This is a genomic window from Labrenzia sp. C1B70 (assembly GCF_000475395.1).
GTDB lineage: Bacteria > Pseudomonadota > Alphaproteobacteria > Rhizobiales > Stappiaceae > Roseibium > Roseibium algicola.
Genome location: NZ_AXCE01000028.1, coordinates 1 through 57,671 on the forward strand (window position 1 = coordinate 1; position 57,671 = coordinate 57,671).

Annotated in this window: 44 protein-coding genes (1 of these 44 running past the window's edge); 21 read left to right on the forward strand and 23 right to left on the reverse strand. The window is 59.0% G+C overall.

Annotation, left to right across the window (positions count from 1 at the left end):
* Positions 1-939 precede the first annotated feature (939 nt).
* Both Q666_RS54160 and Q666_RS54165 read left to right on the forward strand, forming a co-directional pair.
* Positions 940-2,136, forward strand: a complete 1,197-nt coding sequence (locus Q666_RS54160; protein WP_023003355.1) for a mandelate racemase/muconate lactonizing enzyme family protein — start codon at positions 940-942, stop codon at positions 2,134-2,136.
* A 296-nt stretch (positions 2,137-2,432) separates the two neighbouring features.
* Positions 2,433-3,959: a phospholipase D family protein gene (locus Q666_RS54165; protein ID WP_023003354.1), complete on the forward strand. Its 1,527-nt coding sequence runs from the start codon at positions 2,433-2,435 to the stop codon at positions 3,957-3,959.
* A gap of 93 nt (positions 3,960-4,052) precedes the next feature.
* Here Q666_RS54165 and Q666_RS54170 read toward each other — a convergent pair whose 3' ends face one another.
* The gene (locus Q666_RS54170; protein WP_023003353.1) at positions 4,053-4,739 is read right to left on the reverse strand and encodes a FadR/GntR family transcriptional regulator; all 687 of its coding nucleotides are present in this window, start codon (positions 4,737-4,739) and stop codon (positions 4,053-4,055) included.
* A gap of 173 nt (positions 4,740-4,912) precedes the next feature.
* On the opposite strand from Q666_RS54170, the gene Q666_RS54175 reads away from it, so the two are divergent.
* The 6 genes from Q666_RS54175 to Q666_RS0133695 all read left to right on the forward strand — a co-directional run bounded on the left by Q666_RS54175 (position 4,913) and on the right by Q666_RS0133695 (position 10,542).
* Complete coding sequence (locus Q666_RS54175; protein ID WP_023003352.1) at positions 4,913-5,707, forward strand: ABC transporter substrate-binding protein; 795 nt, start codon at positions 4,913-4,915, stop codon at positions 5,705-5,707.
* Positions 5,708-5,779: 72 nt separating this feature from the next.
* Positions 5,780-6,451: an amino acid ABC transporter permease gene (locus Q666_RS54180; protein WP_023003351.1), complete on the forward strand. Its 672-nt coding sequence runs from the start codon at positions 5,780-5,782 to the stop codon at positions 6,449-6,451.
* Entirely contained in the window at positions 6,451-7,188 is a 738-nt protein-coding gene (locus Q666_RS54185) for an amino acid ABC transporter ATP-binding protein (RefSeq protein WP_023003350.1), read from the forward strand. The genes Q666_RS54180 and Q666_RS54185 overlap by 1 nt, the downstream gene beginning before the upstream one ends.
* A gap of 27 nt (positions 7,189-7,215) precedes the next feature.
* The gene (locus Q666_RS54190; protein WP_023003349.1) at positions 7,216-8,499 is read left to right on the forward strand and encodes a cysteine desulfurase-like protein; all 1,284 of its coding nucleotides are present in this window, start codon (positions 7,216-7,218) and stop codon (positions 8,497-8,499) included.
* Positions 8,496-9,923: a dihydropyrimidinase gene (gene hydA / locus Q666_RS54195; protein ID WP_023003348.1), complete on the forward strand. Its 1,428-nt coding sequence runs from the start codon at positions 8,496-8,498 to the stop codon at positions 9,921-9,923. Before Q666_RS54190 ends, hydA begins: the two co-directional genes overlap by 4 nt.
* A 22-nt stretch (positions 9,924-9,945) precedes the next feature.
* On the forward strand, positions 9,946-10,542 hold the full coding sequence (locus Q666_RS0133695) for a hypothetical protein (protein WP_023014581.1): 597 nt from the start codon (positions 9,946-9,948) through the stop codon (positions 10,540-10,542).
* Between the two features lie 2 nt (positions 10,543-10,544).
* Here the strand turns inward: Q666_RS0133695 and Q666_RS54200 are convergent, their stop codons facing one another.
* Positions 10,545-11,222, reverse strand: coding sequence for an SDR family oxidoreductase (locus tag Q666_RS54200; protein WP_081713325.1), 678 nt, complete (start codon positions 11,220-11,222; stop codon positions 10,545-10,547).
* A gap of 50 nt (positions 11,223-11,272) precedes the next feature.
* Positions 11,273-11,449 (reverse strand): hypothetical protein, encoded by a 177-nt coding sequence (locus Q666_RS66415; RefSeq protein WP_023003345.1) that lies wholly within the window; start codon positions 11,447-11,449, stop codon positions 11,273-11,275.
* Positions 11,450-11,694: 245 nt separating this feature from the next.
* Here Q666_RS66415 and Q666_RS54205 point away from each other — a divergent pair, with 245 nt between their 5' ends.
* The 4 genes from Q666_RS54205 (at position 11,695) to Q666_RS54220 (ending at position 15,142) form a co-directional block, all read left to right on the forward strand.
* Positions 11,695-13,008 carry an oligosaccharide flippase family protein gene (locus Q666_RS54205; protein WP_139314104.1) on the forward strand — a complete coding sequence of 438 codons (1,314 nt, stop codon included), beginning with the start codon at positions 11,695-11,697 and terminating at the stop codon, positions 13,006-13,008.
* 17 nt (positions 13,009-13,025) lie between these two features.
* Positions 13,026-13,862 carry a hypothetical protein gene (locus Q666_RS54210; RefSeq protein ID WP_023003343.1) on the forward strand — a complete coding sequence of 279 codons (837 nt, stop codon included), beginning with the start codon at positions 13,026-13,028 and terminating at the stop codon, positions 13,860-13,862.
* Positions 13,859-14,758 (forward strand): hypothetical protein, encoded by a 900-nt coding sequence (locus Q666_RS54215; RefSeq protein ID WP_023003342.1) that lies wholly within the window; start codon positions 13,859-13,861, stop codon positions 14,756-14,758. Before Q666_RS54210 ends, Q666_RS54215 begins: the two co-directional genes overlap by 4 nt.
* A gap of 150 nt (positions 14,759-14,908) precedes the next feature.
* The gene (locus Q666_RS54220) at positions 14,909-15,142 is read left to right on the forward strand and encodes a hypothetical protein (protein WP_023003341.1); all 234 of its coding nucleotides are present in this window, start codon (positions 14,909-14,911) and stop codon (positions 15,140-15,142) included.
* Between the two features lie 146 nt (positions 15,143-15,288).
* Here the strand turns inward: Q666_RS54220 and Q666_RS54225 are convergent, their stop codons facing one another.
* The 4 genes from Q666_RS54225 to Q666_RS54240 form a co-directional block, all read right to left on the reverse strand.
* Positions 15,289-15,819 (reverse strand): ABZJ_00895 family protein, encoded by a 531-nt coding sequence (locus Q666_RS54225; RefSeq protein WP_152533406.1) that lies wholly within the window; start codon positions 15,817-15,819, stop codon positions 15,289-15,291.
* Between the two features lie 196 nt (positions 15,820-16,015).
* Positions 16,016-16,567 (reverse strand): hypothetical protein, encoded by a 552-nt coding sequence (locus Q666_RS54230; protein ID WP_023003339.1) that lies wholly within the window; start codon positions 16,565-16,567, stop codon positions 16,016-16,018.
* Between the two features lie 82 nt (positions 16,568-16,649).
* A complete protein-coding gene (locus tag Q666_RS54235) occupies positions 16,650-17,864 on the reverse strand; it encodes a hypothetical protein (protein WP_152533407.1) in 1,215 nt (404 codons plus the stop codon).
* A gap of 197 nt (positions 17,865-18,061) precedes the next feature.
* Positions 18,062-18,808: a metallophosphoesterase gene (locus tag Q666_RS54240; RefSeq protein ID WP_023003337.1), complete on the reverse strand. Its 747-nt coding sequence runs from the start codon at positions 18,806-18,808 to the stop codon at positions 18,062-18,064.
* A 343-nt stretch (positions 18,809-19,151) separates the two neighbouring features.
* Between Q666_RS54240 and galE the strand changes: the two genes are divergently transcribed.
* Complete coding sequence (gene galE, locus Q666_RS54245; protein ID WP_023003336.1) at positions 19,152-20,180, forward strand: UDP-glucose 4-epimerase GalE; 1,029 nt, start codon at positions 19,152-19,154, stop codon at positions 20,178-20,180.
* A gap of 76 nt (positions 20,181-20,256) precedes the next feature.
* Here galE and Q666_RS54250 read toward each other — a convergent pair whose 3' ends face one another.
* The 14 genes from Q666_RS54250 to Q666_RS54315 all read right to left on the reverse strand — a co-directional run bounded on the left by Q666_RS54250 (position 20,257) and on the right by Q666_RS54315 (position 41,331).
* Complete coding sequence (locus tag Q666_RS54250; RefSeq protein ID WP_031270450.1) at positions 20,257-21,066, reverse strand: glycoside hydrolase family 16 protein; 810 nt, start codon at positions 21,064-21,066, stop codon at positions 20,257-20,259.
* Positions 21,067-21,081: 15 nt separating this feature from the next.
* Positions 21,082-22,425 carry a polysaccharide pyruvyl transferase family protein gene (locus Q666_RS54255; protein ID WP_023003334.1) on the reverse strand — a complete coding sequence of 448 codons (1,344 nt, stop codon included), beginning with the start codon at positions 22,423-22,425 and terminating at the stop codon, positions 21,082-21,084.
* Between the two features lie 41 nt (positions 22,426-22,466).
* Positions 22,467-25,268, reverse strand: coding sequence for a glycosyltransferase (locus Q666_RS54260; protein WP_023003333.1), 2,802 nt, complete (start codon positions 25,266-25,268; stop codon positions 22,467-22,469).
* 6 nt (positions 25,269-25,274) lie between these two features.
* On the reverse strand, positions 25,275-26,804 hold the full coding sequence (locus Q666_RS54265; protein ID WP_031270447.1) for a DUF6212 domain-containing protein: 1,530 nt from the start codon (positions 26,802-26,804) through the stop codon (positions 25,275-25,277).
* 234 nt (positions 26,805-27,038) lie between these two features.
* Positions 27,039-28,226 (reverse strand): polysaccharide pyruvyl transferase family protein, encoded by a 1,188-nt coding sequence (locus tag Q666_RS54270; protein WP_031270444.1) that lies wholly within the window; start codon positions 28,224-28,226, stop codon positions 27,039-27,041.
* Between the two features lie 19 nt (positions 28,227-28,245).
* Entirely contained in the window at positions 28,246-29,583 is a 1,338-nt protein-coding gene (locus Q666_RS54275; protein ID WP_023003330.1) for a glycosyltransferase family 4 protein, read from the reverse strand.
* The gene (locus Q666_RS54280) at positions 29,580-31,841 is read right to left on the reverse strand and encodes a hypothetical protein (RefSeq protein ID WP_023003329.1); all 2,262 of its coding nucleotides are present in this window, start codon (positions 31,839-31,841) and stop codon (positions 29,580-29,582) included. Before Q666_RS54280 ends, Q666_RS54275 begins: the two co-directional genes overlap by 4 nt.
* A gap of 6 nt (positions 31,842-31,847) precedes the next feature.
* Entirely contained in the window at positions 31,848-32,642 is a 795-nt protein-coding gene (locus tag Q666_RS54285) for a hypothetical protein (protein ID WP_145903541.1), read from the reverse strand.
* Positions 32,643-32,652: 10 nt separating this feature from the next.
* On the reverse strand, positions 32,653-33,909 hold the full coding sequence (locus Q666_RS54290; RefSeq protein WP_023003327.1) for a glycosyltransferase family 4 protein: 1,257 nt from the start codon (positions 33,907-33,909) through the stop codon (positions 32,653-32,655).
* Complete coding sequence (locus Q666_RS54295; protein WP_023003326.1) at positions 33,909-34,748, reverse strand: class I SAM-dependent methyltransferase; 840 nt, start codon at positions 34,746-34,748, stop codon at positions 33,909-33,911. The genes Q666_RS54290 and Q666_RS54295 overlap by 1 nt, the downstream gene beginning before the upstream one ends.
* Positions 34,745-36,955: a glycosyltransferase family 2 protein gene (locus tag Q666_RS54300; RefSeq protein ID WP_023003325.1), complete on the reverse strand. Its 2,211-nt coding sequence runs from the start codon at positions 36,953-36,955 to the stop codon at positions 34,745-34,747. Before Q666_RS54300 ends, Q666_RS54295 begins: the two co-directional genes overlap by 4 nt.
* A gap of 99 nt (positions 36,956-37,054) precedes the next feature.
* Positions 37,055-37,657 (reverse strand): calcium-binding protein, encoded by a 603-nt coding sequence (locus Q666_RS54305; protein ID WP_023003324.1) that lies wholly within the window; start codon positions 37,655-37,657, stop codon positions 37,055-37,057.
* A 534-nt stretch (positions 37,658-38,191) separates the two neighbouring features.
* A complete protein-coding gene (locus Q666_RS54310) occupies positions 38,192-39,586 on the reverse strand; it encodes an HlyD family type I secretion periplasmic adaptor subunit (RefSeq protein WP_023003323.1) in 1,395 nt (464 codons plus the stop codon).
* Positions 39,583-41,331 carry a type I secretion system permease/ATPase gene (locus Q666_RS54315; protein WP_023003322.1) on the reverse strand — a complete coding sequence of 583 codons (1,749 nt, stop codon included), beginning with the start codon at positions 41,329-41,331 and terminating at the stop codon, positions 39,583-39,585. Before Q666_RS54315 ends, Q666_RS54310 begins: the two co-directional genes overlap by 4 nt.
* A 440-nt stretch (positions 41,332-41,771) precedes the next feature.
* Between Q666_RS54315 and Q666_RS54320 the strand changes: the two genes are divergently transcribed.
* The 3 genes from Q666_RS54320 to rfbA are packed head-to-tail and all read left to right on the forward strand — an operon-like array spanning position 41,772 to position 44,401.
* Positions 41,772-42,206: a MarR family transcriptional regulator gene (locus Q666_RS54320; protein WP_228148025.1), complete on the forward strand. Its 435-nt coding sequence runs from the start codon at positions 41,772-41,774 to the stop codon at positions 42,204-42,206.
* A 15-nt stretch (positions 42,207-42,221) separates the two neighbouring features.
* Entirely contained in the window at positions 42,222-43,496 is a 1,275-nt protein-coding gene (locus Q666_RS54325; RefSeq protein ID WP_023003320.1) for a glycosyltransferase, read from the forward strand.
* Positions 43,493-44,401 (forward strand): glucose-1-phosphate thymidylyltransferase RfbA, encoded by a 909-nt coding sequence (gene rfbA, locus Q666_RS54330; protein WP_051990166.1) that lies wholly within the window; start codon positions 43,493-43,495, stop codon positions 44,399-44,401. The genes Q666_RS54325 and rfbA overlap by 4 nt, the downstream gene beginning before the upstream one ends.
* A gap of 6 nt (positions 44,402-44,407) precedes the next feature.
* Here the strand turns inward: rfbA and Q666_RS54335 are convergent, their stop codons facing one another.
* Both Q666_RS54335 and Q666_RS54340 read right to left on the reverse strand, forming a co-directional pair.
* On the reverse strand, positions 44,408-46,177 hold the full coding sequence (locus Q666_RS54335; protein WP_031270429.1) for a ShlB/FhaC/HecB family hemolysin secretion/activation protein: 1,770 nt from the start codon (positions 46,175-46,177) through the stop codon (positions 44,408-44,410).
* Positions 46,178-46,183: 6 nt separating this feature from the next.
* Positions 46,184-51,571: a filamentous hemagglutinin N-terminal domain-containing protein gene (locus Q666_RS54340; RefSeq protein ID WP_023003317.1), complete on the reverse strand. Its 5,388-nt coding sequence runs from the start codon at positions 51,569-51,571 to the stop codon at positions 46,184-46,186.
* A gap of 228 nt (positions 51,572-51,799) precedes the next feature.
* Here Q666_RS54340 and Q666_RS54345 point away from each other — a divergent pair, with 228 nt between their 5' ends.
* The 5 genes from Q666_RS54345 to Q666_RS54365 all read left to right on the forward strand — a co-directional run.
* Positions 51,800-53,257: an ATP-binding protein gene (locus Q666_RS54345; protein ID WP_023003316.1), complete on the forward strand. Its 1,458-nt coding sequence runs from the start codon at positions 51,800-51,802 to the stop codon at positions 53,255-53,257.
* The gene (locus Q666_RS54350) at positions 53,254-53,949 is read left to right on the forward strand and encodes a response regulator transcription factor (protein WP_023003315.1); all 696 of its coding nucleotides are present in this window, start codon (positions 53,254-53,256) and stop codon (positions 53,947-53,949) included. Before Q666_RS54345 ends, Q666_RS54350 begins: the two co-directional genes overlap by 4 nt.
* A 127-nt stretch (positions 53,950-54,076) precedes the next feature.
* Positions 54,077-55,375, forward strand: a complete 1,299-nt coding sequence (locus Q666_RS54355) for an ABC transporter substrate-binding protein (RefSeq protein WP_023003314.1) — start codon at positions 54,077-54,079, stop codon at positions 55,373-55,375.
* On the forward strand, positions 55,368-57,413 hold the full coding sequence (locus tag Q666_RS54360) for an ATP-binding protein (RefSeq protein WP_161633284.1): 2,046 nt from the start codon (positions 55,368-55,370) through the stop codon (positions 57,411-57,413). Before Q666_RS54355 ends, Q666_RS54360 begins: the two co-directional genes overlap by 8 nt.
* On the forward strand, positions 57,397-57,671 hold the 5' end (the start) of the coding sequence (locus tag Q666_RS54365; protein WP_023003312.1) for a sigma-54 dependent transcriptional regulator. The gene runs 1,063 nt beyond the window's last position; 275 of the gene's 1,338 nt are visible here — the first part of the coding sequence; it begins with the start codon at positions 57,397-57,399; the stop codon falls past the right edge of the window. Before Q666_RS54360 ends, Q666_RS54365 begins: the two co-directional genes overlap by 17 nt.

Genomic DNA, 57,671 nt, shown 5'->3' on the forward strand with positions numbered 1-57,671 from the left:
GCAGGGAAATGAGCGCTTACCGTAGATCTACTTTCCGCGTTGAAGGAACACCATTTTCTAGCCAACCAATTTAGGAATGCTTGGCTTTCCAAAAAAACCTTCTTCTTATGCCTGCAAATCCATAGCCTCCTAAAACAGCTTCTACGACACAAAGAGCAGAACGATCCATCTCTGAGCTTCTCATATTTAGCTTTAAACGCGCTATTTCAGCGGCTTTTTTCAAGTCTGAGATACGTAGTACTTAAGGTGGAGCGAAACGCGTATACCATGTTCAAAATCGTAGGCGCTGAAGGACAAGTGCGTCAGTTTACGAGGCACTGTAGAGAATTGCGAAGTAGGCTCAAATTTAGATCTCGGGTGCCGCGCACATGGAAAGCAAGTATTCAACAGGCTGAAGTAATAATGAATGTAATCGAAGATTGGCGCGATCAAAACATTTTGGCAGATGTATATGATGAAGCTCGCAGATTAATGGCCAATAGGGTTAGGTCGGATTGGAAAATCGGAGAGCACAAAGTTCTCGCCGATGAGCTAGGCATCTCCAATACAAAAGCATCTAAATACTTGAATGAATTAATATCGCGCGGTGATTTGACCAACTAGGTGTAGTCGGTGATGTAGAACAAATATTTTTGAAACCACCAAATAGGAAGAGACATTCGCGCTTTGTCCGCGTTGCGGCCATAATTTCCATTGCAGCAAACGTCCGCTCCCCGCCGACAATAGACCTACGCTCGTCGGTAACTAACAGCAGCTTAGCAATTCAGGCCGAAACGCCACCTCCATAGAGACCGCCCCCGCCATCCAATTGGACTCTGAAAATTGTCAAATTGGATATGTTGGCCAGACCAATTCCTTTCTAGCGTTCACGCAACAGCCGACTGTTCTCCTGATGCTCCTGGATCCTTCAGGCAGCGCCCCCTTTTCAATGGACCGAACATGCAAGTGCTTGACCGCGTTGAACTCTACCTTGTGAAAACACCCCTGCCCGCGCCGCATGCGCCCTCGTGGATTCCCGGAACGATCCGGACCCATGTCTCCATGTGCATCGTCCGGTTCATCACCGATGACGGTGTTGAAGGATGGAGCGGGTTTCCGGCTGCGGGGCGTGAGCGCGCCGGGCTGGGTGACCTCTTGGCGGGTCTGTTTCTCGGCCAGGATGCAGGCGATATCGAAAGGCTTTCCGAGCGCATCCAGATCATGGCGGCGGGTGGCAATTTCAACTGGTGGCTTGAGCCTGCCTTCTGGGACATCAAGGCCAGGAGTGCGGGCCTGCCGCTCTACAAGCTGCTTGGCGGAACGGATGACCGCATCAGGCTTTATGCCTCATCCGGCGAGCTTCGGGACCCGGGCGCACGGCGCGAGGAAGCCGAAGCCCGGCTTGCCGAAGGGTTCGACACGATGAAAATTCGTGTCCATGACTTCGATGAGGCCGTTGATATCGACCATATTTCCGATATTGCCCGTCACATGCAGGGACGGATGAGGATCTCGGTCGACTGCAATCAGGCCTTCCGCCTGACGCAGAACGGCGATGCGCCGCTCTGGTCGCTGGACAGGGCCAGGCGCTTTGTCGATGCCGCCGCGGATGTCGGCCTTGCCTGGGTGGAAGAACCGCTGTTTGGCGAATGGCACGAGGAAATTGCCAGACTGACAACCTATTCGCGCGTTCCTGTCGCCGGTGGCGAACTTCATGTCATGGGCTACAGGGAACTCGCCCGGATGATGAAGATGGGCTGCTACAATATCTTCCAGCCCGATGCCATGTGGGCCGGCGGGATTACCCAGTGCCTCAAGGTTGCAGCGCTCTGCAGGCAAGAAGGCATCAGGTTCACGCCGCATTGCTGGTCGAACGGCTTCGGCTTCATCGCAAATGCGCATGTGTTTGCCGCCAGCGGCTTTGCCGGTGAGGAGCTGTTTGAATATCCGATCTCACCACCGGGCTGGACACCGGAAGGCCGCGACCAGATCTTCTCGCAGCCGTTCCTGCACGAAAACGGCTGGTTTGCCATGCCGCAGACACCTGGCCTCGGCTTCGAGATCAATCAGGAAACCCTTAAGAAATACGGGCAGTGTTTCTTCAAGGCCAGCCGCAACTCCACGCACTGGATGCCTGAAGTGCTATCCGCTCCTTAAAGGTCTCACCCACGTCTGGCGTGCGCCGTTCCCTCGATCTTCGCCCCAAAGGCAAAGGACAGGTTTCTGCCACCTCGGTGAGGGAAACCTCCTGCGTGGAAGCATCAATCCGAACCGCGCGGCAGGTGCCGGAGCGCGCCTGTCAATCTGCACAATGGACCGGCGTGCAGGCATGAAGTAACAATTCTGGGTAGAGTTTGCCGATAACCCCGGTCCTTGCCTCAGTCACCAACGTCGATCCTTGACGCCGGGCGGGAACGAGCCCTTGGCAACCTGTGTCTGTCATGCGGGGAACGATGCGAAGCTGGGCCTGCCTTCTCTGTCTTGCAACGCTGCTTCTGGCAGGCTGTTCGACGTTGAACACGGACTATCCACGCGTCGAGACGAGTGCCTTTACGGCCTATCGCAGCACCTCTCTGGGCCGCCTGTTCCGGGCCGCGGAAAAAAGCCATCCGGGCAGATCGGGTGTCTCGCTCGTCACGACAGGGCGCAACGCCTTTGCCATCCGCGTGGCCATGACGGAGCTCGCCGAGCACAGCCTTGATCTGCAATACTACATCTGGGATGCGGACCAGAGCGGGCGCATCCTCGCGCAGGCCCTTTTGCGCAGCGCGGATCGCGGTGTGCGCGTGCGTCTTCTCATCGACGATATCAACGTCAACGGACGCGATGAAATCCTCGCCAGTCTGGACGCCCATCCGAATATCGAGATCCGGTTGTTCAACCCCTTCGTGAGCCGGTCCTCGCGGGTCTTCAACCTGATCGGTGACTTCGACCGCCTGAACCACCGCATGCACAACAAGCTGATGATCGCCGACAATGCGGTTGCGCTTCTCGGCGGGCGCAATATCGGCGACCACTATTTCGACGTCTCCGAGGAATCCAACTATCGCGACCTGGACATTGCCGCAGTCGGCCCGGTGGTGCGGGATGCCTCGAGCGTCTTCGATTATTTCTGGAACAGGGATTGGTCGGTACCTGTTGCGGCCAGCGTCAACCGGACCTTTGGCGAAACCGACCTGGAAATGGCCCGGGTGAAACTGGAAGAGACCATCGACACCGAAGGATATCCCTATCCTTTCCGCCAGAGGGTTACTGCCGTCCGCCAGTCGATGTCCTCGCTCACAAGGCAGCTGGTCTGGGCACCGGCCTTTGTCGTCTGGGACGATCCGGCCGATTTCATCGCGGGAAAAAGCGGCGGCAAGATCCTCAAGGCACTTGTCGGCAAGGTGGACGGGCTCAAACGCGAACTCCTGATGGAAAACGCCTATTTCGTTCCGACACAGGCAGGCGCCGACAAGCTGAAGCAGCTTACGGCGCGCGGCGTGAAGGTCCGCGTTCTCACCAACTCGCTCAGTTCAAACGATGTGGTTGCGGTTCACGCCGGCTATTCGAAATACCGCGCGGAACTTCTGGAAGCCGGCATAGAGCTGCATGAGGTCAGGGCCGATTCCGCAAGGGTCCAGCAAACACTCTTTTCGACAGACTCCAAGGCCGGGCTGCACACCAAGGCCGCGGTCTTTGACGGAACCTCGATATTCGTCGGCAGTTTCAATCTGGATCCACGATCAGCCAACCTCAATACGGAGATCGGCCTTTACGTGGAAAGCCCCGAACTTGCCCGCAGGCTGACAATGTTCCTGAATGAAGGCGTTTCGCTGAAAAACAGCTACCGGCTCGAACTGGACGACAACGGCAGGATCCTCTGGAAGAGCGAAGAAGATGGCGAGATCGTCACCTTCACCTCGGACCCGGGATCGACACTGGGCCAGCGCTTCACCTCCGGCATCATCGCAACGCTTCCCGTCGAAGGTCAGTTGTAGGTGGGAGGACAGGGGTAGCAGGCCTCTCTCCGCCAACCGCCCAGCCCCCTCTCGCTTCGATACAAGCCGGAAACGGCACAGGCGCTTCGCACTTCAAGCGATCTCGAACCCGGCGCACAGCGCGGTGTTGGCGACATGGCTGCGCATTGCGGTTCGGGCGGCTTCCGCGTCGCCCTTGCGCAGTTCGGCAACGATGACCCGGTGCTCAGCCAGCGAGGCCCGCATGCGCAGCGGATCCGTGATCGGGATCGGCTGGCGCTGGGTCTCCGTCAGAAGTTTCCGGACCTGATCGTAAAGGCCCGCGATCATGCGGTTCCTGCACCGCCGGGCAATCAGGTCGTGAAACTCCAGATCGGCATCCACGTTGCTGAGAAAGTCGCGATTGGACCAGGCCTGTTCCATCAGGTCGGTCAGTTGCGAGAGCCGGTCGAGATCTTCCTCCGACAGTCGCCCCGCTGCATGAGCCGCAATCTCGCCTTCAAGAACAAGCCGGGTCTCGAACACTTCCTGCAGGGAATGTTCCTCGGCGAACTTCCAGTCCGACATGGTCTTGCCCGAACCGGTGCCGACGACAAACGTGCCCCTGCCCGCTTCCGTCTTGATCAGGCCGATGGTTTCAAGGGTCAGCAGGGCTTCGCGCAATGAGGCCCTGCTGACACCGAACTCTTCCGACATTTCCCGCTGCGAAGGGATCTTCTCCCCGCTCTTGAGCGCTCCGCTGAGGATCATCTCCTGAAGCTTGCGGGCGATGCTCTGCGGAACCGGCGTACGTGTAATCATTGTGTCTTTCATGGTTCGTACGGCGCGTGTGCCGTTCTGCCTTTCTTTTAGCCCGCCGAAACGCGATCAGCATCATTTTAACGCTTGCATCCCGTTTGATCGATCTGTTTACTGGTCTAACTGGTCAGACCAGTCATACCAGTTAGACCAAGAATAATCACCAGGGGAATAAAATGTCTCTTCACTCCTTCATCAAAACGGCTGCAACCGTAGGCTTGCTCACGTTTTCCTCCATGACCACCGCCATGGCCGCAGACCTGACAGTCGGCGCCAACATCGGCAACGTTCCGTGGGAATTCCAGGATGAGTCGGGCAAGACCGTCGGTTTTGAAATCGATCTTGCAACCGAGGTCGCAAACAGGCTCGGAAAATCGATCGAGTTTGAAAACATCCCGTTCAACGGGCTGTTTTCCGCGGTCCAGTCGGGTCGGATCGACATGGCGGTGTCCTCGATCACCATCACCAAGAAGCGTCTGGAATCGGTCACATTCGCCCAGCCTTACTATGACAGCGACCAGTCCCTCACCGTTACCGCCGACAGTGGCCTGAAATCGGTTGCCGACATGAAAGGCAAGGTCATCGGCGTCGACACGGGCTCTACCGGCGACATCTGGGCCACCGAAAATCAGGAGAAATACGGCTTTGGTGAAATCCGCCGCTACGAAGGCCTGGCCCCAGCCATGCTCGACCTGACGGCAGGCCGCATCGACGGCTACATAAGCGACATCCCGGCGCTGCTTTACTACACCAAGGACAAGCCGAACCTTGCGGTCGTCGAACGCATCACCACCGGCGAACAGTACTCCATGATGTTTGCCAAGGACGCGGAACTGGCAAGCCAGGTGAACGACGTCCTGTCCGAACTGAAGAAGGAAGGCGTCGTGGCTGACCTGCACGAGAAATGGTTCGGCTCTCGCGCCGAAGAAACCACCTCGACGGTTACCATCCTCGACATGCCCAAGCTGTAAGCAAAGCACGCGCGGGCCGCCTTCGGGAGGGCCCGCGCCTTCCCTGATTCCAGCCATTCTTCCGGACTTTTCATGGACCTCTTCGAAACGTTCTTCAACGTTCCGGTCTTCATCCGAACGTTTCCGCTCCTCATGAGCGGCCTTGTCGTAACCTTGCAAATCGGGGCAACCAGTATCGTTGCCGGCCTTGTTCTCGGGCTTTGCCTTTCCCTTGTGCGCATGTACGGCTCACCCTGGATACGTGTACCGGCCGCCATCTATATCGACATCTTCCGGTCAATCCCGCTGCTCGTACTCCTGATCGTCGTCTACTACGCCCTTCCATTCGTCGGCATCAGACTGTCACCATTCCTGTCCGCCACGCTCGCGCTGACGCTCGTGTCCGGTGCCTATACCGCAGAAATCTTTCGGGCGGGCATTCAGGCGATTCCCGTCGGACAATTTGAAGCCTCGCGCGCACTTGGTCTGTCCTACAAGGACATGATGGTCGACGTCGTGCTGCCGCAGGCCATCAAGATCGTTATCCCGCCACTGACGAACAACTGCATCAACGTGATGAAAGACACCGCATTGGCCTCCGTCGTTGCCATGCCGGACCTTCTCAAACAGGCGACCCAGGCCCAGGCCCTTGCCGCCAACCCCACGCCCCTGATCGGCGCTGCCATCATCTATCTCGCGTTCCTGTGGCCCCTGGTTGCCCTGGTCTCGCGCTTTGAAAACCGGCTCGGGCGGAGGAGTGCGTGATGCGAAACATCATCGAAATCGAGAACGTTACCAAGCACTACGGCGCCTTTGCCGCGCTCAGCGACATAGACCTGGCGATCGGCGAAGGCGAGGTCGTCTGTGTCATTGGCCCGTCCGGGTCCGGCAAATCCACGCTGATCCGGTGCATCAACCTTCTGGAGAGCTATTCCGACAAGGGCAGCATTCGGGTCGACGGCATTCCGGTGCAGCCCGGACCGACACTGGGCCAGGTCCGCGCCGAAGTCGGCATGGTGTTCCAGTCGTTCAATCTTTTCCCGCACATGAGTGTCCTGAAGAATGTGATGCTGGCCCCCATGCGTGTGCGCAGGACACCAGCTGCGGAGGCTGCCACGAAGGCCCGCGAACTCTTGGCCCGCGTTGGCATTGCCGAACAGGCAGACAAGTTTCCCGGCCAACTGTCCGGCGGTCAGCAGCAACGTGTTGCCATTGCCCGCGCACTGGCAATGGAACCCAAGGTTCTCCTGTTCGATGAACCGACCTCGGCGCTCGATCCGGAAATGGTGGGCGAAGTTCTCGACGTCATGCGCCAGCTTGCCGGAACCGGCGTGACCATGGTCGTGGTCACCCATGAAATGGGCTTTGCCCGCCAGGTGGCCGACAGGGTGATCTTCATGGATGGCGGCAGGATCGTGGAAACCGGAACGCCGGCGCAGATTTTCGACACCCCGAAAGAACAAAGAACCCGCAATTTTCTAAGCGCGGTCCTCAACCACTGAAATTTACTGCCTTTGCTGGAGCCAACCATGCCAAACAATGCACAACTGGACATCGCCTGGGTCCGGGATCAATTTCCGGGACTGAAATCGGACTGGGTCTTTTTCGACAATGCCGGCGGATCGCAGATCCTCAACCAGGCAGTCGAGCGGATCAAACAGTTCCTGCTCGAAAAAAACGTTCAGATCGGCGGTAGCTACGAAGTTTCGAAGGCCGCGGCGGCAGCTCTCCTGGAAGCGCGCAAGGCCGGCCAGCTTCTGGTCAACGCCTCCCGTCCCGAAGAGATCGTCTTCGGCCATTCCACCACCGTGCTGATGCAGAACCTTGTCGAATCCATGCGCCGCCAGTTGGCGCCGGGAGACGAGGTGATCGTGACCAACGCGGACCATGAATCCAATATCGGCCCCTGGCTGCGGCTCGAGGAATTCGGCATCAAGGTGACCTTCTGGCAGCTCGACAAGGACAGCCTGACCCTGCACCTGGATGATCTCGGCAAACTGATGAACGAACGCACCAGGCTCGTTGCGGTCCACCACGTCTCCAACATCCTGGGTGAAGTCAATCCCGTCCGCGAAATCGCCGATTATGTGCATCACAGAGGTGCCAGACTGTGCGTCGACGCGGTCGCCTATGCGCCGCACCGGGCGATCGACGTGCAGGAACTGAACGTCGATTACTACATCTTCAGCCTGTACAAGACCTTCGGCCCGCACATCGCGATGATGTACGGCAAATACGACCACCTTCTGGAGCTGGACACGCTCTACCACTATTTTTACGGCAAGGACAAAGTCCCGGGAAAACTGGAAGCAGGCAATCCGAATTATGAACTTGCCTATTCGCTGACAGCCATCACTGCCTATCTGCAGGAACTCGGGAAACGATGCGGAGCCCCTGCCTCGTCCGAGCCGCGCGCCCTGATCGAGACCGCCTTTTCTGCCATCGCGGCGCAAGAGATTGCCTTGACCCAGCGCTTTCTCGACTGGGCGAAGCAACACCCGGACATCACGATTGTCGGGCGTGACACGGTTGGAAACGGCAACAGGATCGCAACCATCAGCTTCACGGCAAAAGGCTGGGCGCCGGAGGCACTGTGCCGGAAGATCGACGAATACCATGTTGCAATCCGCCATGGTGATTTCCATTCCCGGCGCCTGATCGAAGACCTCGGGCTGGCCGAAGCCGGAGGCGTCGTGCGCCTGTCCATGGTCCATTACAACACGCTTGAAGAAGTCGATCGCCTGACCAACGCCCTGGATAAAACCCTCGGTCAAGAAGCGTCCGGAACAGCACCTGTGAAAGCATCGGCATGACGGCACCCTCCTTCAACACAGTGGTGCGCGGTGGCACCATCGTCACCGCTGCCGATGTCTATCAGGCAGACATCGGCATTACGGATGGCAAGATCGTGGCAATCGGGCGTGATCTGCAGGAAGCAGACACGACCATCGACGCGACCGGCTTGCTCGTGATGCCGGGCGGCATCGACAGTCACGTCCATATCGCGCAGCCGTCAGGCGAAGGCATTGTCATGGCGGACGATTTCGAAAGCGGAACGAGGTCGGCGCTTCTTGGCGGGAACACGACGGTAATGCCTTTCTGCCTTCAGCAGAAAGGCGACACCCTGCGCGAGGCGTTGAAGGGATATCATGCCCTTGCAGAGGGCAACTGTTTCACCGACATCAGTTTTCACATGATCGTCTCCGACCCGACGCCGCATGTGCTTGGCCAGGAAATGCCGGCACTTGCGGAAGAAGGCTATACGTCGATCAAGGTGTTCATGACCTACGAAGGCCTGCGCCTGCGTGACGACGAAATCCTGGCCACGCTGGACGCGGCCAAACGCTCCAGACAGGTCGTGCTGGTTCATTGCGAAAACGAAGATGCCATCCGCTATCTGATCGGACGGCGCGAAGCAGATGGCGACACCGCCCCGTACCACCACGCCACGTCTCGCCCGATCGCGGCAGAGCGAGAGGCAACACACCGGGCCCTGTCGCTGGCCGAAATCGTCGATACCCCGATCGTCATCGTCCATGTTTCGAACCGCGAAGCGATGGAGGAAATCTCGCGCGCAAGGCTGAGAGGCCAGAAGATTGCCGGTGAAACCTGCCCGCAATACCTCGTTCTGACGGCAGACGATCTGGATCTTGAGGATTTCGAAGGTGCGAAGTTCGTCTGTTCGCCTCCTCCCAGAGACAAGGAAAGCCAAGACGCCTGCTGGTCCGGTCTGGAAAACGGCGTGTTCGACCTTTACTCTTCCGACCACTGCCCGTTCCGGTTTGACGACCCCGGCGGCAAGAAGACCGAGAAGGGAATGCAGTCCTTCAGATGGATCCCGAACGGCATTCCGGGCGTTGCGACCAGACTGCCGATATTGTTCTCCGAAGGCGTCAAGACCGGCCGGATCGACCTCAACCGCTTCGTTGCGCTGACGTCCACCAATCACGCCAAGCTGTATGGTCTCTATCCGCAGAAAGGCACCATCGCGGTCGGTTCGGATGCCGATCTGACCCTGTGGGATCCGGAACTCAGGAAAACCATCACCAACGAAGACCTCGGCCATGGCGCCGACTACACGCCTTACGAAGGCATGGAGGTGACCGGATGGCCCGTGAAGGTTCTTCTGCGCGGCGACCTGGTGATGGAAAAAGGCGTGCCCGTTCTTGGCAAGGGCCGGGGCAGATATCTTCCCCGTAAACGAAGCAATCTGATCAACGGCGAAACCAGCCTGTAAGTCCTGACCGGCATCATCCGGCGTGTCGCTGTTGACGGCTGATGATGCCGGGCCAAAACCCGGAAAAAGAAACGCAGACCATTTCAACCGGGAAGGGATCTGGATTGACACCGACGGTCAGGTCGGCGAGGATTTTCAGATGATCCGAATGTCTGCTTTGGCCTCCCGGCTAAAAAGGCGGCTACTGCCTGTCGACAGGCCGCCTGATCAGTTAGTGGGTGATCCGGACGCCCCGTATATTTTCCGCTGGCGCTTGTGGCCGAAGAACCCGCTCATCAACGCGTATTTACACAATGTCGTACGGGCTGACGACGAGGCAGCCCTGCACGACCACCCCTGGCCGAGCGTGTCGATCATGCTGGCCGGCACGATCGATGAGACTTTCGCTGCCCGAAAAGGCGAGAAGGTGCGCAAACTGCGTGCCGGAGATGTCGTACTCCGTAAATCCCGCTTCGCGCACCGTCTGTCTCCCGTCCTCACCGAACCGGCCTGGACCCTCTTCATCACGGGGCCCCGCGTCAGGGAATGGGGCTTTCATTGTGCCCAGGGCTGGCGTGACTGGAAGACATTCGTCGAGGCCAGAAAAGGTGGCAAATACAACGGCTGCGACGATCCATAGGATTATTCGGAAGGCGTCTCGTCCAGAATGACATCGCTTCCGGCGCAACCGGTTGCCCGCTGCACGATCAGCTCATGAATGCATTGGGCAACATGTGCGGGCGGAAGCCCGGTGCCCCCGGGCTGAAGCTGCAACTGGCCCGGTATGACAGTGTGCAGGGCAATACCCAGCCCCTCCACCTCTGGCCGCAGGGCCTGGCCGAACGCGATCATTCCCGCCTTGGCTGCGCTGTAGACAACGGCTTCAGTAACGGGCCGAACACCGGCGGTAGACGCGATCTGCACGACGACGGCGTTGTTTGAAAGCTTCAACGCCGGAATGGCGGCGTGGGTCAGAAGGATGGCAGCCTGAAGACCGGTTTCCAGAACGCGCAGGAGCAGATCCGGTGAAGACGGTGCGAAGGGCTGGAACCCATATGCAGCCGCACCATGGATCAGGACGTCGAGCCCGTCCATTGCAGTTGCCGCCTGCTGGACAACAGTTTCGGGTGTGGTTTTTGAAGAGAGATTTGCTTCAATGATATGGGCGGTTCCGCCCCTGGCGTGTATCTCATCCGACAATTGCCGAAGAGACTCCGCACTGCGCCCAACCAGGGCAAACTCGAATTCCGGGCTGGCAAGGCGTTCGATCAACGCTCGCCCAACCCGACCACTTGCGCCTGTCAGCAAAATCCGTGACATGCGTTTATCGGTACTGATTCAACCGGGAAGCCAAAACGGCAGACCCGGTATCAGCGACCTGTGGTTTTATCCTCGTCGCAGCCAAATCCGACCACACGACCTGCTTCTTGCCCCGTCAACTGGCGTGGCGTGGAGCCGGCAAGTGCAACGGTTTCCGACGGATCAACAAACTCGATGTCGGCTTCAACTTCGGTATTGCGCTCGATATTTGCTTTCGCTTCAGACATATCTAGTGCTCCTTGTTTGCAATTTGCAGTTTCAATCCTGCACTCATACCTACTAGATTGTCCAGAGCGAACTCGCGATGTGGTGAATTTTCTAAAAGCGACTTCAGCTGCCAGACGGCGATAGACTGATAAATTGCAACCGGAAACGATCAACAGGAAGACTGCGTGTCGAAGGCAACTGACGGGCTCGAATTTCAACGGAAGCGGCACGTTTTCGCGTGTATGCCGATATCGCGGGTCTCTGCATGACATCGAGACCAGTACAATTGGCCGTGATCAGCATAGCCGGCTACGGGTTGGCTCTCCTGACGAACCTGCTTCTGTCCAACATGCTCGGGACAGAGCTCTTCGGAGACTATCAGGTTGCATTCGCCCTCTTGTCGCTGCTGGCCTCCCTGTCACTGTCCGGAACGGATATGGTGGCTTCGCGCTACCTGCCCACCATGCGCAAAACGGTGAACCTCGAGGGTATTCGGGCTTACTGTGCCTGGAACCGCAGCCGGATACGCTTCGGCTTTTCAATCATCCTGGCAGTCTATGCAGTGTTTCTGGCAATCGCACTTGCCACACATCTGGCCGATTACAAGCGCTTCGAAGAGTACCATCTGGCTTTTCACAGTATCTGGATTGCCCCGATTGCCGCACTTTCGCTTCTGACCGACCGATATCTCGTCGCCAGCGGGTACCCGCGAACGGGAAGCATCCTGGGCTCGCTGGCCCTTCATCTTGTGCTGCTTTTCTGTGTCGCCGCGGCAGTGTACGGGCTGCGGCTGTCCGTCTCGAGCAGCAGCGTCATGATCGGTATCCTCGTGGTATCGTTCGTGTTCCTGGGGCTCCTGCATGCCGTCATCTTTCGGACCGTTGAGCCCGAGATATACGGTGCATGGTGGACACCGGCGCGGGGCGCATCCGCCGAACACCACAGGGCCTGGTCACGGACCAGCAATCGAATGCTGATCATGCGGGTCAATTCACTGATGTTGTGGCACCTTGACCTCTTCATCGTCGAAATCGCCTCGCCGAACGAAGCCGCCACAAGTTTATATGCGGCAGTCCTGCTGGTGGTTCGCATCATGCAGCTTATCCCGACCACCATATCCTTCATGATCCGCCCGTTGTGCGGTGCTGCCGCCGACGACCGGTCGCAATGTCCCAAATTGCAAAAGGCAATCAACGAGTCGAATGCCGTCGTCCTGGGGATCTGCTCACTGCTCCTGGCCGGGATGCTAATCGGCGGACATTTCATTCTGAATGCCTTTGGCCCTGGGTTCTCCGAAGCAACGACTGCACTCGCGATGGTTGCTGTCGGAGCCTTCATTGAAGCCTTGACGCGCCAGTCCCTCGTGATCCTGCAGACCATGGGTCACGAACAGGTCGCGACCCGCATCTCGACAGTCAGTCTCGTTATCGTGCTCGGGGGCGGGTTCATCGCCACCTACCTCTTTTCATACAACGGCATGGCCGCCGTGACCGGTTTGGTCTTGGCGGGCAAGGGTTTGATATCCTATGCTTTTGCTCGAAGGCGGCTTCCGGAGATCCGTCCTCTGAGCGTCATTTGAAACAACGCGGAGGTGTGATGATGAAGACAGACAATCCATATCAACACTTGATCGAGGCCCTTACCCCACCTTCTGGCGAAATAGATTCATTTATCGAATTGGGCAGCATCCTGCGGTCACTCGATCCGCAACGCATAAACGGCCTGTTGCTGGATCTGCTGCACGTTGTGCGCGAACGCGGCAGCTTGCCGGCACAGCGGGAAGGCAACGTCTACCTGTGCCGGACCGATCAGTTCAGCCTGATGCTGCGCTTCAGTGGACAAGGTGGCCGGCAACCGGTCTACACCGCCAACGAGTTTGACGCCTTCGTGTTGAACCTGTCACCAAATGACGTGCACATACCGCGGCTGGAGTGCGGGCTGGATCGCAACAACCTTCATCAACGCCCGCCCAGCCTCAAGCGCCAGGACAGCGACCTCGTGCTGAAGGCACATGACGTCTATGACGCCCCGGCGTTCGGCGACATCATCGACATTGCCGCCGCCACGCCGATCGCGCCGTTGTTGATCGTGCATTCCCCGCCACGGGCCCACAGCACCTGGACCTTCGACCGCGAGACACTGGAGCCACTGCAGCAGGTCAGCACCGATCTGCATGCCTCGCGCATGCAGATGGTTCTCCAACTGCTTCAGGCCATGCAACAGATCGATGGACTTGAAGAACCGCTGGCCAAAATGGTGCATTCGAACATGGCAGGTTTTGCACGCTGGGATGCCTTGAAGCTGCTTCATCGCTGTGCGCCACAGCAGGCTCTCACCGCTTTGCACCAAATGGCGCACAGTGACCGCGATGCGTCGCTTCGCGAAGCGGCGCGAGCAACCCTTGCAAGAACGATGGATGGGGATGCGGCATGACCGAGACATATTTTCCCGAAGGGAACGAGACCCTGACGCTTGATCAGTTCGTTGAAAGGCTGGAGGCATCCGGCATCGTTCCGGATCTTCGCGCCTCCCGCTACACTCCGGAAGCAATGTCGCGCGTTGCCGAATGGATGGCTGCATTGGCACGCGATCCAGATGTGCTGCGCGGTCTGCTTGTCGATGGTCTGGCGGATTTTCTGAACTACCAGGTCGACAACGATTTCAAACCGTCAACCTTGATGCTGCACAAGGGCGACGGGTATTCCCTACGTGCCGTCCTGTGGATGCCGCCAAGCCCTCAACATCCCCCCGAAATCTTTTCCTATTACGAAACCCATGATCACAGCTTCGATTTCTTCACGGTCGGCGCTTTCGGTCCCGGGTACCGCACCCAGTTGTACGACTACGAATACGAGAACGTGCGCGGCGTCCCGGGAGAACTTGTTCCCTTGAGGTTTCAGGAGGAAACCGGGCTGCCGCCAGGCAAGGTGATGTACTATTACGGCAGCCGCGATATTCACACGCAGCTCCCGGCGCCCTCGATCTCCGCGTCGATCAACCTGCTCCTGCCCAAGACCTATCCGGCACACCGCCGGCAATACGAGATGACCCTGGAAGAAACGCCGGAAGGTGTCTTCGGCAAACTCATTGCCGGGAATGTCGATCGACAGGCGCAGGAGCGCGCGTTGTTCGAAACAGCAGCGGCTATGGGCGATACCGATCTTCATGAGGCCTTGCGCGACATTGCAAGACATCATGATACGCCGCAGGTGCGGGCACTGGCCTGGCAATCCCTGTTGCCCAACAGCAAACATCTCGCCGAGGATGTCAGCCTGGTCCGCGACGATGGAGACCCCCATGTTCGCGCCGCCCTCTCGCAGTGGGTGTAGAGCGCTGAGATTTCCTAGCCTGGCAAAGTGGTGCCTGCGGCGCCTTGCCAGCGATCATCCGAAGGCGTGAAGATTGGGAAGGATCAACTCCCTTTGGATCAGGTCGGAAAGTGTGGTAATCGCCAGCTAAACAACATCGGGAATGCACCATTGAGCGAACTGACCGTAGCGGAAGCAACGAACCGCGTTTATGAATCCCTGCAGGCTGACAACGAAGATATCGACCTGCATATCGCTGCTCTCAAGGAAGCGTTGAAACGCGAGGGCCAGAAGGAAGCCGTTTTTGATCCGGCAAAGCTCGTCCAGAACAACCGCTCCGGACGCAAGCTCATGCAAGCCTACTTTCGCCAGCGTGGTGTGAAGGTCACCTTCGCGGCTTCCTGACACGAAGCTGCCATTGGCCTTCCTGCCTCACTGAACCCTGTATCGATGCTCCGGACGTCCGACCGGGTAATCTCCACTGGAGCCGCCGCCTTGGTTTTCACCTGAAGGCGGCGGCACTGTGCAAAGTCCCCAGACAGGTTTCCACCTCACTCGAAAACAGTACTGCTCTGTTCCTGCTTTCTCAGGTGGGCTTTTTCTGCATGTCGAGCGCCGCTCGTAAACATGTACCGTTTCGCAACCAGGGAAATCGCGAACACAAAGATCAACAGCGGCACCACAATGACCATGAGGGAGCCGAGCCCGTTCGCAAGTTCGCCTTGCGAAAGAAGAAACCATACGAACACCCCGGCAATAGCTACCGAAATGGCCAGTTCAACAAGCGTCATCTGAAAAGCGGCCCGCCAGGCGAAACCGCTGTCGGGGATGATTTCGTACTTTTTGTAAAAGTGTCGCCCTGCGTCGCTTGAAGCGCCCAATACGGCACCAATCTGGTTCACCGAACCGCTCACGCTGAAGCCTGTTAGAGTTTCCAGAATGACACTGAAGATAGCCAGGGCGATCAACAGGCCTGTGAACACCAACGCAAATCTCACCAATCCAACACTTTTCTGCACAATAGCCCCCAAGACTTGAAAACACTTTGTTGATAGCGCCGGGACAGGCAAGGCATGCCCCATGCGGCCCCGCCCCGGCATTCCATAGTGGAGAATTCCGGCGACGGCCGTCCGGCTTATAGAAGCTAAATCTTAAGTTGCAATTTCCAGAAACTCTTGCATTGACGACAAATGCGTATCCGGTGCTGCATCTTGGGGAGTGTCTCCAACAGGGCACAAGTACCTGCCTGAAGTCTTGACCACGTCATCAACCTGACACTTAACTTGGAAAGACGCAGTTTCTTGCTTCTTCGGCTATCGCGTGACGAACCTTTTGCTCAATCTGCTTGCGCTCCGGACCCTTGATACCTTGCTCGTCCAGAAACATTGAAAGGATGCCAGTGGCCCTGTTTGCCAGGAAGTCAGCTCTTTCCTGGCTGCCATCAATCGTTGTATCGAAAACAGAAAGCGCTGCATCCATTGCTGCAGCTTCACGGTCCACGGGCCTGGACACAGTCGTTGTCGGGGTGACATCTGCCGTTGTTGTAGAACCGTTTCCAAGTTCGCCAAAGCGCCTTGCTATCTCTGCATCGAATGCCGCCCAGGTTGCATCCCGTTCGGCCGGTGTCATTCGATTTTCCGCTTCAGCCCGCGCAAGCAGGTCAACCATGTCCCGCCGCACCTGAACCAGCCCGAATGTTGGCCGAACTGCTTCATCGAAATCCGCAAGGCCCTTTTCCAGCCAAGCCGCTGCATCGAACGGATCACCGGTTTCGGGATCCCTGGCTTTGGCGGAATGCATTTTTTTCCAGAAGCCCAGCAGCCCAGTCATCAAGCAGCCCCATCCATCAACGCCTCAGGAGGTTCAAGTCCGATCTTTTGGTCCCGGATATTCCTGACTTTTCGAAGATATTTCAAAGTCCGGGGAACCTCTCCCAAACATCGAGCAGACCCATGCGTTTTCCTTCGTCGACAAGAGTGCCTGCAGCGGCGAGCTGGCCGTCAGGCATCCGCAGAAGATCATGATAGACGAGGTTGGCGCCCCCAAAGTGGGCAATAGGTTCGAGCTTGTGATTCAGGAATATGACGTAACCCGCGTCGACCCCGTCGCTTGTGTCGCGAAAGGCCACGGAGACCGCGATCGTGCATTTTACCGGATCGAGAGAGTTCGTCCGTTCCTTGCAACTTCCCTCCATGTCCATCAGGTAGCTCGAGCCGCCTTTGGCGCTCACGAACGCCCGGCTGGTAGTTGGACTGGTTACAACAGCATCGTTTCCAGCTTCCTTGGCACGCCGGACATGCACACCGTAAAAGTTCTTCAGTGGCCAGAGACCGTACACGTTGCTGACGGCATCTATCAGACGGGCACGACTGACCGGCCCGCTATCTCCCTCTCGCCTCCAACGCCCGTTCGGGTCTTCCAACTTGGGCGAAAAGATGCTTGCTTGACCGCGCTTGAGAATGTCCTCTCCCTCGACCATTGAGAAATGGGTGGCAGTGTGATCGCCCAGAACAGCGAAGAAGACCTCCCTTCCGCTGACTTGACCGATGGAGACGCTGTCCAGACGTGCGCCTAGTGTTGTTTGCAGCGTGGAAACCCGGCCGTTCTTGACCACGTGCAAGAGCACACCACCGTCATTGGGGGCCTTGGCAACAGTGACCGAAAAACCGCCGGCACTGTCTCCGGCAACTGGCTCCGGACTTGCCTTGGTTCTTTCGCTCGTCAGTAGTTTGCGCTTTTTGTCCAGGTCGAAAAAGTCAATCGGTCCGAATGCTCCGGTAAAGACAGAGTTTCCTTGTTCTGCAGGCCCGGTAATGCCGCGATACTCCCTGTCCTGAGGACGGCCGACTTCTACGATGTTCGTGGTGCGGTTGGTGCTGGGATTAACGATCGTGACGTAGCGGCTGGTGTCACTGTTGCCCAGCATCGATAAGGAGCTAGAGCCTACTGAATTGAGGCCATAGAGCGTATGAATACCCTGGCGAAGATCACCATTTATCCGTTTCGAAGGCAGGAGCCTTTGCGACTTCGCCCATTCGAGAGCAGTGGAAGGTGCTTTTTGCGCAAAGGCATTGGAACCAAACAAAATAAATGCGGCCGCAAAGGCGCCGGATATTCCAATCTTCATGTACTCTCCCACACTTGGTGCAGGCAGAGTCAAGATTGAACCTGACGCTTCGTCAAGTAGCTTTTCCTCAGGAATGGGAGTGGGACGGCAGGAACCTGCTTGCAGTGTCGTTCACTGCTAATCACCAGGCTTACAACATAGATTTTGGGTGTGATGCCAAACGTGTATTCCTGGTGGCAGCGGTTCAAGCAGGTCAACTAGCAGGGCACGGACACGAACGTCCGGCGACCGTTTCCGTCAACGACCAGGGCGGTCAAGGCACCGCCATGAACTGCTCCCGTATCAATACCTGTAGCAAACGGAAAAATAGCCGGCCCTTGCATGAAGGGATTGTGGCCAAAAATGACGTGGCCGAAACGGCCATCATAACTGTCTGCCCAGAATGGATCACCAGCCGTTTCATGCCCTTTAACCAGGAAAGCACCGGTGTCGGCGCTGACAAACCGCGTGCGCAGTATCTTGCGAAAGCTGCGACGGTCCTTGCCTTTCAGCTCAAGCGCTTCGTCCAGACTGGTTGGAAACGCAAGCATGTCTCCGGGAATACCGCCATGAACGGCAAGAATGTCATGCGCGTCCAACCGAAAAAACGGTACAGCGCTTTCAAGAAAGGCGACATCTTCCGGGGCGAGCTGAGCATTCAGGGACGCCAGTTCGCCGTTTCCAGCTTCCTGCTCCGCCGCAACCGTGGGGCGGACAGCCAGATTGACACGATAGCGCGCATGCAGATCTTCATGATTGCCCTCGATGAGAACGGTTTCGAAGGCTGCCTCATCCTTCATTTGGCGGACCATGCGCACAACGCCGGCGGCATCGGGGCCCTTGTCCACCAGATCACCCAGAAAGACGACCCTGTCGCCGGCATCGGGAGCAAGCTTTTCAATAAGCGCAGCCAGAGCTTCACTCATTCCATGAATATCGCCAATGAAGATGTGCCTGTTTACCATGGTCTGACAGGTATAAAACGGCGCGTTTCATTTCAATACCTTGGCTGTACCCCGCTCCTGCCGGACCACCGCGTGGTACACAGCCGGCAGCTCCAGGTGCCTCGATTGTCCGATCATACGGTCGGACGCACGCCTGGAACGCCATCTGTCCGAGCACGTTCAGATCAATTGGACGGAAACACTTCAAAACGCCACGAAAATATGTTCATTTTGCCTCGATCTTGAAGCCTTATTTCAGCCCAACAAATACTGATGAATGCATGACATCGAACAACAATAATCGTTTGATATTCTGGGCTGAATTTCCTTTCCGTTTTCTCCGTCGAAGCCAAAAGAGGTTTGGATGACTGTACTCATTACCGGCGGTGCCGGTTATATCGGCTCGCATTGCTGCGTGGCTTTTCTTCAGGCCGGGCACGACATCGTTGTGGTGGACAACATGTCCAACGCGAGCCAGGTCAGTCTCGAGCGGGTAGCGGCCATCACCGGCGCGAAGGTATCTCTGGAAACAGCCGATATCCGGGATCAGTCGCGGATGGAGGAAATCCTCAAGCAGTACCGCTGTACGGCGGTGGTGCATTTTGCCGGCCTGAAAGCGGTTGGTGAATCCACCAAGATCCCCCTCGCCTATTACGACAACAACGTCGTGGGAACTCATCGCTTGCTGTCGGCGATGGCCAATTGCGGCGTGAAGCAAATGATCTTCTCGTCCTCGGCGACCGTTTACGGCGACCCGCAATTCCTGCCCCTGACCGAAGATCACCCGACGAGCGCCGTCAATCCCTACGGCCGCACCAAGCTGATGATCGAGGAAATGCTTCGCGATGTCGCCGCCAGCGACCCCTCCTGGCGCTTCGGCATCCTGCGCTATTTCAACCCGGTCGGCGCGCATGAAAGCGGGCTGGTGGGCGAAGATCCGCAAGGCATCCCGAACAATCTCATGCCGTTCATCACCCAGGTCGCGGACGGCCGCCGGGAGGAGCTTTCGGTCTTCGGCAACGACTACGACACGCCGGACGGAACCGGCATCCGCGACTACATCCATGTCATCGATCTGGTCGAAGGCCATCTGAGGGCACATGAAGTGCTCGGATCAGGCTCCGCCCCGTCCAATTGTTTTGCGGTCAACCTTGGCACCGGCAACGGCTACAGCGTGCTGGAGATGGTCAAGGCATTCGAGCGGGCCTCCAACAGACAGATCCGCTACTCAATCGCTCCTCGCCGGGAAGGCGATGTGGCACAGTGTTTCGCAAACACGGAATTTGCGGAAAAACTGCTCAACTGGAAGGCCGAGCGCGGCCTTGAGGACATGTGCCGCGACACCTGGAACTGGGTCTGCAAGAACCCGCGCGGCTACGAAACCGTCGCCTGACCAGGTCTGACGCCTGACATGTTTGAGCCGGCAAGCGGTCTTGCCGGCTCAATTCATTGGCAGATGCCACTCGTTTCTAGGCTGAAGTGTTCTGAAACACTCTCACGGTGCGGATACTGGTTGCAGCTCCGGCAACGTCACCATCGTTCTTGCCGGCAAAGGGCGCGACCGCATTGCTGAGAAGCAGCAGCGCTGGCGTGTGAGCAAAATCGTTGGGTGCGTCAAAGACCTCCATGTCATCGACGTAGAAACGAAATCCCTGCCGGGTCCAGAGCATCGCATAGCGGTGAAAGGTGTCGTCCAGCCGAATATGCGCCCGGTAACTTGCGGCAAGCACCTTCTTTTCCGGGCGCCACCGGCGGGCTGAGACCTGAACGATGTTCGGATATTTGACTTCGGCCACATCCAGTTCGAAATGTGTGTCGCCCTCCGTCTCGCGATCGGATATCAGCCAGAAGGCATTGTTGACACCGGCCTCGCGCGCGATGCGCATCTCACACTCGAAATAGCCGTAAGTCTGGCGGAAGGTCCGGGTCCGAACGTAGCCTCCCGTGAAAGGCCGTTTCGGATCGGCCTGATGGCCGAGTTTGAGGTCGAGTTCGCCTTCCCGCATCACCACGTTTTTCGGGTAGCGCATGGTCGGATGACCGTCCCCTCCGATGCGCATGCGGTCCCAGGTTTGCTGAAACCGGTTAAGGTCGTCGAAATCATCCTGGAAGGTCAACTGCCAGTCGCCGTCCATCCGCTGCAGAGGGGCAGGCAGGTCGTTCGAGGTCAGAGCCAGCAAGCTGCGGGGCGACGCAAGAAGCGCCGCACCCGCCATGCCACCGGCTGCCGCGCCGGTCAGAAACCGGCGACGGCTCAGCACAGGTCCGGGTCGTGTCATGATCCCGCGAACCGGTCAGCTCGCCAGTTTCGCGCCGGCGTCCGGCGATGTCTTCTCGCGAAGCTTCAGCTCCAGGTTCCACGCGCGGCTGCGCAGGGTCTCGATCTCGCTGGTCATGAAATCGACCTCGCCCCGGAACCAGTCGGTTACTTCCTCGGTCGTCTGGTCGATCTTCACAAGGTTCGGCTTGACCAGCGGCTGCTCAGGCGGCGAGGCCACCGGTTTTGCGAGCACGTGGTTGAGGCCGTTCTCGGTGAGGAAGCGATGGTACTCGGCATAATTCAGCCGGTAGACATGCTGAACCTTGGAGAAGTCGGCACTCTCGAAGATCTTTTCCAGGTTGATCGGCATGTAATCTTCGATCTCGACGGAAGGGATCGCGAACAGCGTCGACAATTCACGAATGCGGGAATCGTAGGTGAAGAACACCGCGGGAATGCCCTGGTGCAGGCCGATGACGTTGCCGTGGAGGCGGAAGCCGACCAGAACGTCGACATTGTCCCGCGCATCTGCCGCCCATTCATCAACGTCGAAGAATGCCTGCATCCGCTCGCTCATCAGCGCCTCGACATCCTTGTCGCCCTCCAAATTGTACTTTCCGAGGATCGAACGGATATGCTTCTGCTTGGCTTCGCCGGTCTCGAAGATTGCCAGTGTTTCCTCGCGCTCGCCCTGGGAATAGAGACGATTGGCCGGCCGCTTGGCCACAGCCTCGATGAGCGCCCGTTGCATGCGGTTGGTCTTGGTGGCGTTGGACGCATAGTCGGCGGAAAGATACTTGTTCAGCGTCAGACCGACACGAGCGTTGGCCGGATCCAGCGGCTTGATCTCGATGGACGGCCTCAGATTGCGGTAGAAGCTCGGGCAGCCGATGATCCGGATGTTCTTGATGCCGATGTCGTTGAAGACCTCGGCGCTGTAGACACCGCGTACGCCGATCGTTTCGCATTTGTCGGCGATGATCTTCCAGGCCTCGATGCTGCCTTTCGGCATTTCCAGCTTCTTGTATTTCGCCGCCTGGGCGCCGACACCCACCGGAACGATCGGACCCTTGAGCTTCTTCAGGAGCGGAATGACATTGCCGATATCGACCGTCTCTGTGAGGTAGTTGGATCCGCGAATGACGGTGGCGTCATAATCGTCGGTCGGCCAGAGTTTCTCGTCGGCCGCATGGGCGAACTGCACGTTGGTGATCTGGTCGTAGGCAAGTGCCTTCAACATCGCGTCATAGACGAGAACGTCGCCCGTGTTGATCCCGCCGCGTGCAAAGGTCGACAGGGGATCATCGATTTTCAGAAATGCCGACTTGTTGCCCGGCTTGACGGCAGCGCCGCCGTTGAGAACGAAGAGCTTCTTCATGTGAACTGCACCTTTCAAAAATGTGGGCTCGGGCCCTTCGATTACCGGACGGACGTCTGACGTCCGCGTTGCTGCCAGAGCGTTGCTCCGTCAGCGGCACTCCCCCGGACGGTCGTTTCGGATGAACTGGAAATCTGCGCCACCGGCGCCTTGGTTCGGCGGATGCTTTGCAGGCGATCCGGGAACCAGTTGTGCAATTGCCGCAGGAACGGCTGCAGGCTCTTTTCCCAACTGCGCTCTGCACTGCGCTGTGACGCATTGGTCGAAAGGGTTCGAAGCAGCCTTTCCGACTTTGCCAGTGTTTCGAGCGCCGTGATCAGATCATGGGTCACCACGCCATCGTCAGAGGAGCGCAGCAACAGGCCATCAACCTTGTTCTCGATCAGCTCGCTTACGGCCCCCACATCGGTGGCGACAGGCACACAGCCAAGACGTTGTGCCTCGATGATCGTGAGCGGCGCACCTTCCCATCTGGACGGCAACACGAAGGCATCGGCCCAGGCCAGCAGTCGGCTGAGCCTGCGACTGTCATAGATCGGCGGATCGACGCGGATACCGAGTTCGGCAAACCGCTCCTTCCAGGAACCGCCTGCCCCGGCGTCCATGACGTCGGAACCGACAATGCGCCAGTCGATGTCGACACCCTTGCGCTTCAGGGCACGAGCCGCAGCAAAGATCCGCTCGATGCCTTTCTGCCTGTCCAGCCGCCCCAGGAAGACAGCCCGCAGACGGCCATCGCGGTCTTGCTGACGGTTGTCCGACAGCCGTTTGGCCTCTTCCGGCGCCATCGGGTAACCGGCGGCATTCGGAATATGAAGCAGCTTGGCAACAGGCACACCCATGCCGTGCAGCCACTCGGCCATGTCCCGCGAGCAGGTCAGCACGCTGTCGTAGATATGCTCATAGGCAAGCGTCAGATAGGGATGGCCCGCCGGACGGCCGAGTTCGGAACTGTCCAGCACATGCACGTAGTTGACGACCTTGACCCCGCGCCGGCGAAGTTCGCCGAAAATGGCATTGGCCGGGGCAAGCTGGTTGTTGATCACCACATCAAGGCCGGAAAGGAACCCGAGAACCTGTTCGGCCCGCGCGTTTTCGTCATGCCCCATCAGCAACTCGTGGCCGGAGAACATGTTGGGACCACCCCACAGAGGATAGTCGTCGGCCAGAAAGTTGATGGTGTCGAACACCCCGTCGTTGTCGGAGATGTGGTTGTAGACCGGCTTTCCGAACACATAGAGATGGACTTCGCACCCGGCTTTTTTCAGAACCCGGGCAGCCGCGTAGGCAACCTTCTCGACACCGCCGAACGTGGCGATCGGCAACAACAGACCGACCCTGAGGGGCGCGCCCTCACGGCCAAGACGCGGCATGATCGGGGCTGCTCCCGCACTGTGTCGCAGCAGCTCGAAATACTTGCTGCGGTTCGGGAAGTAGGCAGAACGCCAGATCCAACGTTCACCAGGCCCATGGCGATAGCCGGACTCGCGCAGGGCCCCCAGCGTGGCCAGAAGGCTGTTGGTGGCAGACAGGGCGGTGCCCTGAATGTCTTCCGCCGAGAACGGCCCACGCACGACGACTTCGGCTATCTTCGGTGCCGGATTGGCACCTCTCAATGTCCGGATCCAGTCGTCGGACTTGTCCTCGACACATTGCTTCATGATGTCGAGCGAACACATCCAGCCAAGCGGCTTCTTGGCAAGTTCCTTGCCTTCACCCAGCTCGTTCACTTCAATGGCCAGCCGGTCCTTGTCGCTTTCGAACCGAAGCGCGACAAAATGATGGGACGCCGACAGGCGCTCGGTCAGCCACAAGACGTTGTGCAGCAGACCGCAGCTTTTCAGCGCGTCCCTGTGTGCCGGCGACATCCACAGCCAGAACGGAGGTACGCCGTAGGTTTCCGGTTCGGCCTGCGCTGCCCAGAAGGTCTTCACGAATTCCTCGATGCTGCGCTTCTTGTGCGCAACGACAGGATCGGTGAAGAGATCGACCAGGTAGGTATCTGCTCCGAATGCGACGAACCGTGGTGCTTCCTCGTGCTCCCAGCCAAGCAGCGTCTCGGTGGAGAACAGCTTCTTGTGCTTGTCCTTGATGTATCCAAGGATGCTGTCACGGGTTCGGTTGGAATCGCGCAACATGCTTTCGGCGCGCTGGCGGTACTCGAAGCCGAAGAAGGGATAGTTCGCTCCCTTGAAGCCATGAGAAATCGCCTGCAGCCAGAAATCCCAATCCTCGAAGCCGGACTTCATGCTCTCGTCGAAACGAACCCCGGCGTCGAGGAGGGATCTGGAGACCAGGCTGCCGGCCTCGCAGATATTGTCGAAGGTAACGTGCAGAAGGCGCGAATATTCCGCCGTGTAGTTGCCGTTCCACTCGATCCCGAACTTGTCGATATTGGGATAGACCCAATCCACGCCATCACTGGATTTCATGAAGTCGAGAAGAACGCGGATCGCCGAGGGCGTGATCCGGTTGTCGGCATCCAGGAAATAGACCGCTTCCAGATCGGAGAAGCTGCGCAAGGCAAAGTCGATGCCGTAGTTGCGCGCAGAACTCAGACCGCCGTTGGCCTTCCGCAGGTAATAGACATTGTCGTAGGCGAGCGCATAGGCCCGCCCCGTTTGCCCCGTTTCGGGAAAGGGGCAACCATCGTCAACGATCACGACCGCGATGTTGAACGGCGCCTGCTGGGCCAATGCCGCGTCGATGGCCTCGGTCAGAAGGACCGAGTGCTTGTAGACCGGAATGACGATGGCGACCGTGGCCGAAGCCGTGCCGGAACCGCCGAACTGTGCGTAACGCACATTCGGCAAGCCCGGTCTTGATCCAGTGTGCTGGAGCATGCCGGCCTACCCGCTCACGACAGCGCGGAAGTTGGCGAATTTCGCCCAGGCAAAATCGTTACCGGTCGTTTCGTTCATCCGGGTGGCAAAATAGACATTCTGCCAGACCCCGATCCGTTCACCTGCAAAGGCGCTCAGATGTGCCGTCTCGCCGTAGCTGACGGTTTTCCAGCCGGAAAACGCCTCGCCGACCGACTGTTCACGCTCTCCCTTGAAGAGCGCCTTGGCCGCGCCAAGGTCCTTGGCAACCACAATGGCGAAATCGATATCGGCGGCGCGGCTGTTGTCGATGAACGCCTTGGCGGACATGCGGATCACCTGCGGTGGACAAGCTGCCGGAAGTTGCCCGATGGTCATGCCTTCCGCAGGCGGGTGACAGCCGATGGCGCGTTCCGTCGGCAACGGCATGATCGCTTCGAAATCGAAGGACACCTCATCGGAATTGGCAAGGCTTGCGTGCTCCAGGATGCCCGGGGCGATCGGCATGTCACGGAAGCCTTCGTCCAGGTTCACCTGTTGCGACTGCGCCGGAATGTAGTTGGCGTGCGGCGGCATGGAAACGCCCGGAATGCCACCCCACACCTGAAGGGCGAGACTGTTCTTGAGGACCGACAAGCCGTTGGCGGCATCGCGCACATGGAACATTTCAACCGGCTGCAGACCACCGACGGACAGAAGCGGTACCTCGTCCTCGGTCTCTTCAACCTGCATGCGGAATTCCAGCGTTCTGCGCAGGCCCGCAGTCGAGCGCGACAGGCCGAAGATGTTCCAGCCCGTGGACAGATCGCCACTGGAGAAATGCCAGGTATCAACGATCCTCTGGTCCTCCAGCGTCATCAACTGGGCACGCAGCTTGATGTCGGGACGGCTGCCGGTCTGTTCGACATGCACCGCCACTCCGCTGACACCGGAACTGGGCACCGGCAGGATCTGGCTGACACCATCGACGGAGGCACTTGCCAGCACATTCGGATTGAGCGGGTTTTCGGCCGGTTCGTTGCTGAACAGGAGATCCAGCGGCTGCAGACCATGCCGGTTGAGGAACGCTTCAAGTGCGGCAAACCGGTTCTGCAGGTCGTCGTTCAGGCTGCGAAGTGTCTTCAGCTCCTTGCTGGACAGAACCAGGCGCCGTGCACCCGATTTCACATGATCGGCAACCAGCCCGACCATCGAGGAAACAGCCTCCACTTCACCGCCACGACCCCAACCGATAACCGGTGGCAACTGAACCACACCGCGTTGCTGCATCCATTTGTGCAGTTCGTCCTTTGCATCCATTGCAGCCGGATCCACGATCACGGCCAGTGGCAGAAGCGGCGCTTCCGACACCTGGTACCGGCCTGCGCTCTCGTCGGAAAACAGGGCGAAGTCGTCTTCGACACCCTCGAACCAGACCGTCTTGACCGCCTCGAGCAACGGCCCGGGAATGTCCTGCCTTGATACGCCCACGACGATCAAGGTCAGCTCCTTCAGCAGCAGCATCTCACGCGTAGCGTTGTGAACGGGAAACGTGTCTTGTGTAGCCACGACTGTCATGCAAGCCCCCATCTGAACTGTGAAGCGTCCCCCTGCCGGAGATCCGCTTGCTCAACTAATATACATGCACAAGATTTATGTTTGTTTGTGACAATAATGCGGCGCAACATAGAATTATGTAAATATATTTATCTACTTATTGCTTTTCACAAAATATAGATTCATTTCTATCGCAATATTACTCAAATAATACGAATAAAATACTTCAAAATTCGAAATGATATTCTTATCAAGTCACATGAGAGCCACCACCTTCCGCTGCTGCGCCGGCGCACGCTCCCGCATGACATGCGGCACATTGTTTTCGCTCAGGAAGTCACCCATGGCGTAATAGGTGGCCTCATAGGCCCGGTTGAACCGGTCAAAGAGGCCCTGATCCCAATAGTCGCTCAGGCGGAACACCTTCTCGCTGAAGACGTCGAAGCTCGGGATCCGGAACGTCTCCGCAAATTCGCGCGTGCGGCTGTCGTAGGTGAAATAAAGCGCCGGGACGCCATTGGCCAAAGCCATCAGGTTGCCATGGAGGCGATACCCGAGCACCAGGTCGCAGGCTTTGACGCAGGCATCATAGTCCGCGACAACGTCGGAATAGAACATGGAGTTGCGGTAGAGGCACTCGATGTCGTCGTCCAGATACCACTCGCCAACCCAGGCATTCTCCCGAAGCGAGGAAATCGCCTGGTCCTTTTGCGCAGGCGTTCCAAGTACCAGCTTCTTCTCCTCCAGCTCGCCCTGAGCCATCAGAACGGTATCGAAGCGGGCCGCAACCGACTTGATCAGGTCGCGATGGAACGTGAGATACTGCCGGATATCCCTGGCGTATGCCGGCGACACTTCGCGCCGCACGGTCAGGCCGACTTTCCGGATACGGTCGATCTCGGGCAGCGTGATCCTCAGACCGGGGTCGTTGTGGCGAAATGCCGTCGGGCAACCGATGATCCGCGTGTTGGAAATTCCGATGTCTTCCAGCACCTCGGCGGTGTAGGCACCGCGAACGCCGACAGATGTCGTCGAACCTGCAATCAGGCGCAGGACATTCTTCGTGGCATCCGACAGCACAAGCTTGCCGTCCACCGGCGCCTGGGCACCAATTCCGAAAGCCAGAACCGGAAGCCCGAGCCGGCGCAGCACCTGCTCCGCCATTTCCCAGTCCATCTCGCCGTGAATGTAGTTGGACCCGCGCAACACGACATAGTCGAATTCATCCCGCAACCGGTCAACTTCCGCCGGGTTGAATTCGCGGATCGTCAGGGTTTCGAGCCTGTCGTACTTCAGCAGTTTCAGCGAGGAATCGAAAACGAAGGCATCGCCGATATTGTGATAGTGGTTCAGGTTGCGCTGAATGTCCTGATGGCTGTACCAGCGGACATTGTTGTGATCGTAGACTTCGCCGGACGGTATCATCACCAGAACGCGTGTCATTCCATATTCCTTTGTCTTCTCAGGCGCTTTGCTTGAGGGCACCGGGACGAGACGCGAGGCCGCCATCTAGAACCTCGCGATAAAGGGTCACGTGCTCGCCGGCACTTTCGAGATGCGTTTTGGGTGGTCTGATGCCCGTCCGCAGACGCTGCCACAGACCCGGATCGCGCAAGGCCTCGGCCATGCGGTCCGCCAGGTCTTCCGGGCTTGCCGGCCGGGCATGCAGTCCATCGACCTTGTCGCGAACCTTTTCGGCCATGCCACCGATGCCGCTGCAGATAACCGGACGCCCATGGAAGAACGCTTCCTGAATGATCACAGGTGAGTTCTCCCACCATACGGACGGCATCATCACCCAGTCCGTTTGCCGGATCAGCGACGGCATATCCTTGTTCTGGTAGCTGCCGGCGAAGCGCACGCGTGATCCTGCCGCTTCCAGAAGCTCTGAAATTCGACTGCGAAACGCTTCGGGCTGACGTTCAAGATTGCCGCCATGAATGGTCAGCGTGGCATCTTCCCCCCAGATGCTTTCGGGAACTCGATGGACTGCATCCAGAAGTACATCCACCCCCTTGTAGGGCGTCATCTGGCCGAAGAACGCAAAACGGTTCCGCCGGCCACCGGCCGCCACGGAACGCTGCGCCGCCTGTTCGCTCACGTTCAGGCCGTTTTCGATAACGGTCATCTTGTCCGCCGGCAGCCCCCAGGCGACATAGCGGTCCGCCAGGAAACGGCTGGGCGAGATGTAGCCATCAGCAAGCCCGAGCATGGACTTGATGAACTGCCGCCGGCGCAGGAAACTGGCCGGCGAAATCTCCGGAAAGCAACCGTTGCAGGCAATCGGCGTGGCCGCCTCGCAGAGTTTGTGGCCACCTGCTTTGACCATTTGCCCATGATGATGGCAGATGGACAGGAACTCGTGGAAAGTCACCAGAATGGTGGCGTCCGGCAAGGCGTCGCGCACCGTGTAGAGTGTCTCTAGCCCGAAGCCGATGAAATGATGGAAATGCACCACGTCCGGACGCAGGGTGCGCACAAACCGCCGCAGGTCCCTGTGCAGGTCTCCGGTGTTGCGGTTGGACACCAGGAACGGGTCGTAGTCGTCAGCGTGGAAAAGCAGCTCGTCATCGGCGTCATCGACCCCCATCAGCGCGGACTGGCCGTGCCGCGGATAGCCGTCACCAACCCGCGCCAGGAAGAACGATTGTGTTCCCGGCAGGGCCTTCAGGCCCTGGTGCAGATTGTAGGAAGCCACTTCCGCTCCGCCGAGTGACAGTGTCGGATGGCCATGAGAAATGACGAGCACGCGCAGAGCCGCGGCCTTGGAAGGTGTTCTTTCCTCGTGAGCATCCGTCATCGGATATCCTCTGCCAGGTCAGCAAGAAACGGAGACCAGGTTCGCTCGAAACTGCGGCGATCGAGTTCTGAAACCAGTTTTTTCCAGGACCGCTCTCCCGGGCGACCGTCCTCGGCGTGGATCATCTCCACCTGAGGCACCCAGAGCGAACCGATGCCCGACAGTTTCAGCCGCAGGGCGGCATCGAGCCCTTTCTCGTCCGTGCCAAGATATTTCCTTGAAAAGCCCCCCGCTTCCGTCAGGGCCGATCTCGGCAGCACACAGCAATCGAACGGTGCCGCGGCAGCAGGGCTGACATCCGCGCCATGAAGTGTCCGGCGCGGGTAACCAAGATAATGCTGCTTCAACAGATAGCGGCCGTCTTCCGGCTCGATCCAGGCACCGCCCCATCTGATGGTTTCGTCTTCATAGAGCAGCGTGGGCGCTGCAATACAGCTAGCATCCTGTGCCTGAAACGCCGCAAGCAGCGGCTCCAGCCAGCCCGGACCGCGCGGCAACACGCCGGAAGACAGACAAACAACCGTCTCCGCCGGTGAGGCCTCGACGCCCGCCTGAAGCGCATCGAGCGCGTCCTCGACGTGGTCCGCCAGCACCAGGCGGACGGCGAGACCGTAGAAACCGGCAAGTTGCCTGAAGTCTTCAACCTGCTCCAGCGCATCATCCTGCGAGGCAACCAGGACCACCGGCGCGCTCCGCAGCAGCGGATCAAGCACACACAGCGACAGCAGGACACGTGATTTCTCGAAATTTCCGTCGAGACCGATCACAAGGGCAAACGCGGCGTTTTCATCCACAGGCCCGAAGTCGATCGTCTCGACGATGACTGGTTCGGGCGCATCATTGGCCTGCAAAACCGGCAGAAGATGGCGCTCCAGAAAATCAGGACGGAATGCCGTTGCCGGATCCAGCCCGGAAAGAAGTCGCCTTAGCGCGGAACGCGGCGAAGCCCTGCCAAGCGCCAGCGGAGCAAAGGCGGACCTGCCATCCTTCAGCACGATCTCCAGATACGTACCCTCGGTGCCGGACATTTCCTCGGCAGGCACATGAACAAGGAACCCGTGCCGTTGCAGTGCATCCGGCCCGTTCAGAAAGGGTGACAATGTTTCGAAAGCGCTTGTCACGTCGGGCCGCAGCTGCGTCGTCCAGCGCGTGTCGAGGCGACAACTCATGCAGCCCGAACGCAGGAAGACCGTCTCGACACGGTCTTCCGGATTGAGCAGCCAGCCCGACAACAGGACGCCGGCCCGATCCAGTGAAGCGCTGAAATCGATACCGACACGAACCGGGACGTCGAGCTCGCTAACCGTTTCCCGGCCATCGAACCGCCGGCCCGCCAGCTCCAGCCGGGCCCTGCCGTCACCCGCGGGGGAGAGCTTCGGCAGAAGGGCCCGTATGTGGGAGGGAAGAGCCCGGGCCGGCGGCATCGTCCTGTGTTCATGAACCTCGACCACGCTCCATCCGGCGCGGCCACGAAAGAAAACCTTGCGAAGTTGCGCGGTATCAAGACCGCCCTCAACCTCGAGCAAACCGGCAAAACCATGTGCCTTGCCACCGGTGTCCTTGCGCTCGAAAAGACTTCCGGCCAGCTGACCGAGTTTCAATGCGCCGTCGAAAACAAACACCCGGCTGGTTCCCACCGGCATGCCCTTGGCCCACCCCTGGAGGTAGATATCTCCGGCGTCGAAGACACCCAGCACCTCGATGAAACCGTCGCGTCCCGCGACAGCATCGACAAGTCTGGCGGCCGTTTGCATTGCCTGAAGTGTGGTTCCCGCGCCAAGCAATGCCTGGACCAGGCCGTCAACGATGTCCGGCACCGATTGAGGTGACAGCTCACCGACACTGTTGAGGAAGCTCTTGAGATCTTCTGCCTGATGCCTGACGCCATAGGGGTAGGCATGCCCCTGGCTGCGGATCGTCACCCGGTCAGGCAGGGTGGCAGAACCTGGCACCGGAGACAGGATAGCGATGAACGGACGCTTTTTTCCCGAAAGGCCGTTTCCGGCTGGCAGCACCGTCACCGTGCAGGGTACAACCATCTTCGGGTCTTCGTTGAGGATAGCCGGCACCCCGCCGGCAAAGGCTTCCCCCACCCCGGCGATCAACAGAGTTTCGCGGTCGAGGTTGACGTAAAGAACCGAATGACCGTCGAGTGGAACCTGCGCCCCTGCGCTCCCCTGCGCCTTCAGCGCGGGCGCCTGCCGCTCCGCTCTCGCGGGCAGCTTCTTCACGCCTTCCAGGGTGACGACAGGCTCCATCGTTGCTTACCTCCAGAGACCGCCTGCGGCGGCAAACAGCATGCCCCCGACAAACCCGAGAAGGATCGCCAGCAGCAGGATATGAACCTTGAGGTTGTTGCGGCTCTTTTCTCCAAGGACCTTCAACCGGTCATCGAACCCCTTCAGCGTCGTATCGAAACGCAGCAGGAAGACTTCCAGTTCCTTGACCTTCTGGGAGAGGTCGCCCTGGCCGTTTTTCAGAAGGGACATGGCTTCGCCAAGTTCGCCCTCGTTCGATGCCAGCGCATCGATCCGCTGTACCGTCTCGCGCAAGACCGCCGTTGCATCACGCTGGCCAACAGCGCTTTGGCGCTGCGCCACGATCAGCCGGTCGACTTTCTCCATCACCACTGCCAGAGGCATGGCGACGGCAGCTTCCGCGGCGCGTTCTTCTGCGCTCGGGCGCGGCAACTTCAGTTGCGCTTCCCCCTTGGGGGTTTCCGCCACAACAGTCAGACCGCCAGGTGCTGCGGCAACGGCCTGGGGCAACTCGATATCGAACGCATAATGGCCGTCGCCGATGCCGTTGCGCTTCAAGTCGATGCGCTGGGTTTCGGCAACCTTGCTGAGAACTCGCTCACCGTCGTGGAAGACGTGGATTGTCATGCGGTCGCTCGGGCTCGACGCATCCCAGGCCCAGCCGAGCAGACGACCGTTTTCGAATGCATCGACACGCCCCTGAAGCCGTGCGGAAACGGCCTGTTCCCTGGCCTCCGCAACAGCTTGCGGCGGCTTGGCGTCCGATCCGGGTTTTACCTGTTCAAGAGGGGTTACACTCATTCCGTTTTCCTCAGGCAGCAGGTTCACGCGCCGCGGTTTGCCGGTCGGCAAACAGGCGCAGATATTGTTCGGCAACAGCGCTGACGGACAGTGGCTTGCGGATGTTGGCTGCAAGTTTCCGGTACTGCGCGGCATCTCCGGCAGCTGTCGCCATCTCGATTGCCAGGCCGACCGGATCGTTCTTGCGCACATGCAGGCCATCGACGCCGTCCCTGACGGCCTCGGCCATGCCGCCGACACCGCAGGTGATCACCGGCCGTCCGTGCTGCTGTGCTTCTGCAATGACCAGCGGCGCGTTTTCCCACCACAGCGAAGGCACCACGACCCAGTCCACGGGCTCCATGAGACCGGCGACATCATCAGGTTTGTAAGCCCCCAGGCGCTGCACTCTGGGTGCGGTTTCCTCGAACAGCTTTTCGATGCGTTTGACGAATTCCTGGTTCTGGAAGGGAGCACCGCCATGGACCCGCAGCTCGAATTCCATGTCCTTTTCCACCAACAGCTTTGCCGCCTGCAGCAGAACCTCGACACCCTTCCAGGGGGTCAGGTTTCCGAAATAGCCGAACACGGTTTTGGGCGTGTCGTCAGCCGACCGGCTCTTGGCCGGTGCCGCGTCCGGCCTGCCATTTCGAATGATCCTGATTTTCTCCGGCGGCAGGCCCCAGCGCACATAAACGTCACGCAGAAACGCGCTTGGAGATACGAACTCGTCGACGGCTTCCAGATGCGTCTTGATGAACCGCTCGCGCAGACGCATGTCGTTCGGCTTTGCTTCGGGCAGGCACTTGCACAGTCCTCCCGACCCAAGCGCGGCACAGGCTTCGTCCGGGCTTTTCATCAGGACGCCGTCGTTGGCGCAGATCGCGTAATAGTCGTGCAGCGTCATAACGATGCGCACGTCGGGCAGCACCCGGCGGATAAGAACCGGCAGTTCGACACCGAACAGCAGCAAATGGTGGATATGGACCACATCCGGCCGGAAGCTTTCCAGCAGTGTCCGCATGTCCGGTACAAAGGCTTGCAGATCGATCTGGCTCATGTTGAACCGGTCGAAATGACCAGCCCACATCAGCAACTCGTCGCCGCTGTCGCTGATCGCCTGAAAGCTGGTACCCGGATGCGGCTCGCGGTGCAGATGGTTGGTCGCACCCACAAACAGTGACTGGTGCCCGGCCTTGCGATAGGCCCTTGCCAGGTCAAGCGCGACCGTCTCCGTCCCGCCGGGGTGAAGTTCCGGATGATTATGCGCGAAGACAAGGATCCGCATCAGGACACCCCCCGCGACGTTTTCACGGCAACGAAAAAGTCCTGGTAATGCGGAGCCCCGTTGCCGCCGCGCCAGTGCCCGAACCGCTTCAGGGCGATTTCGAATCCCGCCGTCTCCAATGCCCTGTCGAGGAAACCATCATCGAAGGCGACCGCTGCGAGCGGCGCTTGCGGGTTGCCGTACCAGGCAGGTCCCTCGCCGTCGCGTCGGAACACGACACGAGGGATCAAGCCTTCGCCGCGGTCCGGCGCAATCACGAAAGCCGACAGAAACAACCTGCCTCCCAGCTCCATGAGGCGCGAGATTTCGCGGAAATAGGGCAGGATCTCTTCCGACGGCAGATGGGTGACCACCGATGTCATGATGGCAAAATCGAACGAGCCGTTGGCGAACGGCAGGGCAATCTCCGTGCCGCGGATATAGCCGTCGGGATTGTAGAGAGCGTTGGCGATATCCAGATGCATGAACCGGAAATTGGGATAGACCGATCCGATGTTGCGCGTACACCATTGAATGCCCGCCGATGCCGGATCGATACCCACATATCGGGCGGTGTCCGGATCCAGATACTGGGTCAGAGGCACTGCCATCCGGCCAATGCCGCAACCGACATCAAGCACCCGCTCATGCGCGCGCAAGCCCCCAAGGTCGATAAAGTGGCCCAGAAACTCCGTGCCGATGGCAAGATAGTCACCATCTCCGACGAAGTTGTCCTCGCTCGGGGGAACCGGCAGGAACCTGTTACGGCCGATGTAACCTTGCAGGTCTGCAATCCGCTCACTGCCGAGTGGGGATGTGACCAGACTGGTGGCATCCTTGATGAGAACCGGCGAATTCATGCACTCAGCCCTTTTTCACGCCGCTCCGCAGCTTCCATCAAGGCAACGATATCGTCCTGCCAGCGGGACTGGTGGAGCCAGCGATTGTATTGAGAGGCGACACCGCGCGTGTAATCTTCGTTCTTGCGAATGGAAACACGCTCGAAGTGGTAGAGTTCGACGTCGCCCAGATAGTAGATCTTGCGATTCAACTTACGGAGTTTCAGGCACAGGTCGCTGTCTTCGTAGTCACCGACGATGAAGTCCGTCGTGAACCCTCCCACCGTCTCGAAATCGGCTTTCGACAGAACGAGGCAAGCACCGGTTACCCCCGGTACCTCGCGGGAGGTGCTGGCTTCCGGAAACTGACGCGGGAAGCCCTTGTAGTAGTGATGGTTGAACCAGCGGCCCTTGTCGTCCTGGATAAACTTCAAACCGGCATGCTGAATGGCGTTGTCTGCATAGAGCAGCTTGCCGCCTACAGCCGCGACCTGCTCGTCCATCATCAGGCTGGCACACAGCTGTTCGAGCCAGCCGGCCTCGACCGGCACGACATCGGAATTGATCATCGCCAGATAGCGCCCGCGCGCCGCTTCCGCACCTGCATTGCAGGCAAGCGCATAGCCGCCGTTACGTTCCATCACGACGAGACGAACGGGAAGGCCATAAAGAAGATGGAACCCGGCGAGCAGGTCCTCCACATGGGTTACCTGCTCGGGAGAGTCGAGCACGAAAATCACCTCGGCGTTCTCCGCCAGCCAGCTGTCGGCGGAAAACGCTGCAAGCTGCGCCTTGATGAACTCGAACACCTTGTAAAGCGGGATCACGATCGACACGGTCGGATCAGCAAGCGGTTTGCCGAACAGAACTTCGGACGGTTCACCGACTGATTGCCGGAAACGCGACTGGATATCGGACAAGACATTCGACAGGCATGTCGCCAGAACCTCGTCGCTCGCATGGCGCGGTGTCACGACGGAAAGCGCCTTCGCCCTCGTGTCGGGAATGTCACCCGGCTGCGGTGGCGGCACCAGCAGTTCCCGCTCACCCGATGCCAAACGGACTTCGAACCGGGGCTGCAGATTGTGTTGAAGCGCCCTGCCGACCGGTGCAAACGCGACAAAGCGCTTTATCGCGTAACCGCCCTGGGTTTCCGGCAGAACGCCATCGAACGTGTGTAGCTCAAGCGCAACCGGACCGGCGTCACCGGCAAGAATATCGAGCCCCTGATAGACGCGGGCGGGATCGCGCAGCCAGCCACCGACCAGGACACCGGCTTCGCAGGCGACAGCGGTTTCCACTGCACAAAAGGAGCCGGTTTCTGACAGCGAGCCATGCCGGCGCGCCGGCAAGGGATCGCTCACCTGCAGGTCCCGTATGGCAGCACGCGCCTCATCGGATTTGGCGCCGACGTCCGACACCAGGTAATCCCGCACTTCCGGCAGCTTGCGCGCATTGGTAGCCCACCATGCACCGACAGTGCGCCTCACGTTGTCGGTAGCCAGTTTCCGGATCGCCAGACCCCAGCTTCCGGACAGCACCAGAAAACCGTTGGCAGGTGGCTGCGGCATGTCGACGGCACCGAGGAACAACCTGCTCTTGCCGCCGTTGTAGGGCGTGTTGCACGTTCCGCTGTCCAACCGCAGAACACCCGTATCACCGATCACGACCGCTGTTTTGATGTCGGTGCTGTCGCTGTTGATGAGAGTTTCCAGCAACCGGACGGAACCGATGCTCGCGACAGCATCCACAACCGGCGGCGCATCGTTGACGGAGCGCAGCAGCTCTCTTGCAAAATTGACGAAACTGCGGGAACGCCCCAGCCGGAACATGCCGGACCAGGCGCTCAGGAAAGTCGTGACGAAAACGGCGCAGGCGGCCTGACTGAGGCCGTTGGTAATGGCAAAGGCATCGGCGGCAGGACCAGGCTTCGCGGCGTCGACAGAAAGCGTCGCCTCGGACCCGACCGCGCCGGCGCTCAACTTCAGACTGAGCCTGGTTTTTTCCTTCAGCGAAACAGCCCATACGACTCGCGACCGGCCATCAAGCCGGTTCAGCCGGACACTCGCAATGGAGCCGAAGGACTGACCGCCCTGCTCCACAAGCCGGGGCGCAGCATTTACCTGATGCGCCGGATCCCAGACAAGAAGAAGAACCTCCGGCGTTAGTTGGAAGTAATGCGGGGACTCAAAGTCCGCCTCGGCGTATTTGCCCAGGGTCTCGAGCATCTTTGTCCATCACTGTTCTAAGGCCTGAGTTGCGGACGGCCACAGGCCACAGGCCGGTACCCGGGCACACGGACGACCGCGTGCCCGGGTGCGGGATCATCAGGAAACGACGATGTAGCCGTCAGGATTGTCCTGAAGATCGTCGGCATCGACGTTGTTGAGCGTGACGGTATCGCCGTTGCCGAGATCGATGACCGTGTTGTTGCCGACCTGGGTCGCCCGTGCGGCGACATCGGCAGCAGAGGAAACGCCGGTATCGTTGATGTTGCTCGAGATCTGCACCAGATCGCCGACCTGGAAATCCATGACGATGTCGTTGCCGCCACCGCCGGAGAACACGAAGACATCGTGGTCGCCACCACCGAACATCAGATCGTTGCCGGCGCCGCCGTCAATGATGTCGGTTCCTTCGCCACCGAAAATGATGTCGCCGCCGGCACCACCTTCGATGTAGTCGGAGCCCGCTCCGCCGAAGATGGTATCGCTGCCTTCACCACCAAGAATGACGTCTTCGCCACCTTGCCCGAAAATCTTGTCGGCACCCTCTCCGCCGACGATCAGATCTCCACCTCGGCCGCCGAAGAGGAAGTCGTCCCCTTCATTGCCGAGCAGAACATCCGATGAGCCCAATCCGAATATGAAATCCTGAGCATTGGTACCTTGCAGGAAATCCTGAAAAGCACTGCCTTCAATCGTGGCCATGTAGCTAACTCCTGAAGTTCGCCTCGTTACATTTGACGCCCCGCGAACCGCGGCACACCGCACTGCACAAACCCCGTATTTTTGCAGCGCGAGAAGTACAATACACAATTACTAATCTCTTCAAAGGGACGAATAGTGAAAAAAATAAGGCAATATTTTGAAGGAGATAAACTAGTTCTACTTTTCATTTAATAGTAGTTCGAAAATACAATTCCTTTACGTTTATTTTATTTCGAAATTCAAAATAAAATCAATGAAACCACATGATCCCCCATAGATTGAAATCCAATTTCTGCGATTTTTCAGATGCTTGAAACCGCCCGCACTTCATGCAGAAACAGCACTCAACCGCCTCGCCGGAAAAATGAACGACATGGTGGTTTTGCAACGCACTAATCGCGTTAAAGGTGCAATTTTCGCACTGCACCAGGAAAATGCCCCCACGCTCGGAATGGACCGGGCTTCGAAAAAGCAACGGGCGGTCAATACCGCCCGTCGTTAAAAAAATTTGTTGGAGCACAAAAAAATTGCGCCTCAGTCTTCCCGGAAAGCTCGATCAAGGCTTTGCGTGATCGGCTCGAGCAGATAGTCCATTGCCTTGCGAGCACGCCGGATAATCAGGACTTCCGCCGGCATGCCCGGGTAAAGCGTCAAGGCGGGCTTGCCGTCCAGCTCTTCGGAAAGAACCTGTGCGCGCACGACATAAAAGGCCGCCTGCGTCTGGGGATCGACGGTCTGGTCGGCAGCGACATAGGTCACCTCCCCTCCCAGCGGGCTGGTGTTCTGCCGGTCATAGGCAGTCAGTCGGATACGCGCCTCCGAGCCGACACGAACGGTATCGATGTCGTTCAGGTTCATCCGAACCTCGACAAGCATCTTCTCGTCTCGCGGAACGATATCCATGATCGCCTTGCCAGGCTCGACCACCCCTCCCGGTGTCCGCATCTCGATGCTGGAGACAATACCGGCCTGAGGGGAATGCACCACCAGCCGGTCGAGGACATCCTGCGACGAGATGATCTGTTCGTTGGTGAGGTTCAGTTCAAGCTGAGCCTCGAGGATCTTTCCGGCAATGTCGCTTTGCCATTCCTGTTCGGCCTGCAACAGGGCAACTTCCGCACCCTGGCGCGCCTTTTCCGCACGCGCCTTCTGGGCCTCCAGCTCACCGCCGTCGCCAATCATCTCGCTCAGTTCCAGCTGAACTTCGCTAAGCATGGCTTTTGACGTGAACCCTTTCTTCTCCAGGCCGCTGAGGGCGTCGACACGCTCCTCAAGCAGCTTTCGCCGGTGCCCGGTGGCTTCGATCTGGGCCTGATTGGCCTCGATCTGCGCCACATACTGCTCCATCTCCTTCTGCTGAAAGGCGATCTTGCCCTCGTAGACCTGACGGCGTTTTTCGAACACCCCCTGTTCGGCCGCCACCACTTCGGCGATCAGGGGCTCGCTGCTGTTCTTGAGCTCTTCCGGAAATACGATTTCTTCCGACAGATCCCGCTCGGCCCTGAGCCGGGCCAGCCTTGCCAGCAAACTGGTCCGTTTGCCATGGAGCTGCGCCAGCTCGGCACGTGCGCGCGTGTCGTCCAGCTCCACCAACGGCTGGCCGGCATCCACGAAATCCCCTTCCTGCACGAGCAACCGGCGCAGAATCCCGCCTTCCAGATGACTGATGGTCTTGCGCTTGCTGTCGACAATCACCTTGCCGGTGGCAACCGCCGCACTATCGAGATCGGCGGTAAATCCCCAAAGCAGAAATCCGCCAAAGCCGATCGAAACGGCCAGAGCTGCCGCCAGAAGCGGTTTGCGCAAGCTTGGCGGGCGCGCATCGTCCGCCTTGAGGGCGGCCATCCAATAGGCCTGGCCTGTTTCGGTCGCGGCCTCTGACGAGGGTGTGGCGACCGGTGGCCTTGTCTGCTCGGAACGCTCGCTCATGCCACTTCTCCACTCGTCGGCAGGGCACGGGGTGCGGCAGGTGCCGGCAGGCGCCTGGAAATACTGCTGACGACATCCGTCCGGTCACCGAACTGGCCGATCCGGCCATCTTCCAGCACCAGGATCTTGTCGGCCGCCTCCATGATTGCCGGTCTGTGCGCGATGACGATGACGATGGCGTTGTCTTCCTTTGCCTGCGAAATAGCACGCAACAGGGCAACTTCCCCTTCCGTATCCAGGTTGGCATTGGGTTCGTCGAGCACGAGCAGGCGCGGCCGTCCGAACAGCGCACGCGCAAGGGCGACACGCTGCTTTTGTCCGCCTGACAAGGTGTAACGGTTGTCACCGACGGGCGTATCGTAGCCGAGTGGCATCCGGCCGATCATCTCGTGAACGCCTGCAGCACGTGCCGCATCGATCACCATCTGAGGGTCGGCATCATACATGCGCGAGATGTTGTCCCGAACCGTTCCATCCAGAAGAGACACCGACTGCGGCAGATACCCGACCATCGCGCCAAAGGATGCCCGCTCCCAGAGATAGGCGTTGTGCCCATCAAGAAAGACGCCGCCCGTCGTGGGCTGAAGAACACCTACAAGCAGACGGGCCAGGGTCGACTTTCCGGCTGCTGACGGGCCGACAATGCCAAGAACGTCACCGGGTTCGAGCGTGAACGAAATGCCCTTGATAACAGGCACCGGTGCGTTGGGCGGCGCGTAGACCAGCTTGTCGATCTTGAGCGATCCCTGGCTGGGCGGGGTCGGCACGGTCTGGCGAAGCGAAGAGTGGTTCTCCAGAACCTCGCGCACCCGGCCCCAGGCGGTTGAAGCGAACACCCACTGGCGCCAGTTTTCCGTGAGATTGTCGAAAGGGGTCAGCAGGCGCCCCATCAGGATACTTGCGGCGATCATCGTGCCGGCAGTCACCTCTCCCTTGATAACAAGATCCGCGCCAAGCGCCAGGACCGCGATCTGCATGCCAAACCGGAGGCTTCGAGTCAGCGCGTGGATTGCCTTGCCGCGCCGGCTTCCCATTGCCATCAGTTCAGTGGCATGGAGCTGCCCCTTGCGCCAACGGCGCGTCAGGGCAGGCATCAACCCCATTGCCTCAATCGTCTCTGCGTGACGAAGCGTGGAGGCGATCGTCGCGACATTCTGCAAGTTGGCGGTGTTTGCTTCCTTCAACAGCGAGCGTGTCGTCATGTCGGACAGGAGGTTGAGCCCGATCAGCGTAATCGCTGAAACAACAGCCAGCAGCCCGTAAAGCGGATGCAGGGCAAACAGCACAATCAGGAACAGCGGCACCCACATGGCTTCCAGCGGCGCGCTGATGGCGTTGCTGGTTATGAAGGTGCGAAGATCGTTCAGGTCCCGCAGCACTTCGGAGGCCATACCGCCCCCCTTCTCCAGCGAAGATTTCACCCCCGCCTCGATTGCCGTCAGGTTGAGACGCCGAACCAGTTCGCTCCCCATCACCTGGAAAATCTGGCTGCGGATAAATTCCAGAATCGCAAAAAGCATCAGTCCGCCACAGGCGATGATCAGCAACATTGTCAGGGTATCGAGGCTCTGACTGTTCAGAACCCGGTCATGAACCTGCAGCATGAACAGCGGAACGATCATCTGCAGCAGCGTGATGAACCCACTCAGAAGCGCCGCTGCGGCGAGACCGGTTGCAAAGGTGACTCGAGCCTCTCTTATGAGACGGAACGGATCGATTGCGTCCGGTGTTGTCTTTTCAACCATTCAAGATTCTCCGAAGCCTCAACCGATAGGTGTGTTCGCACGTGCGAAAAAAAGAGCGATTGCCCAGAAAACGACACATCTTTTCCATAGGAATGACGAAAGCATATAGACTAACTTGGGGTATCTAGTGCCTTTAATTATGGCAATCGATTGGCAAAGAGAAGAAATGCAAAAACAAAACTAATAAATGCATCAATGTGCATAGACAGGGAGCAGAATAGCGATGAAATTATTTCGAATTTAGTTCGAATGTAGGTGGGAGTTTGGGGCAAATGCACAAAGTCTTAGAAGACGCAACAAGGGACATGAATGGGCACGTTTCGCGGACTGAACCTATGGTTGAAGAATCCATCAATCATTCAGCATACGGGGAAAGGGAAAGGATCGCGGCTCCGGCGTCGCAAGCGAACCATTTCGAACTCGTAAGAGTCATCGAACGAATGTATCGGCGCTACCTTGACCGCCTCCGCGTCGATCTGATCCGAATAGGCGCGGACGACATCTCTCCCGCCCATGCCATGTTGCTTTTCACCATCGGTGACGACGACCTGTCCGTGCGGGATCTGATGGACCGCGGTCACTATCTCGGATCGAATGCGTCCTACAGCCTCAAGCAACTTGTCCAGTCCGGCTACGTCGATCGAACGGCTTCGGCACGGGACCGGCGCTCAGCCCGTATCCGTCTGACCGACAAGGGAAAGATGCTTTGCAGAGCCGTGAAGGCAGCCGACGAGGTCAATCAGGACCAGATCGTGCGATCCGAACAGGACCTGAAGGCTCTCGAGGAAACATTCGCACTGCTGCGCAAGCTTGAAGTCCTTTGGGCCACGGACCTTCAACAATCCCCCTTGCGTCTGGACGGCACCCGTTTCTGATCGAAGGTTTGGCACATGCATATCGTGTTCGTGCACCGGCATGGGCCCGGGCAGTTCGTTCATCTTGCCCGGCGTCTGATCGCCGATGGCTGGACTGCCACGCTCATATGCGAATCCCTGGACCGGCCGGTGCCGGGCCTGCGTGTGCTGCGCTATGCCGGTGACACCCGGCAGGCGGCCAGCACAGGTGGACGGCCTTCCGTGCCCTACATCGAGGCGGGCCGCAAGGTTGCCGATATCCTGCACAAGCTGGACCTGAACGGCCACAAGCCCGACATTGTTATGGGACATATCGGTTGGGGCGGCATGATGTTCGTCAAGGATGCCCTGCCGGATGTACCTGCCATCGGTTTCTGCGAATATTACTTCCAGCCGCAGGGCGGAGACGTCGGGTTTGCACCTTCCGACGAGATGTCGCTGCAGCAGCGCCAGACCATGAGGCTCCGCAACGCCATCCAGCTGTCCACTCTGGACCAGCTCGATGCCGGCATCAGCCCGACGGCCTGGCAGAAGAGCCGCTATCCCGCAGAATACCGGTCAAAGATCCTCGTGCAGCATGAAGGTATCGACACGACCCGGGCTCGCCCCGACCCGATGGCCGGATTTCGCCTGCCGGACGGCAGACACCTGACCGCGGGCGATCCGGTGGTCACCTTCGCGGCACGTGACCTGGAACCCTACCGCGGCTTTCCGCAATTCATGCAGGCAGCAGCACTGGTCGCCCGCGAAAATCCGGAAGCCAGGTTCGTTGTTGCCGGTGGCGACGGCGTCAGCTACGGACGCGCACCGTCTCGTGGCGACACATGGCGCAACCGGCTTCTTCAGGAAACCGGCCTTCCACCTGATCGGATCCACTTTCTGGGACAGATCCCGCACAAGGATCTCCTGAGCCTGTTTCAGGTCTCTGCCGCCCATGTCTACCTGACCTACCCGTTCGTGCTGTCCTGGTCATTTCTCGAAGCCATGGCCTGCGAGGCACCTGTCATCGCGTCCAAAACCGCTCCGGTTCAGGAAGTCGTTCGAGACGGGGTCAACGGCAGGCTCGTCGATTTCTGGGATACGAAGGCAATCGCTGCCGAAGTTTGTTCGGCGTTGCAGTCTCCGGCAGACCGGCAGGCCATGCGCCGCGCAGCACGCCGGACCGTTGTCGCCAGATACGAATTGTCAGCCTGCGTCCTGCGCCTGCAGGCACTCTTGAGCAAGCTGCCGAACCGTTCGGCGCAACGGCAGCCCCGCCTTGGACCAGTCGCCGGAAGGCGCAACGTGGTGACGGAGTGGAACCGGGTATGAAGGGAATTGTTCTTGCCGGCGGCGCCGGGTCTCGCCTGTTTCCCATGACGCTGGCAAGCTCGAAGCAGCTTCTGCCCGTCTACGACAAACCGATGATCTACTACCCGCTGACGACGCTGATGCTTGCCGGCATTCGAGACATTCTGATCATCTGCACACCGCGGGACCTGAGCGCGTTCCAGCGCGTCCTCGGCAAGGGAAACCGCTGGGGCCTGAACCTGTCCTACGCTGTCCAGAAGCACCCTGCAGGCATCGCCCAGGCATTCCTGATCGCGGAAGATTTTCTGGGCAGGGAACCGTCGGCCCTCATTCTGGGTGACAACATTTTCCATGGCACCGGCCTGTCGGAAAAAATGCTGGCAGCCCGGCGAAACGAGACCGGCGCAACCATATTCGCCTATCAGGTTCATGATCCCGAACGATACGGCGTTGTCGGCTTCGACAGCGCTGGCAAGGCTGCCTCAATCGTTGAAAAACCGGTTGCCCCGCAATCGGACTGGGCGGTGACCGGCCTCTATTTCTACGATGCCAGGGTTGTCGACATCGCCCGGACCCTCACCCCATCCGCACGCGGCGAACTTGAAATCACCGACATCAACAGGGCCTATCTGGAAAGCGGTGACCTCAGCGTCCAGATGCTGGGCCGGGGCTATGCCTGGCTGGATGCAGGAACGCCGGAATCGCTCCTGGAAGCAGCCTGCTTCATCCAGACACTGGAATCCCGCCAACGCCTGAAGATTGCCTGTCCTGAAGAGGTCGCATTCTACCAGGGCTGGATCTCAAGAGGTGATCTCGAAGCCCTGGCGAGCGAGATTTCAGGCACGACCTACGGCCGTTACCTGAATTGGATCGCCAGGGAAGCGGCAAAAGCGCAATATGAACCGGCAAGCGCCCTGGCCTCGTGAGAAGCGTCAGAAGCGCGCCGTGATCGAGGCCTGCAGATTGAGGTCCCCGGCTTCCGTTTCTCCTGCGTCCTGCAGGGCAACGCCCGCGATCAGGTTTGCCGTCAGATTGTCTCCAAGAGCATAGTCGAAGCCGGCGCCGACACCGGACAGTGTCGCATTGTCGTCTGTGGCGTGATCGATCCCGAAGCCGATATCGGCAAACAGATAGGCAGACAGACTGTCGTTTGTCAGTGATTGCGGCCAGCTTTCAGGCAAGTTGCCGGCAAGCGGCGAGAAGGACGGCAAACGCAATTCGTTCCGCCAGATGACACCGCTGTCCACGCTGGCATCATCGTAGTTATACCCGCGCACAGCATACCGCCCACCAAGCGAGATCCGCTCCGTATCCGGCAGCACCTGCCCGGCGAGCGTGCCCGAGAGGGCGCTCACCCAGAAGAACCTGTTCGGAAGAGAGGTAGTCCGGCTGATGTCTGCCGCAAGATACGCATAGTCAACCGACTGGACACGCCCATTGGTAAAGGTCTGCCAGGTGGTTGCCGCATTTCCCTGAAGAACACCTCCCGGATTGGCCTTCACCCTGACATCCACTGCCGTGCGGCCAAGACGGTCATCGAACGAATTGCTCCAGCCTAGCACCATCTGGAACAGATCCGCGGCACCGTCGGCAACCGCGACGCCATTGAAGAAGGTTGTCCGCTCCAGACGTTTCAGCTCGACGCCCGTGTAGATATCCCCCCAATAGCGCCCCGGCAGGAGATTCGAGACGGCGGACCTGTAGATGATCGGCAATTCATAGGTGGTGTTTTCAAAGTCGAAAAAACGGTTCGGCGTCTCGCGTGAGGCAACCAATGCCGGTGCGATTTCAAGACTTTGCCGGGCCCACGTCGGAATGGTGAGCCTGCCTGCGTGGGACACATAGGAGGGGTAGTCGCCTTCACGCGGAATGACAATTCCCGGATCGCTCCAGATGTCGTCGCTGGCCGTCATCTGGTAGTAAAGCCAGGGGCCGCCCGGAAAGGGAAGACGCGCATTGCCACCCAGAAAATACCGGTCGCGTCCGGTATCCTGCGATCCGGAATTGGACCACCCCGCAAACACCTGCCACGGCCTGCCTTCATCGATCGTGACTTCGAGGTCGCTGAGCGCAGCATCCTCGCCCGGGCGAAAGACCCCACCCGCCCGCCTGTAGGGGGAGCGGTTCAACCAGCCGAGATCCTCTTCCAGTGCGCGCGCATCAATGCGCCCACCTGGATTGATCCGCAGCCTTGCGCGGATCTCCTCGGCGTCTCGCTCGTCGAGCCCCTGAACTGTCACGTTGCCCGACTTGAACTCGATCACCCTGACCTGCAGCACCCCGCCGGTTATTTCCTGCGGTGGCAGGGTAACGGATACGAACGGATAGCCCGCATCCTTGTAAACGCGGGCTATGGCAGCCTGGATTTCCCCCGCAAGGGCGAGGGAAAGCGGCTTGCCGAGATACTCCGAGAGCACGGCATCCAGTGCGGCCTGATCGAAAGCAGCCGCCGGACCGCCGATGCCCTTTGGAGCTCGGCCTGCCACATCGTCGGACTGACCGATCAGATAAACGCCGGCCAGGTCAACGCCGAGTGGTGACCTGTCGGTGGCACCGAAGTCCTGGGGGGCGACGTCCAGCGAGACCGGCTCTCCGGGTTCGGCAGCAGGCAGGTTTCTCTCAAGAGCCTGCTGGGCGAATGAACCTTCGGAAACGAGCGCAAGACCAGCCACCAGGACCGCAGTTATCGTATGTCTTGTCATGCCGGGCTACTCTGCCGCCGCACTGAGCCAGCGACCGAGCGAGCGGTTGCAGGGGTGAACGGCACCTTCGCCGCCGACGACGCCCGGCTCGCAGGCAGAGGGGTTGTTTTCAAGTGCCTCGTCGGCATCCGGGTTCTGCAACCGGTTGCGCTCCAGCACCTGCTGGCGGGGATCGGTGGAGGACTGTCCGCTGCCGGAAGAACCAGACGTTTCGGAAGGACTTGTGATCGTCAACGTGCCATCGACGCTGACAATGTCGTAGCCGAACTGATGCGAATAGAAGCTGTTCCCAATGGCATAACTTCCGACCGCGGTTGCCGTGACGGCGGCACCGCCATCGAAACTTCCCAGGAGACTCGCTCCGGCAGACGACAAGGCATAGGTGAACCCGCCGGAGTAGACCGTTCCGTCATATACTTTGGACTTGTCGTCACCCGTTACCGTGATCGCAGTCAGGAAACCTCGCAGGAGCGGAGTTGTCTGCCCCTCGTAGATGCGCCAGGTGTTCGCCGTGCCGCCCTGGTCGTCAATTCCAAAACCGGCTGAAACGAACGTGTCGAGCTGCTGCATGGCACTGCTGGTCACACCGGAAACATTGGTGACCGAACCGCCAAGCTGATTGCCGACTGCATTGTTCAGCCCGGTAGTCTGTGTATTCCAGACACTGTTAGTGAGCGTGATCGTACCTGCGTCCATTGTGCCGACCAGGCCGCCGCCGTTCACGCTTGCGGAGACGGCACCCGTTGCGTAGGAACGGGTAACGGACGCCCCGTCAAGCATTCGCCCGACAAGACCGCCGATCTCATTGGCACCAGAAACGTCCCCGGTGGCGTAGCTGTCGGAAATGCTGCTGACCGTCAGGCCAACGAGCCCGCCGGCAGTGCTGCCGGTGTGGATCACGTCGCCAGTCGCAAAGGACCTTGTGATTGGCGCTCCGAGGGAGTGGGCAACCAGCCCACCGAGACGCGTCGCGATGCTGTCGGAACTTTGCACCGTTCCGGTCGCATAGGAGAGATCGACCGAACCCGAATCAATGGAGCCGATGAGACCGCCTGCGCCATATGGTGTGGTGGTACCACCCGTGTTATCGGCAAGGAGCGTGACAGTTCCGCTGGCATGAGATCTGGAAACGTCAACATTCGACGCCCGGCCCATCAGTCCACCGATGTCATAACGGCCACTGACGTTGCCGGAAGCGGACGAACGGGTAACCTGCGATGCATCAGAAGTCTGGCCATCACCGATAAGGCCACCGGCAGCATAGGCCGTGGTGGTGACATCCGCCGAAGAATGTGTGTCGGTAACGGAATACTCCGACGCCATTCGTCCGGCAACGCCGCCGACATTACCTGCGCCTGTCACCGTGCCGCCAACCGAAACATCCGATACCGAGACCTTGCCACCAACGGCGTTGCCGATCAGCCCGCCAACACCGATCCCTCCCGCGATGTTGACGTTCGTCAGTTTGAGATCATGAATGGAGATATCCTGACCATCGGCTCTAACGACGCCAAACAACCCGATCGTGTTGAAGTTACCTGTCGAGGTCAGGCCATCGATCGTATGGCCGCCACCGTCGAAATTGCCGCGAAGGCTTGTCGACGCAAAGCCGGAACCACCGTTCCAGGCCGCTGTTCCCGAAGCGTCGATATCCCGGGTCAGCACATAGTTTACCGGTGTGGTTCCGGAACCTGACTGTATGCCCTGAAGACTGTAGACATCGAAGATCTGGTACGGGTTGGCCTGCGATCCATCACCACCAAGCGCACGCACAAAATGACCGCCCTGAATATCGAAATCCCGGGCATAAAAGTCCGGCAAACTGCTGCCGACCTGCAGCCAGGCGGTATCGGACTGGAAATCGTCGACATGGATATCACCCGTCGCCGTTGAAGTGACATTCGTTGCGCTGCTCGTCTGGTCCACACGCAGCTTGCCGTTCGCCGCGGTGACGGAGCCGTTGATCTTGATGGAGGCGTTGCTGGCGTCGGCGTAGAGAGAAAGCTGGTTGCTGTTAGACCACGCGACATCGCCGTTCACTGTCAGGTCACCGTCATGGGCCCACAGGATGGTGTTGCTGTCGCCGACCGAAAATGTACCATTCGTTGCAACAGTCAGGTTGCCACCGGCGTAAAGATTGTTGTCGAGATTGAAGTTGGACGTCGCATTCAAATTGAAGTCGAGACTGTTGCCATTCTGGTCGGTTCGCACAACCGCCGACGTGTTGCGCAGGAAGTTGAGATCGGTGTCGCTGAACGCGCCGATGGTCGTGTCCAGAGCGGTGACCACGTCCGTCGTGGCCGCTGCACCGGTATTGACGTTGAAGGCATTGCCCCAGATATCGGCTCCGGAGACGCCGGTCGACGTTACTGTGTCGGCGAAAGTCGCCGCTTTGGTGCTTTCACCGTCCAGATAGGCCAGTGCCCCGGCGGAATTGAGCGACCCGGCCGTGGTCAGGATGTAATAATACCCGTTTGCCCCGCTCACAGCGCTGCCGACAAGATTGCCGCCGGAAAGCGCGCTGACATTTGCTCCGGTTTGGGCCGTCGTGCCCGCGTCACTGTAGACGATACCTGAGACCGCCTCGGGTGTGGCGGCATACTCCCACTTGAAATAAGGGAAAAGTCCGCTGCCAGTGCCCCAGATGCTGCTGTCCAGGGTAAAACTGCCCAGGGTCAGGGATCCCTGCATCTGGGAAGTGGTCAGGCCGCTCGTGTTGGTCACGGTAGCGGTATAGGGAGCCGAGTAACCGATCACCTCGGTTTGTCCGGTCGTTTCAGTATCCCAGGCCGAGTCGGTTATTGAAACGCTTGAGTCGGAGACTTCAGCGACCAATGCGGCTGCATACCCTTCAGCCTCTACGAGACCCGTAACAAAGGAGTTCTCAATGACCGTGTTCCTGTCGGCCGTACCGATGAGCCCTCCAGCCGCGGCGCCGTTTGTACCGAGCACCTGACCGGCAAAATACGAATTCGAGATCGTAAGGTCTTCCGCGTACCCAACCAGTCCACCAGCCTCCCGAAAGCTCCCTGACGAGGTGACTGTCGCCGTCGAATAGGAATTTTCGATCCTGTTGTCGTTGTCGTCTGTGGTGCCGACAAGACCACCGACCTGCCCTCCGGTTATCGATCCTGTCGAGCTGGAATTCGAGATTGTCAGCCCTTCACCCATGATCGCGACGAGGCCGCCGGTGGCGCTGCCCCCATCCGTCGTCGTGACGGAAACATCCGCATGAACATTGGTCATGGTCGACTGGTCGATGTTGCCGAAATACCTGGCCACGACGCCTGCGCCCCAGGAATTCGTCTGAACGGTTCCACTGACAGTCACATTCGACATGTTGTGACCGTGATAGTTTCCACCACCTGTGTCGCCGACCAGAATTGCCGTCTGGTTGTCGCCGGTAACAGACGCGTTCGTGAGTGTAAGGTCCTTTATCTCAAGGTCACGTCCGGAAGTGAAATAGTTGTCTTGCCAATAGCTTATGAGTGCGACATTACCTTCGGAAGGCCGGTTGATATAGAGGCCGTCTATCGTATGTCCCTTGCCATCCAGGCTTCCGGAAAAGGAAACAGGGTCAAAGCCAGCACCGTTATTCCAAGATGATGTCGTCGACGCGTCGATATCGTTCGCAAGCTCATAGTAAAGGCTGATATCGCCGGACCCGCCACCACGCCTGTCATGGGTCGTTATCCCTTGCAGGCCATAAACGTCAAATAGCGCATAAGGGTTGGAAAAAGTGCCATCGCCACCCTGCGCCCGGATGAAAGTCCCGAAGCCAACACTTAGTGCGTTCGTGGCAAAGTCTGGCAGGCCCGCGCCGACCTGATCCCAGACACCCCTGGTGAGAGCGAAATTGTCGACATCGACCGCGCCGGCTGCTCCCGTCGAGATTGTGCCGACGGCAGCCGTGCCGCTGTTCCCGTAAGCCAGCAGGGTCAGCCCACCGTTCTGGCCGTCAATGGCCGCATTGATCGCGATGTCGTTATAGGCGTTGAGCGTGAGTGTGTTTGTACTCGTCCAGGTGATGCCGGAATTGATGGTGATGTTGCCGTCGCCCGCACTCTGGTTGCCCGGACCGCTTGCCGACGAGTTGGTGGTCTGCAGGCTCACGTTGTTGCTGGCAAGGTTGGAAGAGATCGTTGCCGCCGCCGCCGCATCGACCGTCAGGTCAACCGGGTCGATCAGCCAGAGGCCGGTCTGACCGCCTTCAGCCGAGGTGTCGACCGCAATTCCGGCAAAATCGATCGTGTTTCGGGCAGACGTTTCGACAAATCCACCTTCACCGCCCACGCCACCCCTTGCGCTCAACGTTCCGGAAACACTTGCCGCGTCCTCGGCAAACACCACGATTTCACCACCCTTGACGCCGTTTTCTTCCGCCGAGGCGTCGAGCGTACCGGTGATCGTGATTTCTCCGGCCGTCACCGTGATGGCGCCCCCCTCGGTCGCCGGCTTTGCACCCGGCACCGGAACGTTCTCCGCCACTCTGCGCGACTTGAGCTTGCCGCTGACCTGGACCTTGCCCGTATTGCCCGCCGTCAGGAATATCCGGCCACCGGAAGTGCTGACACCGGTTGCCTTGACGACACCATCCGTGTTTCCAGCCAGCGCAAAGACATTGCCGCCATTCGCGCGGATTTCAGCGTTGGCCGCCGCGATGGTTCCGGAATTGAGTGCTTCGGTATCGGCTCCGCCAAGCTTGACCGACAACAGGCCGTCTGCATCGGCGACGTCTTTCATCAGGACTTCGTAGCCAGCGGCAAGGGCTGCGGTCCCGTTGGGCGCTTCAAGAGTGCCACTGTTTTCAACGCGGCGCGCAATCAGTGCAATGTCACCCTGCGCAGACCGGATAGTGCCCGCATTTACGACTTCGGCACCGCTCGTGCCGGAAAAGGTCAGGCCGCCACCATTCAGAAAATCGCTGTCGGTAACGTCCTGCGTCGAAGCGACAAACGAACCACCTGTCGACACAAGGCCGCCGCTGCCAACCGCAACTCCGGCGGGATTGACGAGAAATACGCTGCCCGTCGCGCTGAGGTTGCCATCGATACGGCTCGGCACATTGCCCGTGACCCGATTGAGCGTGGCACCGGCGCCGTTGTCGAAATGAACCTGATTGCCGGAGCCGATGGAAAAACTGCCCCAGTTCACGATACCGGCATCGCTGGATTGCTTCACATCAACCCTTGAACCACCTTGCGTAATGGTTCCGTTGCCATGCGTGAAACTGCCCCCTTGCGGCAGGGCATCGCCTGAAAAGGCTGCGGTGGGGACAAGGGCTGTCGTCAGCAGCAGAAATGCGGCAAGGGAGGCTGTCCGGTTTGAGCCGGATGGAATGGCAGGCTCAACCGTTGCGCTCGAAACGCCGGTGCTTCGGGTCCTGGACGCCATTTGTATTAATACTCCCGCTGTTGCGTCGTCTTGTGCCCACGACGGTCAACATTGGTGTAAATACAGATGGCGAGTGATCGAATTCCACCTACCAATACTAATCAATTCTGACAGATTCTGACGAGACTTGCTTCCTTTGGGTGACACCTGCCTGAAATCGAAGCTGCCGCAATCAAGGCCTCGAAACTGTTACTTGAACAGGCAGGCCGCTTCCGTCATCACAAGCGCATGCTCGATCTCAAGACCATGTTGCTGCTGGAATTCGCGACAACCGCTTTCATGTCAGTTGCCTGGCTTCTCGTCTGGTTCGTCTGGCGCCAGATCTATGAACTGAAGGTCATCGCGGCCGGCTTCTTCGCCATCGCGATTGGATTGTTTCTCTATTTGCAGCGCGGTCCGGACCCATCGCTCATTCGCGTCGTAACGGACAACATGGTGATCAAGTTTGGCCTGGTCCTGTGGGCCGACGGCCTGGCGCGCTTCCTGGGACAACCCCGTTTTGTCGGTATCAGCGCGTTCTGTCTCGCGGCACAGCTCCTGTTCTGGATCTTCGCCGTTATCTATGACCCGACAGACCTCGGCCTGCGCATTCATGCCTCCACTGCCTTCACGGTGGTGATGATGGCACTGATGATCCGGACGCTCTACCGCGACCGCTCCCAACCCCCTTTCCTGCGCTGGATCATGATCTTCCTGCTTGGAGAATATTCCGCCGCAAGTCTGCTGCAGAGCGCACTCGTCTACATTCAGCCATCAACGGTCGCCAATCCGGTGATGACCAACATCAACACATGGTACTTCTTCCAGGGACACATCTTCATTGTCGGCTTTTTCTTCTGTCTGATCTTCATGGTGGGCATGCGCCTGTCCATGGATTTGCGCGACCGAAACGCTGCGCTTGCGCGCGAAGTAACATTGAGACGGCGTCTGGAGGGAGAACTGTCCGCCAGTCTGGAAGGGGAGAAGGCGGCCCGTCAGGACCAGCGCCAGTTGATGCGCATGGTCAGCCATGAGTTTCGCACCCCACTGGCCGCAATCCGCTACGCAAGCGACATGCTCACCCTGATGCTGGAACAACCGCAGCAGGCTGTCGCCCAACGTCTGAAAAGCATCGACGAGGCCGTTTCCCGCATGACGATGCTGATCGATCGTTTTCTTGCAAGCGAGCGGCAGGATGAAGGTGTGCTGAAAATCGAGCAGGTAGATTTCCCGGCGCTTTATGAGGATGTTCAGCGGCACTTCGACCATGCCGGCCTTGGCGAACGCCTCAGACTTCATCCGGTTGCGCCGATGCCGGCATATCGGGGAGATACCGAGATGCTCCGCACGGTGATCGTCAATCTGGTCGACAACGCGCTCAAATATTCACCTAAAGACGCCGAGGTCGAGATCACGATAGGGGCCCACAACGGTGATATCGTTCTGGAAGTGAAGGACCGCGGGATCGGCATTCCGGATCGGGACCTGGCGCAGATCGGCAATCGTTTCTACAGGGCCTCGAACACTGGCGGAACCGGAGGCAGCGGGCTCGGCCTGCATTCCTGCCGGCAGCTCGTAGGCTATCACCAGGGACATCTGGATTTGAGTGCAAGACAAGGCGGCGGCACGATTGCCAGAGTTTTCCTGCCGCTTCCCGGATTTGCGCGAGCGGACTCTGAGACCATGCAGGAGGAGGAACCGGCATGAACAGGATTTTGATCGTGGAGGACGAAAGTGCTCTTCGCGCCGACTTGTTGGATTATATGCGTCTCAACGGCTTTCAGGTCAGCGGCGCGGGCGGCGCGGCCGAAATGTGGACCGCGCTGGATGACGCCGACCGACCGGATGTCGTGATCCTGGATGTCTCGCTGCCGGATGGAAACGGCTTCGACCTTGCAGGTGACCTGAGGGCAAAAATCAATTGCGGCATCATCATGCTGACCGCACACGGAGACAGCGAAAGCCGTGTCCGCGGGTTCGACAGCGGCGCGGACATCTATCTCGTCAAGCACACCAGCCTCAGGGAAATACTGGCTGCGGTGCAGAGCCTCATACGCAGACTGTCCGGTGCTTCATCAGAAGGCAACAGCACGGCAGAATGGGTGCTGGACAATGTCTCCTGGAAGCTTCTGCCACCGGACGGCGACGCAATAAAGTTGACCGCAACCGAAAGGATCTTTCTGGAAGCCCTGGTCTCCAATTCCGGCGCTCCTTGCCCCCGGGACGATCTTTCCCGGCTTCTCTCCAATCGCCAGACCCAATTCGACAACCGGCATCTGGATGCCGTTGTCAGCCGCCTCAGGCGCAAGATCCAGGATCAGACCGGGGTGGAATCGCCCATCAAGTCTGTCTATGGCGTCGGGTATTCCTTCAGCGCCGCCTGCAAGATGGACAGCTAGCCCGGTTTGTCTCGCTCAGGTTGCCGAACACGTGGCGGAACCCGAAGGGTCTGGCACCCTCGCCGTGCATATTTCCGTCGACGTTCGGAATTCTGATGTAAGGTGCCTCCAAATGAGGCAATCCGGGATGTCAGGCGCAATCAGTTTTCAGAAAATATCCGTCATGCTGGCCGTCATTGCGATGTCCTGCCTGGCGACACTCCTGCTGTTGACTGCCGCAAACGCGCGGGATCTTCGTGTCCTGACGTCCTTTCCGGACTATTTCACGAAGCCCTTCGTCGATGCGTTTTCGAAGAAGTATCCGGCGATCAACGTTACCGTCCTGAACAAGAACACGGTCGCCTCGGTCGAGGAAATCCTGCTGGACAACCCGCGCGGCTTCGACCTGTTCTGGTCGTCATCGCCGGAGGCCTTTTCCCTTCTCGAGAAATTTGGCCGCCTGCGGGAACGCTCACAGGACAGCAGCCAGACCTTTGTCGATTTCGCCTATTCCGGTGTCGGCTGGTGCTGGATGGAAGACTTTGAAGGCAGGCCGCCCACAAGCTGGAACGATCTGCTGGACGCACGCTTTCAGGACAGGCTGGCCATGTCCCACCCTGCCCGGTCTGGGTCCACGCACATGCTGCTGGAAGTCATCCTTCAGGACCGCGGCTGGGATCGGGGCTGGCAGTATATCTTCGGCCTGTCCCAGAACCTCAAGACCATCACCGCCCGCAGTTTCAGTGTCATAGAGGGGCTCAAGCGCGGCCGCTTCGATGTTGGTCTGTCGATCGATTTTCTCGCGCTGACGGAAGCCGACGACGGCGTCCGCTTTCAATATGGTCAACCGGTCATGATGGCCCCTGCCCGGATTTCCGTTCTCAACCACGGTTCCGCCCATGAGGAGGCGGGCCTGTTCATCGATTTCATGTTGAGCAAACCGGCGCAGGAACTGCTGACACAGCCCGACATCCGCAGGATCCCGGTGGACACCACTGTTCGCGAACAATCCTTGAACCAGTTCCCCAGGGAAGTGCAGGCTGCGCTGAAATTCAGCTGGTCCACCTATGACCCCAATCTTGCCGAAACACGGTATCAGGCCGTCAACGACCTGTTCGACATCTTCATCACCAGAAATCTGGTTCAGCGCAGAAACCTGTTGCGGCGCCTGGAAACACTGAGCCGTCAGGCGCCTCCCGAACTCGTCCCTTCGCTGATCAAGATTAAGAAGAAGCTCAACCAGCTTCCCGTGTCCGAGATCGATGCCGTGCGCTCGGAACGCTACCGGGACGCACAGGAGGAAGGCGCGAACTCGCTTGTCGGAACAGGCGAGGAATGGAGCCTTGCCACCTGGCGCGTTGCCGCCAGGGAGCAACTGGCGGAAGTCGATGCCATGCTGACAGGGCTCGAGGCAAGCATCCGGAATGGTCTGGCTGTCAATGACTGAGACGGCAAACCGCGGGCGCGGCACGATATGGTTTAGATTGCTGCTGTCCATCCTCACGATTGCCGCGATCACCTGGATCATCCTGGCCATCGGCGTGGTCTTCTTCACTCAGGCACGCAGCGATTTTGGTGAGATCACCGAAAAGAGCATTCCGGAAATCGCCCTGGCCTCCGAACTTTCCGAATATGCGACGCGCCTTGCCGTCATCGCGACCGAGATTGCCGCGCAGACCCGGGAACGCGAACCGGAAGCCATGCGCGAGGATGTGGAAGCCGCAAGCCAGGGCATCTCGGGCCTTCTGGAAACAAACATCCTGAGCGATACGAAAAACACCGCGAAGATAATCGAGGCGAAGGAAACCTTGAGCGACAAGCTCGGGTCCTTCCTGCAGGTCTCCCGGGATCTGCAGGCAATCAACAGGTCGCTGGAACACTACCAGGTGGAACTGCGCTGGCTGCAGATCGATATCCAGACCGAAGTCGCTGCCCGCATTCAGGACCTGTCCTTCAACATCGACAGCCTGTCGTCCGAAATGGTCCGCTCGCAGTCGCGCACCGACCGGGTAGCGGCTGCCGCGATCATCCGGCAGGAAACCCTGCTTCGCGAACAGATGCAGACAATCGGGTCAAGCACGGCGACGGCGATTACCTTCCTGCTCCAAGCGCTTTACGTCGACACGGCGGAAAAACTTGCACAGCTCGAAGATCTGAATTTCGACGCGCTTGAAAACCTCCAGGGCATGCTGGCGGAGGTCCCGCAAAAGGCCGACACCGAAACGCTGGTGTCATCGCTGGAGCGGCTGCAGGCCTTCGCCTATGACGAAACGGGTGTCTTTGCAGGATCGCGTGACCGGATCGAGCTGCAGCAACAGGCACTTGGCGACCTCAGCACCGCACAGGCCGCCGTCGCAGATCTTCAGGCAGCCCTGGTCGAACTGGGCAGGGAACGCCGTCTTGCTGCCCTCACCTTCACCAATCAGGCAGCCGAACGGCTGCGCATTGCCTCTCTGCTGCTGGCCGTCGCAACTGTCATCTGCGGCGTCATCTGCGCGGGCATTCTGCTGTTTTATGTCCGCAACCAGATCGTTGCCCGACTGCACCGGCTGGCAGAAGCCCTGATCGAGATCGCTCAGGGCAATCTCTCCACGCCGATCCCCACACGCGGCAACGACGAGATCGCCCGCATGGGGGCAGCAACGGAGATCTTCAGATCCTCCGTGGTTGAACTGAACAGAACCCACGAAAACCTGCAAAAGGAAATCGTGGAGCGCAAACGCGCCTTCGACCAGTTGAAGCAGACCCAGCGCGAACTTGTTCAGGCCGGCAAGCTGGCGGCTCTCGGCCAGATGTCTGCTGGCATCAGTCACGAACTGAACCAGCCGCTCGCGGCCATGAAACATCACCTGCACAACCTTCGACTGCTGCTTGCCAAGGGCAAGAGCGAAGCGGTCGAAGCCAAGGTCGACGTCGTTGAAAACCTTGCCGAGCGGATGTCGCGCGTCATCAAGCACCTGAACGGCATTGCCCGCCGTTCGGACTACGCGGTCAAGGACCTGACGCTGGAACAGGCCCTGGAACCTGTCGTATCGCTGTTCGAGCGGCGCCTGGAGGAAAGCTGCGTCGCGCTCAATGTCTCCGACGCTGCCGGCAAGCTAACCCTCCGCGCGGATCCCGTGTTGCTGGAACAGGTCCTGATCAACGTCATCGGCAACTCGGTCGACGCCATCGACATGAAAGCGGCAGGCGGCGGTGAAATCCGCATCGAGGCAGAGAAAACTGGCGGTGACGCGACCATCCTGATCGCCGACAACGGCATCGGCCTTCAGGGGCAATCGGCAACGCAGCTGACCGACCCGTTCGTGACCACCAAGGAAGTCGGCAAGGGTCTCGGTCTTGGATTGACCATCTCCTTCAACATCATGCAGGACATGGACGGGCATCTGGAACTTGCGGAAAACGACCGGGGTGGCGTAACCGTTCAGCTGAGGCTGCCATGCGCGGCACAGAACAAGGTGGGGCAGCTTGAGCACTCGGTTTGAAACGGGCGAAATCGTTCTGGTCGACGATGATGCGGATCTGCTGGACGCAATGCAGGAAACGCTCGAGCTCGCCGGGTTCAGCGTACGTTGCTACGCCAACGCCAATGTGATTGCCGAACAGATCCAGCCCAACTGGAACGGCATCGTCATCAGCGATATTCGCATGCCCGGCAGAACCGGCATGGAGTTTCTGCGCCTGATCCAGGAAAATGCCCCCCAGGTGCCCTTCATCGTCATTACGGCACATGGCGACGTGAA

What these genes read in the sequence shown, in the direction of transcription:
- Q666_RS54160 (WP_023003355.1), top strand. Translation starts at nt 940, where the DNA reads ATGCAAGTGCTTGACCGCGTTGAACTCTACCTTGTGAAAACACCCCTG.
- Q666_RS54165 (WP_023003354.1), top strand. Translation starts at nt 2,433, where the DNA reads ATGCGAAGCTGGGCCTGCCTTCTCTGTCTTGCAACGCTGCTTCTGGCA.
- Q666_RS54170 (WP_023003353.1), bottom strand. Translation starts at nt 4,739, where the DNA reads ATGATTACACGTACGCCGGTTCCGCAGAGCATCGCCCGCAAGCTTCAG.
- Q666_RS54175 (WP_023003352.1), top strand. Translation starts at nt 4,913, where the DNA reads ATGTCTCTTCACTCCTTCATCAAAACGGCTGCAACCGTAGGCTTGCTC.
- Q666_RS54180 (WP_023003351.1), top strand. Translation starts at nt 5,780, where the DNA reads ATGGACCTCTTCGAAACGTTCTTCAACGTTCCGGTCTTCATCCGAACG.
- Q666_RS54185 (WP_023003350.1), top strand. Translation starts at nt 6,451, where the DNA reads ATGCGAAACATCATCGAAATCGAGAACGTTACCAAGCACTACGGCGCC.
- Q666_RS54190 (WP_023003349.1), top strand. Translation starts at nt 7,216, where the DNA reads ATGCCAAACAATGCACAACTGGACATCGCCTGGGTCCGGGATCAATTT.
- hydA (WP_023003348.1), top strand. Translation starts at nt 8,496, where the DNA reads ATGACGGCACCCTCCTTCAACACAGTGGTGCGCGGTGGCACCATCGTC.
- Q666_RS54200 (WP_081713325.1), bottom strand. Translation starts at nt 11,222, where the DNA reads ATGTCACGGATTTTGCTGACAGGCGCAAGTGGTCGGGTTGGGCGAGCG.
- Q666_RS66415 (WP_023003345.1), bottom strand. Translation starts at nt 11,449, where the DNA reads ATGTCTGAAGCGAAAGCAAATATCGAGCGCAATACCGAAGTTGAAGCC.
- Q666_RS54205 (WP_139314104.1), top strand. Translation starts at nt 11,695, where the DNA reads ATGACATCGAGACCAGTACAATTGGCCGTGATCAGCATAGCCGGCTAC.
- Q666_RS54210 (WP_023003343.1), top strand. Translation starts at nt 13,026, where the DNA reads ATGATGAAGACAGACAATCCATATCAACACTTGATCGAGGCCCTTACC.
- Q666_RS54215 (WP_023003342.1), top strand. Translation starts at nt 13,859, where the DNA reads ATGACCGAGACATATTTTCCCGAAGGGAACGAGACCCTGACGCTTGAT.
- Q666_RS54225 (WP_152533406.1), bottom strand. Translation starts at nt 15,819, where the DNA reads ATGGGGCATGCCTTGCCTGTCCCGGCGCTATCAACAAAGTGTTTTCAA.
- Q666_RS54230 (WP_023003339.1), bottom strand. Translation starts at nt 16,567, where the DNA reads ATGACTGGGCTGCTGGGCTTCTGGAAAAAAATGCATTCCGCCAAAGCC.
- Q666_RS54235 (WP_152533407.1), bottom strand. Translation starts at nt 17,864, where the DNA reads ATGAAGATTGGAATATCCGGCGCCTTTGCGGCCGCATTTATTTTGTTT.
- Q666_RS54240 (WP_023003337.1), bottom strand. Translation starts at nt 18,808, where the DNA reads ATGGTAAACAGGCACATCTTCATTGGCGATATTCATGGAATGAGTGAA.
- galE (WP_023003336.1), top strand. Translation starts at nt 19,152, where the DNA reads ATGACTGTACTCATTACCGGCGGTGCCGGTTATATCGGCTCGCATTGC.
- Q666_RS54250 (WP_031270450.1), bottom strand. Translation starts at nt 21,066, where the DNA reads ATGACACGACCCGGACCTGTGCTGAGCCGTCGCCGGTTTCTGACCGGC.
- Q666_RS54255 (WP_023003334.1), bottom strand. Translation starts at nt 22,425, where the DNA reads ATGAAGAAGCTCTTCGTTCTCAACGGCGGCGCTGCCGTCAAGCCGGGC.
- Q666_RS54260 (WP_023003333.1), bottom strand. Translation starts at nt 25,268, where the DNA reads ATGCTCCAGCACACTGGATCAAGACCGGGCTTGCCGAATGTGCGTTAC.
- Q666_RS54265 (WP_031270447.1), bottom strand. Translation starts at nt 26,804, where the DNA reads ATGACAGTCGTGGCTACACAAGACACGTTTCCCGTTCACAACGCTACG.
- Q666_RS54270 (WP_031270444.1), bottom strand. Translation starts at nt 28,226, where the DNA reads ATGACACGCGTTCTGGTGATGATACCGTCCGGCGAAGTCTACGATCAC.
- Q666_RS54275 (WP_023003330.1), bottom strand. Translation starts at nt 29,583, where the DNA reads ATGACGGATGCTCACGAGGAAAGAACACCTTCCAAGGCCGCGGCTCTG.
- Q666_RS54280 (WP_023003329.1), bottom strand. Translation starts at nt 31,841, where the DNA reads ATGGAGCCTGTCGTCACCCTGGAAGGCGTGAAGAAGCTGCCCGCGAGA.
- Q666_RS54285 (WP_145903541.1), bottom strand. Translation starts at nt 32,642, where the DNA reads ATGAGTGTAACCCCTCTTGAACAGGTAAAACCCGGATCGGACGCCAAG.
- Q666_RS54290 (WP_023003327.1), bottom strand. Translation starts at nt 33,909, where the DNA reads ATGCGGATCCTTGTCTTCGCGCATAATCATCCGGAACTTCACCCCGGC.
- Q666_RS54295 (WP_023003326.1), bottom strand. Translation starts at nt 34,748, where the DNA reads ATGAATTCGCCGGTTCTCATCAAGGATGCCACCAGTCTGGTCACATCC.
- Q666_RS54300 (WP_023003325.1), bottom strand. Translation starts at nt 36,955, where the DNA reads ATGCTCGAGACCCTGGGCAAATACGCCGAGGCGGACTTTGAGTCCCCG.
- Q666_RS54305 (WP_023003324.1), bottom strand. Translation starts at nt 37,657, where the DNA reads ATGGCCACGATTGAAGGCAGTGCTTTTCAGGATTTCCTGCAAGGTACC.
- Q666_RS54310 (WP_023003323.1), bottom strand. Translation starts at nt 39,586, where the DNA reads ATGAGCGAGCGTTCCGAGCAGACAAGGCCACCGGTCGCCACACCCTCG.
- Q666_RS54315 (WP_023003322.1), bottom strand. Translation starts at nt 41,331, where the DNA reads ATGGTTGAAAAGACAACACCGGACGCAATCGATCCGTTCCGTCTCATA.
- Q666_RS54320 (WP_228148025.1), top strand. Translation starts at nt 41,772, where the DNA reads ATGTATCGGCGCTACCTTGACCGCCTCCGCGTCGATCTGATCCGAATA.
- Q666_RS54325 (WP_023003320.1), top strand. Translation starts at nt 42,222, where the DNA reads ATGCATATCGTGTTCGTGCACCGGCATGGGCCCGGGCAGTTCGTTCAT.
- rfbA (WP_051990166.1), top strand. Translation starts at nt 43,493, where the DNA reads ATGAAGGGAATTGTTCTTGCCGGCGGCGCCGGGTCTCGCCTGTTTCCC.
- Q666_RS54335 (WP_031270429.1), bottom strand. Translation starts at nt 46,177, where the DNA reads ATGACAAGACATACGATAACTGCGGTCCTGGTGGCTGGTCTTGCGCTC.
- Q666_RS54340 (WP_023003317.1), bottom strand. Translation starts at nt 51,571, where the DNA reads ATGGCGTCCAGGACCCGAAGCACCGGCGTTTCGAGCGCAACGGTTGAG.
- Q666_RS54345 (WP_023003316.1), top strand. Translation starts at nt 51,800, where the DNA reads ATGCTCGATCTCAAGACCATGTTGCTGCTGGAATTCGCGACAACCGCT.
- Q666_RS54350 (WP_023003315.1), top strand. Translation starts at nt 53,254, where the DNA reads ATGAACAGGATTTTGATCGTGGAGGACGAAAGTGCTCTTCGCGCCGAC.
- Q666_RS54355 (WP_023003314.1), top strand. Translation starts at nt 54,077, where the DNA reads ATGTCAGGCGCAATCAGTTTTCAGAAAATATCCGTCATGCTGGCCGTC.
- Q666_RS54360 (WP_161633284.1), top strand. Translation starts at nt 55,368, where the DNA reads ATGACTGAGACGGCAAACCGCGGGCGCGGCACGATATGGTTTAGATTG.